General features: G+C 39.1%; 61 protein-coding genes and 2 pseudogenes (2 of these 63 only partly in view). 25 read left to right on the top strand and 38 right to left on the bottom strand.

Annotated elements, in window-relative coordinates:
* The 12 genes from nikC to rlmD all read right to left on the bottom strand — a co-directional run.
* Positions 1-664: the 5' portion of a nickel ABC transporter permease subunit NikC gene (nikC, locus tag BK581_RS08255; protein ID WP_078577724.1), read on the bottom strand. Its footprint begins 170 nt before the window's first position; the window shows 664 of its 834 coding nt (coding positions 1-664); it begins with the start codon at positions 662-664; its stop codon lies beyond the left edge, outside the window.
* Positions 661-1605 carry a nickel ABC transporter permease subunit NikB gene (gene nikB, locus BK581_RS08260; protein ID WP_078577725.1) on the bottom strand — a complete coding sequence of 315 codons (945 nt, stop codon included), beginning with the start codon at positions 1603-1605 and terminating at the stop codon, positions 661-663. Before nikB ends, nikC begins: the two co-directional genes overlap by 4 nt.
* Positions 1606-1622: 17 nt before the next feature.
* Positions 1623-3248, bottom strand: coding sequence for a nickel ABC transporter substrate-binding protein (gene nikA, locus BK581_RS08265; RefSeq protein ID WP_078577726.1), 1626 nt, complete (start codon positions 3246-3248; stop codon positions 1623-1625).
* A gap of 230 nt (positions 3249-3478) precedes the next feature.
* Positions 3479-3958, bottom strand: a complete 480-nt coding sequence (locus BK581_RS08270) for a hypothetical protein (protein ID WP_078577727.1) — start codon at positions 3956-3958, stop codon at positions 3479-3481.
* 299 nt (positions 3959-4257) lie between these two features.
* Positions 4258-5178, bottom strand: coding sequence for a hypothetical protein (locus BK581_RS08275; protein ID WP_078577728.1), 921 nt, complete (start codon positions 5176-5178; stop codon positions 4258-4260).
* 87 nt (positions 5179-5265) lie between these two features.
* Positions 5266-5853 carry a signal peptidase I gene (gene lepB / locus BK581_RS08280; protein WP_078577729.1) on the bottom strand — a complete coding sequence of 196 codons (588 nt, stop codon included), beginning with the start codon at positions 5851-5853 and terminating at the stop codon, positions 5266-5268.
* 315 nt (positions 5854-6168) lie between these two features.
* Positions 6169-6933, bottom strand: coding sequence for a class I SAM-dependent methyltransferase (locus BK581_RS08285; RefSeq protein ID WP_407690331.1), 765 nt, complete (start codon positions 6931-6933; stop codon positions 6169-6171).
* Between the two features lie 213 nt (positions 6934-7146).
* A complete protein-coding gene (locus BK581_RS20560; RefSeq protein ID WP_169837618.1) occupies positions 7147-7383 on the bottom strand; it encodes an NUDIX domain-containing protein in 237 nt (78 codons plus the stop codon).
* Positions 7384-7731: 348 nt separating this feature from the next.
* A complete protein-coding gene (locus tag BK581_RS08290; RefSeq protein WP_078577730.1) occupies positions 7732-8589 on the bottom strand; it encodes a PhzF family phenazine biosynthesis protein in 858 nt (285 codons plus the stop codon).
* A gap of 437 nt (positions 8590-9026) precedes the next feature.
* Positions 9027-9563: a restriction endonuclease gene (locus BK581_RS08295; protein ID WP_245828963.1), complete on the bottom strand. Its 537-nt coding sequence runs from the start codon at positions 9561-9563 to the stop codon at positions 9027-9029.
* 88 nt (positions 9564-9651) lie between these two features.
* Complete coding sequence (locus tag BK581_RS08300; protein ID WP_078577731.1) at positions 9652-10203, bottom strand: hypothetical protein; 552 nt, start codon at positions 10201-10203, stop codon at positions 9652-9654.
* Positions 10204-10449: 246 nt separating this feature from the next.
* The gene (gene rlmD, locus BK581_RS08305; RefSeq protein WP_078579893.1) at positions 10450-11829 is read right to left on the bottom strand and encodes a 23S rRNA (uracil(1939)-C(5))-methyltransferase RlmD; all 1380 of its coding nucleotides are present in this window, start codon (positions 11827-11829) and stop codon (positions 10450-10452) included.
* 295 nt (positions 11830-12124) lie between these two features.
* Here rlmD and BK581_RS08310 point away from each other — a divergent pair, with 295 nt between their 5' ends.
* Positions 12125-13147: an SEC-C metal-binding domain-containing protein gene (locus tag BK581_RS08310; protein ID WP_078577732.1), complete on the top strand. Its 1023-nt coding sequence runs from the start codon at positions 12125-12127 to the stop codon at positions 13145-13147.
* 292 nt (positions 13148-13439) lie between these two features.
* Here BK581_RS08310 and BK581_RS08315 read toward each other — a convergent pair whose 3' ends face one another.
* Complete coding sequence (locus tag BK581_RS08315) at positions 13440-14006, bottom strand: maltose acetyltransferase domain-containing protein (protein ID WP_078577733.1); 567 nt, start codon at positions 14004-14006, stop codon at positions 13440-13442.
* 114 nt (positions 14007-14120) lie between these two features.
* Here BK581_RS08315 and BK581_RS08320 point away from each other — a divergent pair.
* The 3 genes and pseudogenes from BK581_RS08320 to BK581_RS08330 all read left to right on the top strand — a co-directional run bounded on the left by BK581_RS08320 (position 14121) and on the right by BK581_RS08330 (position 16357).
* Positions 14121-15132 (top strand): annotated as a pseudogene (locus BK581_RS08320) (S66 family peptidase).
* A 159-nt stretch (positions 15133-15291) separates the two neighbouring features.
* Positions 15292-15762: a DinB family protein gene (locus tag BK581_RS08325; protein ID WP_078577734.1), complete on the top strand. Its 471-nt coding sequence runs from the start codon at positions 15292-15294 to the stop codon at positions 15760-15762.
* A 100-nt stretch (positions 15763-15862) separates the two neighbouring features.
* On the top strand, positions 15863-16357 hold the full coding sequence (locus tag BK581_RS08330; RefSeq protein ID WP_078577735.1) for a hypothetical protein: 495 nt from the start codon (positions 15863-15865) through the stop codon (positions 16355-16357).
* A 305-nt stretch (positions 16358-16662) separates the two neighbouring features.
* Here BK581_RS08330 and BK581_RS08335 read toward each other — a convergent pair whose 3' ends face one another.
* On the bottom strand, positions 16663-17196 hold the full coding sequence (locus BK581_RS08335) for a hypothetical protein (RefSeq protein ID WP_078577736.1): 534 nt from the start codon (positions 17194-17196) through the stop codon (positions 16663-16665).
* A gap of 334 nt (positions 17197-17530) precedes the next feature.
* On the opposite strand from BK581_RS08335, the gene BK581_RS08340 reads away from it, so the two are divergent.
* Positions 17531-18037, top strand: coding sequence for a hypothetical protein (locus BK581_RS08340; RefSeq protein WP_078577737.1), 507 nt, complete (start codon positions 17531-17533; stop codon positions 18035-18037).
* 14 nt (positions 18038-18051) lie between these two features.
* The gene (locus BK581_RS08345; protein ID WP_078577738.1) at positions 18052-18597 is read left to right on the top strand and encodes a hypothetical protein; all 546 of its coding nucleotides are present in this window, start codon (positions 18052-18054) and stop codon (positions 18595-18597) included.
* A 407-nt stretch (positions 18598-19004) separates the two neighbouring features.
* On the opposite strand, the gene deoC is transcribed toward BK581_RS08345, so the two are convergent.
* A complete protein-coding gene (gene deoC / locus BK581_RS08355) occupies positions 19005-19676 on the bottom strand; it encodes a deoxyribose-phosphate aldolase (protein WP_078577739.1) in 672 nt (223 codons plus the stop codon).
* Between the two features lie 51 nt (positions 19677-19727).
* On the bottom strand, positions 19728-20999 hold the full coding sequence (locus BK581_RS08360) for a NupC/NupG family nucleoside CNT transporter (protein WP_078577740.1): 1272 nt from the start codon (positions 20997-20999) through the stop codon (positions 19728-19730).
* A 444-nt stretch (positions 21000-21443) separates the two neighbouring features.
* Between BK581_RS08360 and BK581_RS08365 the strand changes: the two genes are divergently transcribed.
* The 5 genes from BK581_RS08365 (at position 21444) to BK581_RS08385 (ending at position 25010) form a co-directional block, all read left to right on the top strand.
* Positions 21444-22052, top strand: coding sequence for a transglutaminase-like domain-containing protein (locus BK581_RS08365; RefSeq protein WP_078577741.1), 609 nt, complete (start codon positions 21444-21446; stop codon positions 22050-22052).
* 304 nt (positions 22053-22356) lie between these two features.
* Entirely contained in the window at positions 22357-23103 is a 747-nt protein-coding gene (locus tag BK581_RS08370) for a hypothetical protein (RefSeq protein ID WP_078577742.1), read from the top strand.
* Positions 23104-23121: 18 nt separating this feature from the next.
* Positions 23122-23742 carry a DUF4328 domain-containing protein gene (locus tag BK581_RS08375; RefSeq protein WP_078577743.1) on the top strand — a complete coding sequence of 207 codons (621 nt, stop codon included), beginning with the start codon at positions 23122-23124 and terminating at the stop codon, positions 23740-23742.
* 17 nt (positions 23743-23759) lie between these two features.
* Complete coding sequence (locus BK581_RS08380; protein WP_078577744.1) at positions 23760-24380, top strand: hypothetical protein; 621 nt, start codon at positions 23760-23762, stop codon at positions 24378-24380.
* A gap of 15 nt (positions 24381-24395) precedes the next feature.
* Entirely contained in the window at positions 24396-25010 is a 615-nt protein-coding gene (locus tag BK581_RS08385; protein ID WP_078577745.1) for a DUF4328 domain-containing protein, read from the top strand.
* A 54-nt stretch (positions 25011-25064) separates the two neighbouring features.
* On the opposite strand, the gene BK581_RS08390 is transcribed toward BK581_RS08385, so the two are convergent.
* Complete coding sequence (locus tag BK581_RS08390) at positions 25065-25928, bottom strand: LysR family transcriptional regulator (RefSeq protein ID WP_078577746.1); 864 nt, start codon at positions 25926-25928, stop codon at positions 25065-25067.
* 120 nt (positions 25929-26048) lie between these two features.
* Here BK581_RS08390 and BK581_RS08395 point away from each other — a divergent pair, with 120 nt between their 5' ends.
* The 3 genes from BK581_RS08395 (at position 26049) to BK581_RS08405 (ending at position 28050) form a co-directional block, all read left to right on the top strand.
* A complete protein-coding gene (locus tag BK581_RS08395) occupies positions 26049-26651 on the top strand; it encodes an NAD(P)H oxidoreductase (RefSeq protein WP_078577747.1) in 603 nt (200 codons plus the stop codon).
* Complete coding sequence (locus BK581_RS08400) at positions 26648-27199, top strand: flavodoxin family protein (RefSeq protein WP_078577748.1); 552 nt, start codon at positions 26648-26650, stop codon at positions 27197-27199. Before BK581_RS08395 ends, BK581_RS08400 begins: the two co-directional genes overlap by 4 nt.
* Before the next feature lie 356 nt (positions 27200-27555).
* Positions 27556-28050 carry a L,D-transpeptidase family protein gene (locus BK581_RS08405; protein ID WP_078577749.1) on the top strand — a complete coding sequence of 165 codons (495 nt, stop codon included), beginning with the start codon at positions 27556-27558 and terminating at the stop codon, positions 28048-28050.
* A gap of 115 nt (positions 28051-28165) precedes the next feature.
* Here the strand turns inward: BK581_RS08405 and BK581_RS08410 are convergent, their stop codons facing one another.
* From BK581_RS08410 to BK581_RS08445, 8 genes are all read right to left on the bottom strand, one after another.
* Entirely contained in the window at positions 28166-29788 is a 1623-nt protein-coding gene (locus BK581_RS08410) for an ABC1 kinase family protein (protein ID WP_078577750.1), read from the bottom strand.
* Positions 29789-30240: 452 nt separating this feature from the next.
* The gene (locus BK581_RS08415) at positions 30241-30672 is read right to left on the bottom strand and encodes a DUF5391 family protein (protein WP_245828966.1); all 432 of its coding nucleotides are present in this window, start codon (positions 30670-30672) and stop codon (positions 30241-30243) included.
* A gap of 197 nt (positions 30673-30869) precedes the next feature.
* Positions 30870-31250, bottom strand: a complete 381-nt coding sequence (locus tag BK581_RS08420) for a VOC family protein (protein WP_078577751.1) — start codon at positions 31248-31250, stop codon at positions 30870-30872.
* A 21-nt stretch (positions 31251-31271) separates the two neighbouring features.
* A complete protein-coding gene (locus BK581_RS08425) occupies positions 31272-31916 on the bottom strand; it encodes a FusB/FusC family EF-G-binding protein (protein ID WP_078577752.1) in 645 nt (214 codons plus the stop codon).
* Between the two features lie 186 nt (positions 31917-32102).
* On the bottom strand, positions 32103-32372 hold the full coding sequence (locus BK581_RS08430) for a CD3324 family protein (RefSeq protein ID WP_078577753.1): 270 nt from the start codon (positions 32370-32372) through the stop codon (positions 32103-32105).
* Positions 32373-32607: 235 nt separating this feature from the next.
* A complete protein-coding gene (locus tag BK581_RS08435) occupies positions 32608-32982 on the bottom strand; it encodes a DUF488 domain-containing protein (protein WP_078577754.1) in 375 nt (124 codons plus the stop codon).
* A gap of 175 nt (positions 32983-33157) precedes the next feature.
* Positions 33158-33730 carry an LOG family protein gene (locus BK581_RS08440; protein WP_078577755.1) on the bottom strand — a complete coding sequence of 191 codons (573 nt, stop codon included), beginning with the start codon at positions 33728-33730 and terminating at the stop codon, positions 33158-33160.
* Positions 33731-33743: 13 nt separating this feature from the next.
* Positions 33744-34721, bottom strand: coding sequence for a nucleotidyltransferase domain-containing protein (locus tag BK581_RS08445; RefSeq protein ID WP_078577756.1), 978 nt, complete (start codon positions 34719-34721; stop codon positions 33744-33746).
* 201 nt (positions 34722-34922) lie between these two features.
* Between BK581_RS08445 and BK581_RS08450 the strand changes: the two genes are divergently transcribed.
* The 4 genes from BK581_RS08450 to BK581_RS08465 are packed head-to-tail and all read left to right on the top strand — an operon-like array spanning position 34923 to position 38300.
* Positions 34923-35819, top strand: coding sequence for an ABC transporter ATP-binding protein (locus BK581_RS08450; RefSeq protein ID WP_078577757.1), 897 nt, complete (start codon positions 34923-34925; stop codon positions 35817-35819).
* Positions 35820-36560 (top strand): ABC transporter permease, encoded by a 741-nt coding sequence (locus BK581_RS08455; protein WP_078577758.1) that lies wholly within the window; start codon positions 35820-35822, stop codon positions 36558-36560.
* A 4-nt stretch (positions 36561-36564) separates the two neighbouring features.
* A complete protein-coding gene (locus BK581_RS08460; protein ID WP_078577759.1) occupies positions 36565-37701 on the top strand; it encodes a sensor histidine kinase in 1137 nt (378 codons plus the stop codon).
* On the top strand, positions 37698-38300 hold the full coding sequence (locus BK581_RS08465; protein WP_078577760.1) for a response regulator transcription factor: 603 nt from the start codon (positions 37698-37700) through the stop codon (positions 38298-38300). Before BK581_RS08460 ends, BK581_RS08465 begins: the two co-directional genes overlap by 4 nt.
* A 335-nt stretch (positions 38301-38635) precedes the next feature.
* On the opposite strand, the gene BK581_RS08470 is transcribed toward BK581_RS08465, so the two are convergent.
* Together BK581_RS08470 and BK581_RS08475 are read right to left on the bottom strand one after the other, a co-directional pair.
* On the bottom strand, positions 38636-39124 hold the full coding sequence (locus BK581_RS08470; protein ID WP_078577761.1) for a DUF4269 domain-containing protein: 489 nt from the start codon (positions 39122-39124) through the stop codon (positions 38636-38638).
* A 52-nt stretch (positions 39125-39176) separates the two neighbouring features.
* The gene (locus BK581_RS08475) at positions 39177-39758 is read right to left on the bottom strand and encodes a GNAT family N-acetyltransferase (RefSeq protein ID WP_078577762.1); all 582 of its coding nucleotides are present in this window, start codon (positions 39756-39758) and stop codon (positions 39177-39179) included.
* Positions 39759-40230: 472 nt separating this feature from the next.
* On the opposite strand from BK581_RS08475, the gene BK581_RS08480 reads away from it, so the two are divergent.
* The 3 genes from BK581_RS08480 (at position 40231) to BK581_RS08490 (ending at position 41536) form a co-directional block, all read left to right on the top strand.
* Positions 40231-40575, top strand: a complete 345-nt coding sequence (locus BK581_RS08480; protein ID WP_078577763.1) for a DUF5665 domain-containing protein — start codon at positions 40231-40233, stop codon at positions 40573-40575.
* 32 nt (positions 40576-40607) lie between these two features.
* The gene (locus BK581_RS08485) at positions 40608-41033 is read left to right on the top strand and encodes a DUF948 domain-containing protein (RefSeq protein WP_078577764.1); all 426 of its coding nucleotides are present in this window, start codon (positions 40608-40610) and stop codon (positions 41031-41033) included.
* Positions 41034-41179: 146 nt separating this feature from the next.
* Positions 41180-41536, top strand: a complete 357-nt coding sequence (locus BK581_RS08490; RefSeq protein ID WP_078577765.1) for a group I truncated hemoglobin — start codon at positions 41180-41182, stop codon at positions 41534-41536.
* A gap of 80 nt (positions 41537-41616) precedes the next feature.
* On the opposite strand, the gene BK581_RS08495 is transcribed toward BK581_RS08490, so the two are convergent.
* Both BK581_RS08495 and BK581_RS08500 read right to left on the bottom strand, forming a co-directional pair.
* Entirely contained in the window at positions 41617-42576 is a 960-nt protein-coding gene (locus tag BK581_RS08495) for an ABC transporter permease (RefSeq protein ID WP_078577766.1), read from the bottom strand.
* A gap of 2 nt (positions 42577-42578) precedes the next feature.
* A complete protein-coding gene (locus tag BK581_RS08500) occupies positions 42579-43538 on the bottom strand; it encodes an ABC transporter ATP-binding protein (RefSeq protein ID WP_078577767.1) in 960 nt (319 codons plus the stop codon).
* A gap of 546 nt (positions 43539-44084) precedes the next feature.
* On the opposite strand from BK581_RS08500, the gene BK581_RS08505 reads away from it, so the two are divergent.
* The gene (locus tag BK581_RS08505; protein WP_078577768.1) at positions 44085-45047 is read left to right on the top strand and encodes an ABC transporter substrate-binding protein; all 963 of its coding nucleotides are present in this window, start codon (positions 44085-44087) and stop codon (positions 45045-45047) included.
* A gap of 242 nt (positions 45048-45289) precedes the next feature.
* On the opposite strand, the gene BK581_RS08510 is transcribed toward BK581_RS08505, so the two are convergent.
* Together BK581_RS08510 and BK581_RS08515 are read right to left on the bottom strand one after the other, a co-directional pair.
* Positions 45290-46267, bottom strand: a complete 978-nt coding sequence (locus BK581_RS08510; RefSeq protein WP_078577769.1) for an HD domain-containing protein — start codon at positions 46265-46267, stop codon at positions 45290-45292.
* A gap of 113 nt (positions 46268-46380) precedes the next feature.
* Complete coding sequence (locus tag BK581_RS08515) at positions 46381-46908, bottom strand: DinB family protein (RefSeq protein WP_078577770.1); 528 nt, start codon at positions 46906-46908, stop codon at positions 46381-46383.
* Positions 46909-47384: 476 nt separating this feature from the next.
* Here BK581_RS08515 and BK581_RS08520 point away from each other — a divergent pair, with 476 nt between their 5' ends.
* A complete protein-coding gene (locus BK581_RS08520; RefSeq protein ID WP_078577771.1) occupies positions 47385-48284 on the top strand; it encodes a pirin family protein in 900 nt (299 codons plus the stop codon).
* A gap of 396 nt (positions 48285-48680) precedes the next feature.
* Here BK581_RS08520 and BK581_RS08525 read toward each other — a convergent pair whose 3' ends face one another.
* Positions 48681-50948: a beta-L-arabinofuranosidase domain-containing protein gene (locus BK581_RS08525; RefSeq protein ID WP_407690332.1), complete on the bottom strand. Its 2268-nt coding sequence runs from the start codon at positions 50946-50948 to the stop codon at positions 48681-48683.
* 274 nt (positions 50949-51222) lie between these two features.
* On the opposite strand from BK581_RS08525, the gene BK581_RS08530 reads away from it, so the two are divergent.
* On the top strand, positions 51223-52125 hold the full coding sequence (locus BK581_RS08530) for a helix-turn-helix transcriptional regulator (RefSeq protein WP_078577772.1): 903 nt from the start codon (positions 51223-51225) through the stop codon (positions 52123-52125).
* Positions 52126-52227: 102 nt separating this feature from the next.
* Here the strand turns inward: BK581_RS08530 and BK581_RS08535 are convergent, their stop codons facing one another.
* From BK581_RS08535 to BK581_RS08550, 5 genes and pseudogenes are all read right to left on the bottom strand, one after another.
* Entirely contained in the window at positions 52228-52788 is a 561-nt protein-coding gene (locus BK581_RS08535; protein ID WP_257821961.1) for a GNAT family N-acetyltransferase, read from the bottom strand.
* Positions 52789-52836: 48 nt separating this feature from the next.
* Positions 52837-53007, bottom strand: a pseudogene (locus tag BK581_RS19830) (SAM-dependent methyltransferase); the annotation flags it as partial.
* Positions 53008-53129: 122 nt separating this feature from the next.
* The gene (locus tag BK581_RS08540; RefSeq protein ID WP_169837620.1) at positions 53130-53741 is read right to left on the bottom strand and encodes a class I SAM-dependent methyltransferase; all 612 of its coding nucleotides are present in this window, start codon (positions 53739-53741) and stop codon (positions 53130-53132) included.
* Positions 53742-53872: 131 nt separating this feature from the next.
* The gene (locus tag BK581_RS08545; RefSeq protein ID WP_078579897.1) at positions 53873-54280 is read right to left on the bottom strand and encodes a carboxymuconolactone decarboxylase family protein; all 408 of its coding nucleotides are present in this window, start codon (positions 54278-54280) and stop codon (positions 53873-53875) included.
* A 32-nt stretch (positions 54281-54312) separates the two neighbouring features.
* On the bottom strand, positions 54313-55440 hold the full coding sequence (locus BK581_RS08550) for a DEAD/DEAH box helicase (protein ID WP_078577774.1): 1128 nt from the start codon (positions 55438-55440) through the stop codon (positions 54313-54315).
* A 132-nt stretch (positions 55441-55572) separates the two neighbouring features.
* Between BK581_RS08550 and BK581_RS08555 the strand changes: the two genes are divergently transcribed.
* Positions 55573-57129: an ABC-F family ATP-binding cassette domain-containing protein gene (locus BK581_RS08555; protein ID WP_078577775.1), complete on the top strand. Its 1557-nt coding sequence runs from the start codon at positions 55573-55575 to the stop codon at positions 57127-57129.
* Positions 57130-57373: 244 nt separating this feature from the next.
* Here the strand turns inward: BK581_RS08555 and BK581_RS08560 are convergent, their stop codons facing one another.
* A protein-coding gene (locus BK581_RS08560; protein ID WP_078577776.1) for a diacylglycerol kinase crosses the window boundary here: on the bottom strand, positions 57374-57671 show its final stretch. 617 nt of this gene lie beyond the right edge of the window; only the last 298 of its 915 coding nucleotides appear in the window; the start codon falls outside the window, past its right edge; its stop codon occupies positions 57374-57376.

A 57671-nucleotide genomic window follows, 5' to 3' on the forward strand; every position in this document is an offset into this window, starting at 1 on the left:
GCACACCTAATCCTAAAAAAGACATGGAAGATAAATGCATGATTGCCCACCCCATCTCTAATGTTCCCATTACTGCTAGTGGTGGAAGGACATTAGGAATGATATGTTTCGTCATAATCTTCCATTGTGAAGAACCCGTTATTTTAGCAGCGGTGATATAGTTCTGTTCTTTCAAGCTTAGTACAACGCCACGGATTATCCTGGCATAATAGACCCACTGTACAAAAATTAACGCTAATACGACTTGTCTAAGTCCAGCACCCCATATACCAACTAACCCAAGCACAAGCAACAGGCTTGGGAATGCCATTACACCATCAGCAAATCTCATTAACACCTGATCGATCCAACCACCTTTAAAACCCGCAATAAGTCCAATGATCAAACCGATACCTAAAGCAGAGAGAAAAATTAATGTAGCAAAACCGAGTGATACTCTTGCACCATATAGAATACGTGATAATGTACATCTTCCTAAATGGTCTGTTCCTAATGGATAATCTAGAGAAGGTGGCTGAAGTTTATGAACCAGATTAACAGTAGTAGGATCATGGGGTGCAAGCCACGGAGCAAAGATCATGATAAAGAATAGTACGAGCAATATTAATGAACTAAAAACGATTACTTTTTGACTTTTTACTATGGCACGAGCCCTTGCAATCATCGTAGTTGCCTTCCTTTTCTTGAAATACGTGGGTCAATATACATTTGGATAAGATCAACAACTAAATTACTGATAAGGAATAAACCTGCTGATAGTAAGACATAGCATTGAATAACTGGCACATCACGGTTAAAAATAGCCTCAATAAAATACCGCCCAAACCCTGGCCATGAAAAGACTGCTTCTACAATGATAGCACCCGTCATCAATATTCCTAAATTCATCCCTAGCCCTGTAATCATAGGAGAAATAGCCACTCTTAAGAGGTATTTCCCCATTATGACTTTTTCATGTAGTCCTCTCGCACGGGCATAAAGGACATAGGGTTCTTGTAAATTTTCGAGTACGCTTGCTCGTAGTAAGCGCGTATATAAAGCAATTAAAGGTAACGCCAAGGTTAAAGATGGTAAAACGAGGTGCTTCCATGTCCCTATTCCTTCTACCGGAAAAAGGTCCAATCTTACAGAGAAGAAAAAAATTAATAAATAGCCAAACCAGAAAGAAGGTATAGAGGCACCAAAAAAGGAAAGAAATCGACTAAAATGGTCGATTCCACTGTTTTTCTTTAGTCCAGCTAAAAAGCCAATCGGGACACTAACTAGGATCGCAATGATAAGGCTTCCTACAGTTAACTGGATCGTTGCTGGTATGCGAGAAGATACCTCTTCCCATACAGGTTTATTCGTTACATAAGATACGCCAAAGTCAAGCTTGGATATCTGAATAACGGAATTCACATACTGTACAAGAAGAGGTTGGTCTAAACCAAACTCTTGTCTTTTTTGGGCCAATATCTCATCTGTTGGTTGAATATGTGCAGCAGTTAAGTAGGCTTCTGCTGGATCCACTGGTGATAAATGAATCATTCCAAATGTTAATAAAGTAGCGAAAAGAAAGATTGGAATGATTGTCATCATTCGCTTCACAATGTAATTGCCCATAAAAAATCTCCTGTCCCTTACTCTTCAATCGCAATACCTTCAAATGGGTGTGCATCTCGATTGGCTGAGAATGTAAAATTCGACACATTCTTTTGATAGATTGCAACGTTACTAATATATGAAATAGGCACAATAGCACCTTGCTCTTGTAACGAACCTAGAATAGAGGTATATAATTCTTGACGCTCATTTTCATCAGTTGTTTGTTTAACAGCCTCAATTTGTTGCAGTATCTCATCTTTATTAGGGTAGGCTGAAATAGCTTCATTAAATCCAAAACCTTCTGTAGCTACGATGTTTACAAACGTATGAGGATCATATGGCGCACCATAGTTGCTATAGAAATTCATATCAAACTCATTTTCACCGAATCTTTCAACTTGAGTGGCTAGTTCAACGCCGTCAATATTTAATTTCACACCTAATTCCGCCCATTCAGACTGCAAGGCTTCTGCCATTGTCTTTTGAATCGATTCAGCAGAGTTAAACATTAAATCAAATTCAAGTGGTTCACCATCTTTTTCACGAATATTTTTACCTTCTGGCAGCTCCCAGCCGGCTTCATCTAGTAATTGCTTTGCTTTCTCAATATTATAGTCAACCGTGGTTACATCCACATTTGAAGTATAAGGCAAGTTTGGTGATAAAATATAGTCTGCCTTCTCTTCCAATCCAGAAGTCACGCCCTCAACCAATGCTTCTTTATTAATCCCATAATGTAATGCTTCACGTACTCGGCTATCAGAAAGTTGTTCCACATTTGTATTCATAACGAGTTGTCTAGTAGCCACCGGCTCAGAAATACTCGTTTCATATGACCCTGTTGATTCTAATTGTATAAACGAATCGAAACTGATAACCCCTTCACCATAGACGAGGTCTACATCTCCCTTTTCAAAAGCCAAGACCCGTGTTTCAGCGTCAGGAATCACTTTCACTTTGATTTCCTCTACACTTGGAATCTCACCCCAATAGTTTTCATTACGTTTAAACGTAGCAAATTCATCTGCTTTATAGTCATCCAGTACCCACGGCCCAGTCCCAACTGATTCGGCTACACCTTTGGACGTATCTTCATCTTCAGGAAAACCCGCTTCTCCTAGGAATCGAACTGGCCGTACGACAGCTAACTCCTGAATGGTCGGATAGTAGGGTTCTGTTAATGTTAATTTAAACGTAAATTCATCCACCACTTCTGTTTGGTCGATCATCGGAATAAACCCTAACCAGCCATGAATATCAACATTTTTTAATATCGCATCAAAGTTCTTTTTTACAATTTCAGCATTAAACTGTGTACCGTCAGAAAATTCAACATCTTGACGTAATGTGAAGACATATTCTTTTCCGTCGTCAGAAATGACCCATGATTCAGCTAGGTGGGGTTTTAATTCTCCTCCCTCTTCGTAGCTAACTAACGGTTCATAAATCATCGATTGTGCGAATAATTGAGATGGGTTATAAACATGTGGATTCATTTCCCCTATGTCTCTAGGCCAAGCTACAGTCAACTTATTTTTATTTTCATCAGAATTAGATGCATCTCCTGTTGATTGGCTTGTACAACCTAGTAAAGTTATTGATAAAATTAAGATAAATACAATTATAGATAAAGCTTGGTGTTTTTTTCTATGTATTGCCATCGTCATTTACCCTCTCTATTTTGGAATGATAATCATTATCAATTATAGAAATCGATCATTCAACTGTCAATAACAATTTGACAATGGGAGAAAAATGCACATTATAACTCAGATATGTTACATAGAAAAAAGCTTAAAGAACTTTTAGTCTTTAAGCTTTTCTTGTTAACGTCAGTTATTCTATTAACTCTAGCTTGTTAAAATTTAATCTTCCACAACACAAATAAGGCCTAACAAATGTTGTATGATTCCACATAAGAAGTTGCTTCACTTTTAATTTTTGATATAACATCCACTTTATTAAACTCCAAAGGCTCATTATCATATTTTAGTCTATCCACCATTTCGCTAATTTCGTACCATTCGAGCAAATCATTAGGATATGATAACTCAGTCCCTACAATGCAAAAAATTCTTTTAGCTAAATCGAACATTTCTGATTCATTAGCTTGTAATATTTCTCTTGCCAATAAACTAATATAGCTCCTTGCACTTGTTTCAAAACTAGGCTCCTGTATTTTCAGTTCCTTCAACGTTCTATGAAAATACGCCTCTACTTCAAACACATTCTCACTAAATGAAAAGGAAGCAATGATATGTAGAGAAGGCGATGATACATTATTTTCAATTAAACAGTATGACCATTTCACATAATCCTCTGTAGTAACCATTCTTTTGTTAATTTTATAGAATAAAGCGTTTGTATCCAATTTTTCAAGCCCCTTTATGATACTTTCCCTTCTTAATTACTGCAAGGTTAGTCATCAAAACTCCTCGTTCTAATAAAAATTTTTACTTATAAAGTCTATTATGACTATAAAACGAACCTTTAATCAGGACATTAGGGGGGTGTTAGCTCCCACCTAAATAGAGTTAGCTCTCCTCTCTATTTTGAGCCGAGAGGTTTACGGACGCTTACCTATAATAAACTTTAATATATTAAAAACACTTATAATATTTAGTAAACCTACTTGGCAAAAAAAGTCCTTTTCTTCTAGTTTTGCGACACTCAAGGTCTTTTTCTCATTTGAGTGTCCATGAAAGTGGGGTTCGCGCCACTCACCAGTTTTTTCTCGCTTGAGTGGTGCAGTATCGCCGTTTTCACGTCACTAACGGTCTCTTTCTCATTTGACTGGCGCAGTATCGCCTCTTCCACGTCACTCATGGTCTCTTTCTCGCTTGAGTGGCGCAGTATCGCCGTTTTCACGTCACTCACGGTCTCTTTCTCGCTTGAGTGGCGCAGTATCGCCGTTTTCACGTCACTCACGGTCTCTTTCTCATTTGAGTGGCGCAGTATCGCCGCTTTCACGTCACTCACGGTCTCTTTCTCGCTTGAGTGGTGCAGTATCGCCGTTTTCACGTCACTCACGATCTCTTTCTCATTTGAGTGGCGCAGTATCGCCGCTTTCACGTCACTCACGGTCTCTTTCTCGCTTGAGTGGTGCAGTATCGCCGTTTTCACGTCACTCACGGTCTCTTTCTCATTTGAGTGGCGCAGTATCGCCGCTTTCACGTCACTCACGGTCTCTTTCTCGCTTGAGTGGTGCAGTATCGCCGTTTTCAAGTCACTCACGATCTCTTTCTCATTTGAGTGGTGCAGTATGGCCGCTTTCACGTCACTCACGGTCTCTTTCTCGCTTGAGTGGTGCAGTATCGCCGTTTTCAAGTCACTCACGATCTCTTTCTCATTTGAGTGGCGCAGTATCGCCGCTTTCACGTCACTCACGGTCTCTTCCACATTTGAGTGGCGCAGTATCGCCGTTTTCGCGACACTCACGAGTTTTTTCTCGCTTGAGTGGCGCAGTATCGCCGCTTTCACGTCACTCACGGTCTCTTCCACATTTGAGTGGCGCAGTATCGCCGTTTTCGCGACACTCACGAGTTTTTCCTCGCTTGAGTGGCGCAGTATCGCCGTTTTCACGTCACTCACGGTCTCTTTCTCATTTGACTGGCACAGTATGGGTGTTTTCGCGTTAATCATAATCGTGTTGAAAATGCAATTGTGACATTCATTCGGTTAGTATTTAAATAAAACTTTTCCTAAAATATTTTCAATTGGAATAGGACCTATATCTCTGCTGTCATGACTATAATTCCTATTATCACCCATTACGAAAACGTGGTCTTTTGGCACTTCAATTGTCTCAAAAGGAAACAGCATGCCTTCCTTTATATAGTCCTCTTCTAATGCCTTTCCGTTACGATAGATTTTACCATCTATGTATTCTAATAAATCACCTGGTTCTCCTATCACTCTTTTAATCCAATAATTTGTTTCATTATAATCGCTGTCCAAAATCTTCCTCACAATAGGACTTTCAAATAAGTTGTCCTTCATCGTTCTTTCTTTGCTTAGTCGACTATCAATAATCACAACATCGTTATACGTTGGTTCTCCACCAAGAGTATAACTGCTTTTTAACACCATGACACGGTCTCCACTTTCATTATCTTCGTCTGGATCTTTTCCATCTAGCGTTGGCTCCATTGAACTCCCCATAACTGAAAAAGGCTGAATGACAAATGCACTTAATATGATCGATAACGTTATTGCAAACAAAAGGGCTTTACTCCAACTCACAACTTCTGAAACTATTTTAGACAATTCTTTTCCTCCTTTAAAATAATTATCAAATTTTATAAAGCTATGCTTCAATCAGTGGGGGTTTTACTGCCCCTTAAGTGTGGGATAAAACGAACCTTCATTCAGTGCCGTTTTCATCTAACTTTTATATAATTTGTCGTTAAGTCATCAAGACATTAGTTGTTCGTTAACGCTTAAATAGTTTCTGAAACAATGAGTCAGGCCGAGGCTAGAACCTAGTAAAGATTATATTTCATATTTTTCTAAGGTAACCTCTTCATTTGAATTTTTTATAACTATATCGAAATTCTTATGATACGTGTGCATTAATATTCTTTAGCTTTTCTTCTTTAATTTAAAAACGATAAAATCAGCACACCTAAAATCTTCTTCAAAAGAAGGATATTTTTTTAACATCTCTATTGATGGCTTCGGTTCCACTATACTTTCTAAAACAAAGCCTGTTTTAATTAAAGAGTTTATATAACTTGTTAACGTTCTATGGAATAATATCATTTTTTCTTTATCACCTAAGGGTTGTTCATATGCCCCCTCATAAAAATATTTATCTACATTCCAATGCAACTTTTTACCTTCTTTTGTTTTCTCCCAGCCACTTTCTGGCGTTACAAAGCAAGGGTGTAAAATGGAAAAAATAAAACAACCTCCATCTACTAACAGCCGATACATTTCTTGAAAAGCTTTTTCATAATTCGCAAGGTCTTGAATAACCATATTGGATACTATTAAATCGAAAACCTCATCTTCAAAAAAGTTCAATGTCTCACAGTTCCCATGCCTAAAATCAATTTTCAAATCTTTTGGAGTTCTTTCTTCGGCAATTTCTAGCATTCGTGGTGAATAATCTATAGCAGTTACTTTGGCTTCAGATTTAGCTAACATTCTACTTAGATATCCTTCTCCACACCCAGCATCTAGAATTTTCTTATTATTTACAGCTCCCATAAGTGAGAATAAAGTCGGATTTAAAAAAACTTCTTTATGAATGTCTCCTTGTTCGGTATGAGTTGCTGAATACGTATCCGCAAACCTATTCCATCTTTTTATTGCTTCTTCGGTACCAATATTCGCCTTCACCATTACGCCCCTTTTCATTACCTTAACTTTCTCCATACCATACTTTAATAATTCGGTTATCTCCCTCATATTCCCGGCACAGTTCTTAAAAACCTTCTACAAAACCTAAACTATTTAGTCAACCAGAATAACGATTAGTTGAATAATTCAAGTATGTATTTTGATGAGAGAATACTCCTCAGTTCCCATCAATATTTATTAAATTCGCACCTATATTCAAAATACACTCCTGAATCTTTGTCTTCTTCTATCACATTCATGATGTTCCCATAAGCCTAAAGTGTCAGATAGTACCAAAAGTAGGAAGTCATATCTTCCAACATTTCTCTTAATAGGCTTATAGTAATTATGAACACCAATTTTTCTAACAAGTTTAAGGTTCGACAAATCTGTTTCCTCTAATATTTCACGATGTAGCGTATCCACTATATTTTCATTGTCCTCTACTATCAATAATCACGACATCATTATTCTTTGGCTATCCACAAAAAGTGTCGCTACTTTTTAATCCCATTACACGGTCTTCACTATTTTAACATCAGTTGTTGCACTCAAGTGGCCATTACAATAAGCTTAAGTAACTACCTTACTTGATACAAATCCATCGATTTCAGTCTCGACAAGAATGTCATACTCTCCTCTGTTTTTACCGCCCAATTAGGCTATGCGTTCCACCAACGCACTCGACTGTAGAACGTATCGTTGTACTGTGCAGTAAATAATTTTTTTGTCTTGTTTATTCAACATTAGCACCCGTTTGTGGCTATCCGTTTTCTTATATCTGGCATATGAAGATGACGTTTAGTATAGCTTACCTTTTGTTAATATAATTGCTTTCCCGCCTACCATAACTCTTGGATTATCTTTATTAATTAATTTTGTAATGATATTAGAAGGTCTGCCCATACTATACCCCTGAAGAAAAGAGTACTCTTGATTAAAATTATTTAATACGTGGTTATTAAATAGATAATATGTTAAGGCCCCATTCGAAGTACCTGTTGCGGCTTCCTCATCAATACCATAGAGTGGGCAAAAGTTTCTACTCTCTGCTATACCTTTTATTGTGTCAAGAGTAAATGCATGGACTCCCCCCGCTATGTTACTCTTTGTATATTCCAAAAGTGCTTTAAAGTCAGGTTTTAGAACATACAGAGCTTCCTTTGTTTTAATTGGAAGCATTATATCCCAAAGACCAGTGCTTGCAGCTTGAGGTACTAGATTGAAATTTATACTTCCTATCTGACATTTATCAATTCTAAAAAGGTTCGACAAACACTCATAATCATCAAATATTTTTCCTAGCTTAGGTTTAGCTTGCTCCATCATTATAAATGATTGATTCAACTCAACAGAAAGTGTACCAGCGAGTGTTTTCATAAAGTATGTGTTGTTATCTTCAATAGCACGGCTGTCCAATAGGGCTTTAAAGGATGCAATGGTAGCATGTCCACAAAGTTCAACTTGTGAAGTCGGCGTGAAAAACTTTATTTCAAACGTTTTATTGTCTATTTTTTTAATAAATGCTGTTTCTGAAAAGCGAACTTCTGCAGCAAATTTCTGCATAAACTTTTCGTCTAAATTTTCATAGATCACTACACCTGCTGGCTTACCACCAAATTTTGTTTCTGTAAAAGCATCAATCACATAATATAACAATTTCAATTCTCCTCTATTAAGTGATATAAATGTATCTTTGCCTAACTATAATCATTTCAGTTTTTCGGCCATTTTAACAATTGTGAGGTTCAACTTGACCTGATTGTGATGGCCAATCACATATTTATTCCTGTTTAGGTATGTAGAAGAAGAGAATAACCCCCCAGTCATCCAACTATCACAAGAGATAACAAACATGGAAAAAATAAGAAGGATACTATAAAAAAAACACTATATATTCATAATGCTGAATACTATTATATTCGAAATCTATATTTAACTTTCTATGATACCTAATTCTAATCCGTTTAACACTTTCTTCGTACTCTTGAACAATTTGTCCGTAAGCTTTTCGTGAACATGTTCATATTTATCAGATTGACACGTACCATCTTTGGAAACTACAATTTCTCTTATGTGATGATATTCCTTTTGATCTACTGAGCCCTTTCTCTCCTTTTCCCCTCCAGTATCATCCAATTCGTTAACTGCTTACGATCTACTAACCTAACCTGATTTGAACTTGCTAATCTCTTGGCTTGTTCTGTAAAAAAACTATTAGTAATTACCCAGCAATTATCAGCTCTATAATAATTTCTAGCTGAAGCTATTTCTTGTACTGCTTTTACTCCAACATTTTTCTTGTAACGCTTAGCTTGAACAATTATTTTTTTTCCTTTTGTTGTTAAGATAAGGTCAGCTCCGTAATCGCCACTTGCTGGTGTAAATTGAACATAATAACCTCTCGCTTTTAACAAGGCTTGAAGATACTCTTCAAACTTTCTCCCTGACATTTTATCAATTTCTAAAATCCCAGATTTCCGAAGTCTTTGTTCCGTTATTGTATTAATGATAAATACAAAGAACAAAGAACCACAAAAGAATAATAGAATAAAAATTGTTAATACAGGGTCAGCAGTTAATAATGACCAAAATAAATCTAAGCCCATTTTGAAAGATTCTAAAAAACCCATATCACTCCTACTTTCCACTTATTCATAATATGTTTTGTTAATTCGACTTTTTAGTTATAACCAATACTACTTCAATACGATTAGCAGATTATGATTTGAAATACTCAATGATTTTAAATCCAACATATTTATTTTTGTTTGGATATATAACTCGGTAATAACAATTCCAGTAACTGCTTACTCTACTTTCTATTGTATTGCAAAAAATGGGGTTTTCGTTTATAAAGTCTTTTATTTTACCTTTATCAACTTTATCAAGATTTACTTTTATCACTTGTAAGATTTCAATTACATACTCACCAGTTATTCGCATTAAATAAGGAATTATCCAATTGTAGCCATTAGTTTTTTCTATTATCCTTTTTAAATTTTGTTCTCTAATATAACCGTTGTGATGACGAGTAAATAGACAATTTAATATTACTTGTTGTTTTTCTGATAATGACTTGTAATGAGATAGTGAAGGTTCATCATAATATATTCGTTCAGGAATATTTAACACACTTCCCGAAAAATTAACCTCAAACCACCCCAAGAAATCAAGTTTTTCTATTTCATTTATCATATTTAAAACAACCATTACATCTTCTTGTAATTTAACCGGAAATGCTCTTAATAAATTTAACTTGCTAACTAACATAATTTCACCTAAGTATCTGTTTTTTGTATTATTGATTTATCAATTTGTAAATGTTTTTCCTAAACTAAACTGCTGCGTTAGTTGAATAACGGCTAAAATATTTAGTCTACATTTTCTTTAATATTACTATAATTTTTTACATAAAAGTGGAAGGAAACATAATAAATTAGTTCAGTTTTTTATTATTCTTTAATAACAAAAGAGCCCTTTAAATGCTTAAAAAGGCTCTTATCTCACTTTTACATGTTATTTATCAACTCTCACAAGCAACGCACAGCACTCCACATGCCCCGTCTGCGGAAACATGTCCACTGGCTGGACTTCTTGTGTCGTGTAGCCCCGTTGTTCGAGGAACTTTAGGTCACGGGCTAGTGTGGCTGGGTTACAGGATACGTAGACGATGCGTGTCGGTTTCATAACGGCCATGGCTTCTAAAAGGGCTTCGTCACAGCCTTTTCGCGGTGGATCAACGACGATAACATCTGGCTTAAGGCCTTGTGCCTGCCACCATGGCATAATTCGTTCTGCTTCCCCTACAACAAATTCTGCATTATTAATATGATTGAGTTTGGCATTTTGTTTAGCGTCAGATATGGCTTCAGGAACGATCTCCACGCCGTACACTTGCTTCGCTTTTTGGGCTAAGAATAAACTGATCGTACCGATACCGCAGTACGCATCGATCACCGTTTCACGTCCGGTGAGCTGGGCGTATTCTAATGCCTTGTCATAAAGCACTTTCGTTTGAATAGGGTTAACTTGATAAAAAGACCGGGCAGAGATAGCGAATTTAATATCTCCAATCGTATCATAAATCACGTCTTCACCCCAAAGTACTTCTGTTTTATCGCCAAAAATCACATTCGTTCGCTTCGGGTTAATATTTTGCACAACGGAAGTTAAATTAGGAAGCGCCTCTTTCAACGCTGTAACTAAGTTTTTCTTATTCGGTAGCTCTTTCCCTTTTGTTACGAGTACCACCATGAGCTGATCGGTTTGTTTGGCATGGCGCGTTACCACATGGCGCAATGTACCTTTGTGGGTATGATCATCGTAGCCTCGAATACCATAGTCCTTCGCTAATTTTTTCACAAGCTGAACGACTTTGTCATTGTCCTCATGCTGGATAACACAGTTCGGCATATCGACTATTTGGTGACTGCGTTCAGCGTAGAAGCCTGCTACTATCTCTCCGTTTTGTTCGCCAACTGGCACTTGCGCTTTATTTCGGTAGCGCCATGGCTCCTCCATCCCAAGCGTCGGATGAACTAAGACATCCCCTAGACCGCCAATTCGTTCCAATACATCTTTCACTTGCTTTTGCTTGTACATTAATTGGCCTTCATAGCTTAAATGCTGGAGTTGACATCCGCCACACCGTTTAAAAATTGGACAGGGCGGTTCTACTCGTGCTTCACTTTCTTGTTTCAACGTCATTAGACGAGCAAACCCGTAATTTTTTTTAACGTTGATCACTTTCACTTCCGCTGTTTCACCTGGCAGAGCTCGCTTAACAAACAGCGGAAAGCCGTTGATTTTAGCCACTCCTGAGCCATCGTGCGTCATATCTTCAAATGTCACGTTAAGGACATCGTTTTTCTTCACTGGTGTCTCTCGTTTACTCATGGTCATTCGGTTCCTTTCCATGTATCAATGGTCTGCACTTGATTGTACCATACCTTCCCTATTGAAAAAATCTGCGTTACTGATATGATAGATAAGTTAAGATTTTAGCGATTGTGACGATAATGTATATGGGAACAAAAACATATTAAAGCAATGCGATTATAACAATTGTTTTGCTCAAGTCGTGCGACATAGCCTCCAACTATTAGACGAATAACATCGCAGGTTACATTCTATTATGTTAAACATTCCTATAATACAGAACAATAACATGACTATTTTATGAGGTGACAAAATGGCAACCATTAAACGAAATGCACCATGTCCGTGTGGCAGTGGCAAGAAATATAAAAAATGTTGTTTACTAAAAGTCCAAGCAGCTCCGGCTTTTTCTCCTCTTGACCGAAAAGCATTCAATGAGCTTTTACCACGGGTTTTTGACTATAGTAAACAGTTTGATGACGTACTTCAGCCCGTTTATGAAAAATATGTGGCCAGCTTTAATATTTTGCCGGCAAAGGATGCGAAAGTATTCTCGCAACTTATGTTCCACTGGCTACTCTTCAGCTACCCGTTACTTGATGGAAATAAAACTGTGTTAGCTAGCTATATCGACACATATACTCATACTTACTCAGAGACTTTTCAACGCTTTTTGCAGAAATGGGAGACGTTAACTCCTGCATTTTATAACGTGACATATGCTGACAAGAAAACGATGGTCATTGAACACGCTTTTAATAAGGACGCGTTAACTTTAGGAAAAACACCGGCTTCTGCTGACTTACATGAAAATGATTCCGTCATCGGTTACTTATATCCAGCTCCTGACGGACATGCATTAGGCAACGATGCTCTTGGAGTTCCTGCCTATTTAGCGAGTAAATTCCTTAGTATATGGCCTACTATGGTGCAGGTGTTAAAGAATAACGCTGATGAAGCGACACTCTTTGATCGCCACTTCCCTGAAGTCCTTCATTCAATCGCCGTATTTGTGGCAAAAGGGGACGCCTTACACAGTGAAGACAAGCTGCCTGAAAGCAGCCAAGCGGTGCTGGCATTACTCTATGACAGACTTGATTGGGAACATATCTCCTATCCTATCTTTTTAGAAACAAAAGCACGATGGATTACTTACACATTAGAGGAAAAACCGCGTATTCAAAAGCCTGAAACGTATGCAGCTGCCTTACATTATTGGCTCGGTAAACACCTTCAAACTGACGCAGCACTTTCCCAAAAAGCTGTGGCAGATTTATATAGTGTCTCATCTGGCACAGTCGGTACACGATATAAAAGCTTAAACGAACAGCTCTAAACCAAAGCAGCATCTTGACAGAAAAACTGTCCTAGATGCTGCTTTGGCATATCATTTCCTATAAAGCTAAACTTCAATCAGTGGGGGTTTTCGTTTTTCCCCGCAATTGATCATTGCCTTAATCAGGGCATTAGCCGCCGTTAGCTCCCACCTAACGTGAGTTAGCTCTTCTCTCTATTTTGAGTTCTGTGATAAATATACGTGTATCAAAAGAAAGCTGTCATATGAAAGTGGACATTTTCTTTTTCACTGTAAAAAAGTAGTATCTCCTCTCCAAAAGTTTCTATCACTATTAATATGATGAGAGATTAATGCTCTTCAGAACACGAGCTGGATTTCCGCCAACGACCGTGTTCATCGGCACATCTTTCGTCACAATGGCACCAGAAGCAATAACCGCATTATTGCCAATAGTCACACCTGGGTTTATAATAGCCCGTCCGCCAATCCAGACGTTGTCACCAATAGAAACTGGTTTTCCATATTCCAAGCCTGATCGCCGTTCAATCGAATCAAGCGGGTGTGTGGCTGTGTAAATATGGACACCTGGTGCAAGCATACAGTTATCTCCAATCGTCACGGGACATACATCCAAAATTAAGCAGTCAAAATTAGCATAGAAATTGGTACCAACGTGGATGTTATAGCCGTAATCACAGCGGAAAGTAGACTCAACCTTTATGTCGCCACCTGTTGAACCAAATAGCTTTTTTATTATCATTGTCCGAGTCTCATATTCTATTTCAGGCGTATCGTTAAATTCGCGTATCAACTGGCGGGCCAAGGCTCGCTCCTTTACAAGCTTAGGATCTTCAGGATGATAGAGATCTCCCTTGATCATTTTTTCCTTTTCTGTCATTTAGCTTACCTCCAACCATCAAGATGAATGTCCAACTGCTAAATCCCTTACAAGTTTACATCACTATGTATGGTAAACTAAAGGCATATTTTTTATAAAAAGGGGTGATAACGTGTGATAACCTATCCGCCAAATCTTAAAGAAAATGCTCATATCGGTGTTACTGCCCCATCTTCTGGTGTCCCTGACGCTTTACACCATCTCCTACACGAGGCGATTAAGCGCCAAACGGAGCGAGGATACAAAGTCACTGTCGGTGATACCGCATGGACACAGCAGAATCTCACCTCTGCATCGGCAATCAAACGTGCAGCAGAATTCAATGCTATGATGCAGGATCATCATATTGACATCATCATACCGCCTTGGGGTGGTGAGCGCCTGATCGACATACTCCCTTTCATTGAGTTTAACAAGTTTCAACCAAAATGGGTATTGGGCTACTCTGATACTAGTCTTCTATTATTAGCTATCACTCTCCACACTGGGCTAGCCACCGCACACGGCACTAACTTCATAGATTTGAGAGGAACCGAGATGGATGAAACGACCGCTATGTGGGAAGATATTTTAAAGACACCCCCTGGGGCGTCAATTACACAAATGTCATCTAATCACTACCAACATGAGTGGCAATTCGATAATCCTACTCCTCATATTTTTCACCTAACAGAAAAAACAGTTTGGAAATCTGCTAGTGGTCAGCCAGAAACTTTAGAAGGACATCTTCTTGGAGGCTGTATCGATACAGTGAAACACCTTATGGGGACACCATATGGAGATGTTAATAAGTTTGTTAACAACTACATTCCTAGTAAGAACATCATTTGGTTTTTTGAAAATTGCGAGCTATCACTTCCACAATTGCATAGGACACTTATTCAAATGAAGCTTGCCGGCTGGTTTGATCATTGCAACGGCATCATGTTTGGTCGGAGCTCTGCACAAAAAATCGAGAGAGATTATGAACTAATAGATCTTTACCGAACGCTTTCTACTGAACTTGCTATCCCTATCTTTTATTGATTGCGGGCATTTGCCTCCTCAACTAACTCTTATAAATGGTGCCTTTGCCACAATCCACTTTAATAACGGTCAAGGAATCGTTACCCAATCTTTTAAATAAAACGAACCTTCAATCAGAAAAATATGTGTTCTTTTTCACTGATTCGTCGTTGCGTGAATCAGGACTTTAACAGCTATTAGCTCACGCCTATGTCGCTCTTCTCTATTTTGGTCAGGGCGCTTTACGGACGGTTATCTGAGATAAAGAAAGGAGAAAAACATGTCTCAACCATATGATAGTTTAATAGAACAATTACTCGCCAATGCCAACGATCGAAGCTGGTATCTTTCCTTTCAAGAAGCCGTTGAAGGGTTAACTGAAAAGGAGGCTTTTTGGAAACCGTCTTCCCATTGCCACAGTATTGCAGAGGTCGTTCAGCACCTTATTTTTTGGAATGACACGTGGCAAAAACGTTACGTCAATAAAGATGTCACAACGGTCCCATCGCTTGAGAATAATAAAGATACCTTTCATGTCCCAGCCGAGTGTCATTTTAATGAATTGAAGGAGCAATTATTAATTAGTTTGTTACGATGGCCATCATTATTGAGTCAAAAACAGCTGATGGAAAAAGTAGAAGGGTTTCCCGTCCATGCGGAATGGTGGTCGTTAATTGGAAATATGAGTTCTCATAACGCCTATCATATCGGGCAAATAGTGTATATTAGAAAGCTCCAACGTTCCATGTAGCTCTCGGGACATTGACACTCCTACCGTTTGGTGATAACGTCAGATTGAGATAAAGGGAGGAATTAACTCTCTTTGCAACTTAGAAAAGGACGTGAACAGCGTGATCGAATTGATTTCAGGGTTATTGTCTGACGGTTCAGAAGAGCATACGAGAGCTCTAGCATTATTGGGCTTTATCATACTTTTTGGCATCGGACTTATTGTCATCTATATATTGGGGGGCTTAGGGCTGCGGCGACTTGCTAACCGCGAAGGTTTCGACAATACATGGCGGGCATTTGTACCTTTTGTCAACCTTTTTTTATGGGGGCAAATCATTAAAGGGCAAAGTAGTAAAAACTGGGCAGAAAGCCTGCCTCATTTGCTAGTAGGAGCAGGTGTGGGTGTCATTATCTTCAACTTCATCCCTTTTTTTGGACAGTTTATCATCATCGCCAGCTTAGTCGTCATTTTTTACGCGGCTCACCTTTTATACGATAAGTATACAAGGTACCCTTTTCCCTTGTTGCTAGCAAGTATTTTTTCCTTTGGCTTAGGAATACCGATTATTATGTTTTTTATTAGAAATAGCGACCGTTCTTTAAGTCAATCGTAAGAAGATGTATAAGTGTACTACTTGGAACGTAATTCGCATGAAATATATTGGAAAGGCCATCTTTTTGATGTGCACTGCTCCATGTCAAGTAGACAGTGGAAATAATAATAATGATTTAGGCGGCTTTAGCTCTATATTCCATAGTGCTAAGGCCGTTTAGTCTTTTTGGTGTCTTTCATGATTATAGAAATGGAAATTAGTGCGGCCCTTCTACCATGATAGAATAGGTCTAGAATTCTACCTATTTTTCTTTCTTGTGAGGAAGTTTAACATGTACGGCAACGCTAAAGCACCCATTTTCACTCTTAAGCTGGCCCGATATCAGCCATTATACGACACTCATACATGAAAAAGCTCGTGAGTGGCCCGATATCTTCCATTCTGTGACACTCATACATGAAAAAAGCCGTGAGTGGCCCGATATCTTCCGTTCTGCGACACTCAAACGTGAAAAAACTCGTGAGTGGCGTGTTATCAGCCTTTCTGCGACACTCATACATAAAAAAGGCCGTGAGTGGCGTGATATCTTCCGTTCTGCGACACTCAAACATGAAAAAACTCGTGAGTGGCCCGATATCAGCCATTATACGCCACTCAAACTTGAAATAGCTCGTGAGTGACGCGATACCTTCCATTCTGCGACACTCAAATAAAGAAAAGGCCTTGAGTGACGCTATATCAGCCTTTCTGCGACACTCAAACTTGAAATAGCTCGTGAGTGGCCCGATATCTTCCGTTCTGCGACACTCAAATAAAGAAAAGGCCTTGAGTGACGCTATATCAGCCATTCTACGACACTCAAACGTGAAAAACCTCGTGAGTGGTGTGATACCAGCCATTCTGCGACACTCAAATAAAGAAAAGGCCTTGAGTGACGCTTCCCCACCCAACTCCATAACAACTAGTTAGGGTTATTATGAAGGTATGCGTGGTTTTGTACCAGCTTCAATCTTTTTCAATTCTTCATACAGTCTTAAAGGCCTATCCCTTTAGAATTTTTAAAATCTCCTTCACTTCTGCCAGGTATATTGACCGTTGACAGGTCATCCTATTGGTGATAATTTCATAGTTATGTCAATTCGTGTAAGGGAGCGCGTTCTTTTTACTTTTGAGATTGCTGTCTCCATATATCATCCAACGAGGTCAAACGATTTTTTAGAAAGGGCATGATTTATGACCACACTTTTTCACGGGCTTCAAAATAGCCAAACTACCATTGAAATATTTGCTTATTTGTTTTTAATTATTCTCATCATTTCACTTTTTGTGGGCGCTCTATTATTTATTTTATTAGCTTTTGCCCTGCGAAGAATTGCTGTTCGCGAAGAAAGAACACATGCATGGATGGCCTTCGTACCGTTTATGAATTTTTATCTACTTGGAGAAATGGCCCGAGATGAGAGCGATAAATCTTGGATGAAAGAGATCCCACTCATTTTGTTGTTCGGTTCTATTGTCTACCTAGTCTTCCCCATTGTGCCAGTGATAGGGATGCTTTACCCACTCTGTTTTAATGGCCTGATTTTGTATGCTTCATATTTAATTTTTAATAAATATAGTCATAGTGCCATGCCACTACTAATTATATGTATTGTGACGTTTGGTATAGCAATACCTTTTATTTTATTTGCAATTAGAAATAACGAGCAAGTGACCATTCAACTGCCCCCAAATCATTAAGAGGAGTTTAATTCATGTTACATTTTCCATTTCATTTAAGCACTATTATTGGTTTTCAATCATTTATAGATGCTATAGATACAATGTTTAGATTAATCATTAGTGTTATCTTACTATTGATTGTATTACTTTTAATTAAATTATTTATCGTTGTTGGCATGTATACTTTAGGATCATTAGGTCTTCAAAGATTGTTAGAACGGGAAAACTATAAAAAGTCATGGATCGCATTTATCCCTTTTTTCCAATTTTATTGTCTCGGGATACTTCTAAAAGATCGTAAGTTATATGAATGGGAGCGACCACTTCCAACGATTTTAGTTGTCACTTCCCTATTAAATACACTGCCTTTCTTCTTTATAGACTCGTATAATGATACATATACTCAACTTTTTTATTTAGTACTACCAATGCTCTTTTTAATGGCTGTAGTCATCGTCAGTTTTCGAATCTATCAAAAATATACGCAATCAGCGCTGATTTATACGATACTGACCATCCTAAGCCTCGGCATGCTGTTTCCATTATTATTATTCACTTTGCGAAACAACCAATATTAACCACTAACGAAAGAGGCAGATAGCTGAATTCTCTCCTTGTGGTGCTGAATTTCCTCCTTGCGATGCTGAATTACCCCCTCCCGATGCTGAATTACCCCCTCCCGATGCTGAATTACCCCCTCCCGATGCTGAATTACCCCCTCCCGATGCTGAATTACCCCCTCCCGATGCTGAATTACCCCCTCCCGATGCTGAATTACCCCCTCCCGATGCTGAATTACCCCCTCCCGATGCTGAATTACCCCCTCCCGATGCTGAATTACCCCCTCCCGATGCTGAATTACCCCCTCCCGATGCTGAATTACCCCCTCCCGATGCTGAATTACCCCCTCCCGATGCTGAATTACCCCCTCCCGATGCTGAAAAAAGGATTGGGACAATGTCCCAATCCTTTTCAGCCTTCATATTTAATAATCATTATCCGCTTTTTCGCCTTTAACGATTTTCACACCGGCACTTGCGCCAATGCGGCTAGCTCCTGCTTTTACCATCGCCTGGGCATCCTCTAGGCTGCGTACGCCGCCGGAGGCTTTAACACCGGCTTTGTCTCCCACCGTTTTCCGCATTAATGCTACATCTTCCACAGTCGCGTTACCTGTGGAGAAGCCTGTTGACGTTTTGACAAAATCAAGCCCTGCTTTTACAGCTAATTCGCACGCACGTACTTTTTCGTCATCTGTAAGTAAGCACGTTTCGAGAATGACCTTCGTTAATGCTTTTCCTTTTGCTGCTTCAGCAACAGCACGCATATCTGCTTCAACTAACGCATCGTTTCCATCCTTTAATGCACCGATATTCATAACCATGTCTACTTCTGTAGCGCCATTTTCGATAGCGTTTGTTGTTTCAAATGCTTTCGTTTCCGGTGTGCTTGCCCCAAGTGGAAAGCCGATGACTGTGCATACATCCACACCGCTATTAGCAAGTAACTCAGCCGCTTTTTTTACCCAAACGGGATTAACGCAAACGGAAGCAAATTGATACGTCTTGGCTTCCTCACATAAAGAAATAATTTTGTCCTCTTGTGTATCAGCTTTTAATTGGGTGTGATCGATGAGTGATGCGAGTGATTGGCTCATGTAAAACATCCTTTCTTATTTAAGTAATGTTATTTATATGAAACTTATTCATTAGAAAAACATTCCCGCAATCGATGCGTTCAATAACGATGCGAGCATACCTGCCATAACAGCTTTTAAACCAAGTTGTGCGATATCACCCCGTCGGCTCGGTGCCAGTTTTCCTAACCCACCTAGCAAAATACCGAGTGAAGAAACATTCGCAAATCCACATAAAGCAAAGCTTACGACGAGAACCGTTTTTGGATCTAAGCTGTCAATCTCAGGTGCAAAGGCTGCATAAGCAACAAATTCATTTAAGATCAATTTCTGCCCAATAAAAGATCCAGCTTGGAACGCTTCTGACCACGGCACACCGATAGCAAATGCTAAAGGTGAAAATAAAATACCGAATATATTTTCTAATGTAAGACCTTGAATGTTTATAGACGAGTCTGAACCGAACAGGCTTAACATATAGTTTACAGAACCATTGATGCCACTTTCTACGCCTCCAAGTATACCATTAAGTAGGGCAATAAGGGCAATAAAGGCGAGTAACATAGCCCCGATATTTAATGCTAACTGTAACCCTGTGCTCGCTCCTCGAGCCGCTGCATCAATCACGTTGTATGATTCTTGATCTTCATCCATCTGAAACTCTCGCTCATCAGACGTCGCTTGTGGATCAGTTTCCGGCAACATAATTTTTGCTAACACTAAGCCTGAAGGAGCTGCCATAAAGCTTGCCGCCAACAAATACTCCAACGGAATTCCTAAAAGCGAATAACCGATAAGGACAGAACCTGCTACAGAAGCCAAACCACCTGTCATAACAGCAAATAGCTCTGAGCGCGTCATTTGTGGTAAAAATGGCTTAACGACGAGCGGCGCTTCCGTCTGTCCCACAAAAATATTAGCTGCTGCCGACAAAGATTCAGGTCGGCTTGTCCCAAGTAGCTTTGCCAAGGCCCCTCCAATACTGTTAATTATTCTTTGCATGATTCCTAAATAATACAAAACAGAAATGAGTGATGAGAAAAAAATAACCACTGTTAGAACTTCAAAGGCAAATATTGACCCGACTCCTTCAGCTTCGAATAGGCCTCCAAATAAAAAATTAATGCCCTCTCCCGCAAAGCCGATGACTTGATTTACCAGGCCAGTAAACTGTTCAAGTACCCATCTTCCAGTATCAGAATAAAGGACAAGGAATGCAAACAGTAATTGAATTGCTAATCCTCCAATAATTGTACGAAAATTGATTGCTTGTCGATCACTAGAGAGTAGATAAGCAATCCCAAGGACAACAGTCATCCCAAATAATCCCCATAAAATAGTCATAAAAACACCTCTGTTATGTTCTTTATGTTCAGACGTCTGACATCTACTAACTATAGCAGAGACGAATGATCATTGTAAACATTTTCATAGAAATGGATTTACCTCATTCACCTTAACTGAGACACTTGTGTCATGATCGTAGTAATCGGCTATTGGCTTCTAAATTAATGATGGTGCTAAATCATCATGTGAGTGACAAAATACCTTTACAATAATGCTGCACTATTTATTTGAGAGAGTCTAGAAGCTTGGGTACGAGAACTTTTCATTTTTTGTGTTGGCTCCTTTTTATAATGCAACTTCTACATTCTACCCTTCGTTTAGGCAGTAACTGACGATAGCCCTCATCCCTAAGCATATTCTAAGCGACAAATTTAATTGTACATTGGAATTTAAATACTTTATAATGTATATTCATACAAATCGGCTTATAAGGAGGCTTTTATGCTACTCATTTGTGAATCATCGAATTTAAGTGATTACTTAGTGGATCATCCCATGCTCACTCTTTCGCATCCTCTCATCCAAGAACAGAAGGAGAAACTTTTTGCAGGCTGCAATACAGTCCATGAAAAAGTCGATAGGGCTTTTACCTTCGTTCGTGATCACATTGCCCACTCTTGGGACATTCAAGGCACACGTGTCACCTGCACAGCGTTGGATGTTTTAACTTATAAAGAAGGTATCTGTTATGCAAAATCTCATTTACTCGCCGCTCTACTTCGTTCTGTAGAAATACCAACAGGCTTTTGTTATCAGAAGCTCATGTTATTTGATACACCGGCAAACGGTTATTGCATTCATGCTTTAAATGCTGTCTATATTAGTTCTATTAAAAAGTGGATGCGATTGGATGCTCGTGGTAATAAACCGGGAGTTAATGCTCAATTTACTCTTTTACATGAGCAATTAGCCTTTCCCCTTCAGTCTAATAAAGGAGAGATTGATTATCCTATTATTTATCAACACCCTCATCCAAAAACGATCACAGCCTTAAAAACTAATGATCATGCAGTTCACATGTATACAAAGCATTTACCCACCTCTTTATAGTAAATGCTTTCTCTTTCCTCCATCTTTAGACACATCACGTCCTTCTTTTGACGTATAACTAGTTATTTTATCCTCGTTCTTTTTACATTATTTGTCCCTTAAGTCGATTATTTTTATATAAAAATAATTATTTTAACCTATTTATACCATATTTGTCTTCGATTATGATTAATAGATGGCAAATCGTGTCATGATTTTAGGCTTTTCTCTGTGTTCTACGTATAGTGATCTGCGTAGTAAAAGTCGTTTTTTGGATATTGTCGTCAGTCACCAAGTCTATTACACATCTAGGAGGTTCCGTGTTTTGAAGTTTTTAAAGCTATCGAAGGAAGTTAACATTAGTATCGCCATTATTGCTATTCCCCTCATAATTGCCCACCTTCTCATGAGACCATTGCATGAAGAATATATTGCTAAAGGCGATATTGCGCCGGTTAGTGATATTGGGGTTAATGGAAGTGTGCATTTCACATACATCTATTCAGGCTATATTGATAATTATTTTGATAAATTATACGTGTCTTATCTTTATAAAGACCTAGATTTCATTCCTTTAGATGAAGAGGAATTTATCATGTATACAGAGTATGATGATGACATGGTAGTGGATTATTACAAGGAAGAGACCATTTCTAACGCTGTTTATGCAACTAGTTTCGGTGATGATAATGACTTCCAAGAGAGGATCGATGATATTCTATATTACTCATCTGAATACTACGGTGATTCTCTCGGCTTAATGGTGGCTATTGGCTTAATCGAAGAGGTGAATCAACTCGATTTTTCCCAAAATGGCACTGTCACCATAGCTGGTACGGGGACAATTGAATACGATGAAACCGTCGGCTCTATTGGAGGTGTAAGACAAAAGCTTTTAACGGCTGTTGATAATAACGTGGATATCTTTTTCATTCCAAAGGATGAAGATGACTATGGTATTTACAGTAATGAACGGGAAGCTCGTCGTGTCTTAAACGAAGAAGGTTTAGACCTTAACGTCGTTCCAGTGGAGACATTAGAAGAAGCAATAAACTATCTAGAAAATTATTAATCGGAAGGTTGCAAGTCAATGAATAAATCTAACTCTCAATCTATTAGTAAAATTTTAACGATCATCTTAAGTGTTGCTTTTATTATTAGTATCATTGCTCTTATCAATACGATTATTTACATGGTTAATTTTTCTTTATATACGTCCATTGCCACATTTGATCGCGTGATTATGTTGGCAGTCAGTATGTTTTATGTCATTATCGCCATTTTGTATGCGATATGGATCTATAAAATACATAAAGATCTAAAATTCTTTTCTTCTTACTTTCCCGTTAGTCCAGGGGAAGCTGTTGGGTTTTATTTTATTCCTGTCTTGAATATATATTGGCAGTTCCATGTACCAGCTAAAATAGCCTCGTTTCTAAAGAAACAATCTTTAACAAGCGGATATGGGACCGTCTTTGCAACATTATGGCCCATCGCTCTTCTTTTAGGATTAGTTCACAACGGCTTGAACCTATATACGAATAGTGACTTTTATATCGATATTTCAGCTGTTTTCATCACTGATTTACTTTTAGTTTTATTTGTTTTTATACTTTTACGTACTAACGCCATGGTTATAAAAAGTGTGGAGGTGCTCCACGCACAACATACTGAAAATGTTCCTGAAGAAAATACGACAAGTTATCATTGATAGGAGTTGCTGATCCAATGCCATTACTGCGTTCTGAACTAACTGGTAATCTTTTGCGTGCGATATTGTATATTTTTTTAATTATTCTTTCGGTAAGAGGGCTTTTTTCCTTCGTATTGATTATGTCACCTAGTACTCATCTGCCTGTATCTTTTAGAAATGTCGTTGACATTTTGAATGTTGCGTATGTCATGTTCGTGATACTCGTACCTATTATGTATATTATTTGGATGTATAAATTACATAATGATATTCGGACGATAAATGACAGTTATCCCGTTTCCGCTGGTACAGCACTTCTACATTTACTAATACCAATTTTTAACCTATATGGCATTGCTAAAGTACACTATACACTTGCAAAAAATTTGGGACAGAATTCACTCGCTTCACATTTTAAAAAACCGATTGTATACTGTCTCATTTTGTGGTATATTTTTCATTTCTTAACTAGCTTTATAACACTATCAAATGATACATTGTTATATGGTTCGGAAATTCTCCTTATCCATGATATCAGTGTGTTGCTCATGCATGTGTTCATTTTGCTTGGTTATCGCTATATGTCTAAGGGATTATACACACTTTTTGACTCGTCTAAAGAAGCAGAACAAGATACAGTTCAAATTTCCCAGTAGAAAGAGGTTATTACCTTGCGTTCCACATTAACAGGTCAATTGTTAAAATATTTACTAATTAGTATGATCATTGTTTTGGTAATACAAACTGGATTATATGTCATTCTTTTAGTATCTCCAACGGCATTAACTGGATTTGAAGGGCTTTTCCTACTTATTTTATATGCGTACCTTTTCTTAGTTATTGCCATTCTAGTGATGTATGTCATCTGGATGTATAAGGTTCATAAAGATATTCATGAGTTAAACAGTTATTATCCTGTTTCAGCCATGACGTCACTCCTGCTATTAATCATCCCCATTGTCAATTTATTTGGTATAGGCAGGGTTCACAATCAAATTGCGAAATTTTATCGCCGCCAACCTTCTACGGCGCATTTGCATAAGCCGATTGTACGTCATTTAATTTTTTGGTACATCCTTATCTTGATGATGCATCAACTGACACGTTATCTTTCCGCGAATAGCGTCACATTTGATCTGTATATCATTCAAAACATCGGCTATTTAATCGTGAATGTTCTTATATTAAGAGGCACTATGTTTATAAATACTGGCCTCAACACGCTTTTCGATGTTGTTTCAAAACAAGGAAAACAGGTGATTAAAAAGAATGATGGATTAGTTTAAACGATAAATAAGCCTCTTCCATAGAAACACCATGGGAGAGGCTTTTATTTAAGTTCATATATTGCTAACTTCAGTGTTTAAAAGATTAAAGAAAGCCTGTAAATTTGGCCCGATCCATTTGTTTGTGTGAACCGCTGTAAAGATCCCGATTTCTTGATTGAGCTCTCCAGTCGACTCTTTAATAAATTCCCCATTTTCTATTTCTTTTTCTACAACAAACCTTGGCAGCATCGCTTTTCCTAAGCCACATGCCACACATTGTTTAATCGCTTCAATACTCGGTAATTCGACCTGTTTCATGTCTGAACTATCAGCTTGTTTTAAGTAAGTGTTCACATGGGGGCGCCAGCTACACGAATACTCAGTTACAAGCATCGTCTTTAAAGTATGGGATGTGCTACTAGATGAAGAAATAAGTTCTAATCGATCACGTTTCAGTTCATTAATCGTCAAGGTGTGGGGGCTCCAATCAGGCTCTTCCACTAGAATAGCAGCCTCTATTTCTCCTTGTTTCAATTGAGCTGTTAAGTTCTCATAGTTTAACGACTTCAGTACAATGTTGACGTTTGGAAACCGTTCCATATATTTTTTTATGAGGTCCGGTAGCCAATAAATCATTAAAGACTCACTGACCCCAAGTGTTAAATCTCCCCATGGTGTTTCATCCTCGTTTATGACCTGCTTTGACTTGTCATACAAAGCGATAATATCAAGGGCATAAGGATAAAAATGATGACCTGCTTGTGTCAACGTGATTGTCTTCCCGAGGCGATCAAATAACGGTTGACCCAGTTCTTTTTCTAATGCCTTAATGTGAGCCGTTATAGATGATTGAGCATAGCCTAATTTATCTGCTGCTTTTTTAAATCCTCCTGATTCAATGATTGTTTTAAAGGTGATGAGTTGCCGTAATTCCATACACTGCTCCCCCTCTTATCGAAATAAATGAATTTTTATATCTAAACTATCTATTTTACCGATTTATAAAACTAGTATATGCTGAAACAACAAGACATTCAACTGAAGGAGGAACAGCATATGAACGTACTTACAGTCGTAACCCATCCGCGAATAGAGTCACTGACATTTTCAATGGCTAACCACTTGATGAAAGGGATAAAAGATAACGGTCATCATACCGATATGCTCGATTTGTATCGATTAGGCTTCAATCCAGTATTAGGTATTGAAGATGAACCAGAGTGGACCGCAAAGTCACAAGTATTTTCTGCTGAAGTCCATAAGGAAATGCAACGATTAGAGCAGTATGATGCTTTAGCTTTTGTTTTTCCCCTTTGGTGGTGGAGCATGCCAGCACTGATGAAAGGCTACATCGATCGTGTATGGAATTATCATTTTGCTTACGGTTCAGGACAACTCCCCCATAAACGGGTTTTATGGCTCAGTCTAGCTGGTGCACCAATAGAACGTTTTGAAAAAAGAAAGTATGACACTATGATCAAGCACTATTTTAATGTAGGGTTGGCGGATTACTGCGGCATCCCTATCTCTAAATTTGAACTTTTTTATGAGACAGTCAAACCCACTCCTCAGCACGTGCAAAAGTGGCAGGCAAGATCTTATGAATTAGGGAACACCTTTTTTACTCATGTAGAAACGACAGGAGTTGTTAGCAAATGAAAATCATGTTGCTTTTAGGAAGCTCACGAAAAAAGGGAAACAGTGAACAATTAGCGCAAGACGTGTTAAAAGATGTGCCACATACAGAGGTCTTTTTACACGATAAAACGATGAATCCGATTATTGATAAGCGTCATACAGCGGGTGGTTTTACCCGTGTGGATGATGATTATGAGGAGCTGTTGCAGCAGTTTTTGGCACATGACATTGTTATTTTTGCTACACCGTTATATTGGTTTGGCATGTCAGGACAAATGAAGACCTTTTTCGATCGGTGGAGCCAGTACTTAAGAGATGAACGATTTGATCTTAAAGCCAAATTAGCTGAAAAAAAAGCCTATGTTATCATTACAGGCAACAAACCGGATCCAAAAGTATCAGCTCTTCCACTTATCATGCAGTTTAATGCTATTTTTCAATACGTTGACATGAGCTTTGACGATTATCTCATTGGGACGGGAAACAAACCTGGTGAGGTATTCACAGATTCAGAGGCTTTTCAAAAAGCACGTTTATGGAATGAACGTTTTCTTGCTTTTAAACAATAAAACAAACCTTCAGTCAGTTGGCGTTTTCGTTTATCTCCTACTGATTGGTCGTTGAGTGAATCTGGATATTAGCGTTCGTTATCTCTCCTCTCTATATTCTGACAGGAGGTTTGCGAACGCTTATCTATGATAAACTGTCTTTGTTAAAGTATAGGAAGAAAACCGATTTGTAAACAGATCTTTTTGTTAGCATTATAAGTGAAAATGTTAGATAGTGACGGCCTTTTAAATGAAGGGAGGCATAATTCTTTTTAAAATCGTATATCTATTTATAACGATGTCGTTTTAAAGCAGAGAAAAGAAAATGAGCCTTTGCTTTCTAGACATAGGTTATTAAAGACGTGGAGGTATCTCATATGCGTCATACCGTTCTTCCAGGCGAAACATTAGCTCAAATATCTCTTGATTATAGAATTCCCCTTCCACAAATCTTATCTGTTAATCCCGGCGTGAATCCAGATCTGATTCATCCAGGACAAATGATAGAGATTCCTAGCTTTCCAAACCCCGATACATTGCCTTATCACATCGACGTGTCTGTTGGAAGTCGTCGGCTCAGACTTTTTCGTAACGGCATGTTAGAAAGGGACTATCCCATCGCAGTTGGAAGAATGTTATTTGAGACCCCACTTGGTCGGTACATTATTATTAATAAAGCACCTCATCCAGGCGGGCCATTCGGAACGATGTGGATGAGCTTGTCAAAACAGCATTATGGGATACACGGCACAAATGAACCAACTTCCATCGGGCACGCCGTATCACGTGGGTGCATTCGTATGTTCAATGAGGATGTAGAAGAATTAGCCGCTCTTATTCCAATTGGTACACCTGTGGCTATCAACCCTTAAATTTCCTTATTCTACATCTGGGCAAAACCTCTCTAAGATTTTAGCTAAATTAAAAACGCCCTTTACTAATGAGAAAAGGCGTTTCGTTTCTATATAGAGCATGTTCTTATAGTTGTTACGTCTTTCTTTTTGGATGCATGTACTTTAACCATTTTCTCAACTTATAGCTCATAACACCGTAACTTAATAAGCCGAGTACCCCAACACCTAATCCAATATAGCCTAGGATTGGCTCGGTTAAATATAATCCGATTCCACTACCTATGCCTCCGATTAACGTCACTTGGAAACAATAGCGTTTGCTATTTTCATACATCGTAAACTGAAACTGTCTTCGCTGTTCTAATTCTTTCAGGTCTTCCATACGGTGAGGCAATTTTAAAAAGTCATTAACAGTATGGACGATTTTAAACATCGGCTGAGATTGGAGCCAATATCGGACAAAGTGCCATTTCGTATTACCTTGTTTTTGCAACCACTTCAAAAAGACTGGTTTCATTTGATCGATGATCTCATCTTCTCCAATTAAACTCGCTAAAATTCCCTCAATCGTCATAAATGAACGTCCTAAAAATACAAACCTTGTCGGGACTTGAATAGGAAGAGCTTGTATCATATTTGCCATCTCTAACTTTAAAGACATGATATCCATTTCCTGCAATTGAGAAGGCTGAAAAGTCATAAACTCGGCTAACACTTTTTCCATCGTCCGTGGTTCAGCGTCCGGTAGGAGAAAATCAAGTTGGATAAGAGCTTCCACAGCCTGAGAATAATTTTTCGATAGCAAACTTTCTATTAGTCGTTGAAAATTCATCGCATCATTTTTTGAAATCGTCCCAACCATCCCAAAATCTAGTAAGATAATTTTGCCTTCTTTTGAAAGGAGAAGGTTACCTGTATGGGGATCTGCATGAAAACTACCAGGCTCAAGCCACTGAGGCAAAAAGATCTCTGTAAGCCGTTTAGCCAGCTCTTGCTTGGTAATGTTTAGATGATTTAAAGCAGTTTCATCGGTTAATTTAATACCATCCACCCATTCCATCACTAACACTTTGGATGTGCTAAGCTCTTCTACAACAGACGGAATCAAGACCCCTTCATAATCTTCAAACCGTTTTTTAAATGTTAAAAGAGATTGCTTTTCTTTAGAGAAATCTAGCTCTTGTTCAATTACTTGCTTCAATTCCTTAAACAACACATTTAGATTTATAAATCCTTTCGGTAACGGGACAAAATGATTGGCAAACCAAATGATAATACTAAGTGTACGAAAATCCGTTTCGACAATCTGCTGGATGTTAGGCCGTTGCACTTTCACCGCTACTTTTTCACCGTTTTTTAATGTGGCGCGATAAACTTCACCGATTGAAGCTGAGGCTATCGCTTCTGTCTCCACCTGGGTAACATGGTCTTCTACTGAACTTTGCCACTCTTCAGCTAGAACTTTTTCTATTTCCTGCCACGACGATGGTGGTACTTTATCTGTCAAATCTTGAATTTGCTCAATAAATGGGCGGGGTAACAAGTCAGCACGAATACTTAATAATTGGCCGATTTTTATGAGCAGCCCTTCTAAATCGAAGAGTATTTCCCTGAACCCTCTCCCGATATCTTCCCATAGATGATCCCATTCTGACTGTGTTTTTTTACGAATTTTATACCAATAAATGCGGATGAAAATAGTTAAAGCAAACGCGATGATTTTATACATGCGCATGAATTTGCCGGTCGTTCCCATCTTTTCCTCCCGTTCTAAGCGTCTACGTTTTAATTAGCTGCATCTTATAAACAGTATAGCAGATCGACATGACAAGTCAGCTGTTGTCTTTAGTGAATCGCTAGAATTAGCGGATTAGTGTGGGTAACATGAGACTATGTTTCCTTGTTTACTTTTGATTAGAGTAACTCACTATGACTTTTCCCCTTACTATCTCTATCACGCTAATTTCTATTTTTGCTCTACAAATGTGATTGGCATAAACGGCCTTCTTAGATGATAAAAGAAAACAGGTAATTATAATTTTAATGACGACTTCTATGTAAAAAAATGTGCTCATGCGTCATTTTGCTTCATTAGCCCTTTAAAAATATGTTGTTGTCACTCTCAAAGATCCTTGATGCACTGTTATATAGCGTCTTTCGGAAGACCTTTTGCATTATCATCACTACACAGTCTGAATTCGAAGACCTCTATAACTGGCTTGTATGACTGTTTCCATTTTTATCGGAATGAAAGGCAAAGAAAAACCAAGCAATGTTCACAATAATCAATGAAAACCCACCAATTATCACACTATATAACATGACAGTGTCATTAGACGATAATAACATTAAAGCGCTTATCCCAACTATTGGCACGCTAGTTAATATGCCACCTCCGCATAATACAGCCATCACATACTTCATTGCTGGAACACCTATCCCATATAATAGTAATGGTATGAGGTAGACGAGTAAAATGCCTCCAATCGCTGTCCACATCCCATTACTTCCGAATTCATTAGCGTTTGGTCCTGTCTTGGCTAAAGGAGAAAGCGAGCACAAGACAATCACAGCACAGAAAAGCGTGGCAGACATCACACTGATAACTATTACGTTAAATTGCCTCTTTTTAAACATCATGTCGTAGATCCTTTCATGAATCTTGTTGTGTATATTTCTATTCTCAATCATCATGGATGCGGGCTGCCTTCATCATTTTTTTGCTGACCCACTCTTCCAGTTTAGGTTTCACAACAATATTTTTTAAACTAAATGATGGTATGTGTTAAAATAATCCGAACCTACTTACTTTGGGCCGGATTAAACTCTTTAACTCTTTAAAGCGTTAACTCCACAAGGTTCCCTTCTGGATCTTCTACTACACTTTCATAGTAACCGTCTCCCGTCACACGCGGACCGTTTACAACAGAGTAACCGTCTTTTTTAAGCCGTTCAGTCAATTCGTCGACAGCCTCTTCACTACCTGTAGAAAAAGCAATATGCGCCCAGCCTATCATCGTGTCAGAAGGTGTGTTATCCACACCTTGTTTCCTCATAATTTCTAACCTTGCACCACTTTCAAAACTTATAAAATATGATTCAAATTGCTTTCTTGTATTCGTGTATTTATCATTGGCTTGTCCGTTAAAGTAAGTGGTATAGAAGTGCTTCATATTTTCCAAATCATTGACCCATACGGCCACATGCTCAATTTTCATTAATGTCACTCTCCTTGGAATTTAATGCTTACTGATGAAGGCATAGATAAACGCGTTAAGCTCGTCTAATGATGTCATATTATCATTGCATACCATACTTTCCTTACATACATAGTTACCTCTTGAAATATTGGATTCATTTTTTTTACCCTTTATCTTTTTCGTAAAAAGACCTACTTCTCCAAAAGAGTGGCAAATCGTACATAATCCTTGTTTGCTGCTAGGGTGATAAAGTCCGGCAACACCCATAAGTCGTCCCTCAATGTTTACAACAAGATATTTTTTGTTTGTCCCTAAATCATACCACCCTAAATAACTAAGCGCATGATAATCGAATTGATCAAGGTCAGGTACCTTAAGTTTCTTTTCTTTCGGAAAAAGTCTCTCTATTTTCTTTTCAGAGACGCGGGGAAATGGGATGACATAAGGTTTTAAGCTAAGTAGGAACGAATCTGCCTCGTGGGCGTTTTTTACGTCAGTTAGTGCATCTAGCAAAGGCAACGCTTTCCCTCCTTGCCCTTCAACTAACTGAGCTACTTTCTCACGAGCTAATGTGATAACCGTATGAACCACATCTTGATCTTTATTAGTTGACTGAGCGTCCACAATCACTTTCGTCTGTTTTTTTATAAAATTATATTCATGCGGATGTAAAAACTCTTCCATCTTTCATCACCTATCTTATCTATTGAGTGTTCCTGACCTTTCTTTCTATTTAGTTTATAGTTTCTCCTCCTCTTTTAAAATGGCAAGAACAATTTCAAGTTAAATTAGACATATTAGCAAAGGGCATTCCCACGAAAAGCGGCAGTTTAAAAGAGAATCATCTCCTTTAAACTGCCAAGTAATCTTTTATCTCGTCTTTGAATAAACGATTTTTTTAATCGTTTCAGTTGCAAGAAAATACTCATTCGCTAATTGATCAATTGGTTTCCCGTTCGAAAATTCTGTCCTAATCATGGCATTCCGCTGATCTATCGCTTTCCTACCTCCCGACTTCGCTCCCCATTTACAATACGATCCAGGTTGCTTCGGGATATAGAGAGACGCACCTTGAATATACTTCTGAATTTCCAACACTAATTTTTCCGGTAAAAGCTCTGTTGCTTTCACTTGCTTCATAACCGCCCGCTCCTTAGTCTTTTATTTTTATCCAAAGATTAAGGGCAAAGCCGAGTATATTATGTCACATAGTCTTTAACGAAGACGAAAAATCCACACATCCATACAAAGTATCGTCTTCCATATACTTGGCTTTGCATGGGTCAGATCACTATCCGGCATAAAGCGAGTGTGTGCCATGAGAACCACCTCCTTTATAACGCCCATTATATATGAAAACTTGCATGAAACGTAGTCATTCTTGCTCGTACTGATCACGCAAATATTTCTGAAGGACGACAGCATGATTATATGTTTTATCCTTTGCTCCAAAGAGAAGGGTTATATTTTCTTTATAAGGCTTTATGTGTGTTAAAAAATCAATGATGCAATCTAATTTTGAAGGGTCCTCGTTTAATTCCTCTTCATATTTATTGGCAAATACATGAAACCGTTCAGGCTCATGGTTAAACCATTGGCGTAATTCGGGAGACGGCGCAACATCCCGACACCACTCATCAAATTGAAGCTCTTTTTTTGATAAACCTCTCGGCCAAAGCCTATCAACGAGGATCCGTTTGCCATCATCTTCTTCAGGACGTTCATATGCTCGTTTAATCTTGATGGCCATATGAGATGACTCTCCTCTCTATAATCATTTTATCCTTACCTCGTCTAATGTTCGCTTTTAATCGACTCATTGTTCTTTCCTTCAGGAAGGCAGGATTGGGTAAAACAGTTCGTTCATTTTCAACCGCCACTACCGTGACAACATCACGAGTGAAATTTCATTGATTTATTACTATTTACGACCATTTCACAACAGGCTCATACACATAATTTTGCAACGCATTAATGAGCGAGTCGACATCATTTTCCACTAAAATCGTCTCCCTGTACGCGGGGTTCATAAATCCTTCTTCAATCGTATGGTCTAACATGGTGACCAATGGGTTGAAAAAGTCGTGGGTATTGAGTAAACAACATGGTTTTTCGTGATAACCGAGTTGAGACCATGTAAATGCTTCAAACCATTCTTCCAATGTGCCAGCCCCACCAGGTAATGCCACAAATGCATCACTTAAATCTGCCATTTTAGCTTTACGCTCATGCATCGTTTTCACTACATAAAGGTCTGTTAAGCCATCATGAGCAATTTCCACATTTTTTAACTTTTCTGGAATGACGCCTATGACGTCACCGCCTGCTTCTAAACAAGCATCCGCCACCGCTCCCATACAGCCAACACGTGCGCCACCATAGACGAGGGTGATCTTTTCTTCAGCTAATCGTCTTCCTAATGCAGCGGCCATTTCTAAATAAATAGGACTTTCCCCTTTACTGGAGCCACAAAAAATAGCTACTCGTTTTATCGTCATATCAAACTCTCCTTTAGCTTGTTCTGTTAACAATGATGTGTACTTTTTTGATTAGTTGCTCAGTCAATTGTCCAAGGGTTTCTACTTGTTTTTCTCTAAATGGGGTAAGACCTATTGTTGCTAAATCATGTTTCAGTTCAAGGGGCAGCTCGCCTACAAAACTGTCAAGTGGTGTCCCCTCACCTGTCTCAAAGTATAACCAAATCACTTCACCATACATGTGCCATGTCACATTAACAGGATCCTGTTGTTCTTGTAGCCGTCGAGCTTTTCGGTCACATAACTCGTCATGGAGTGGTGCGAGGCTGTGAGCATCTCCTTTATACTTACGTAAAAACGCGCGATATTTTTTAACAATGGACACGGAATCATATGAACGCTGAAAAGGTGGATTCTCAATGAGTGACGTATAATGAGCGTTTAACTCCGTGCGAATGCACGGAAGAACATGTTGAGTGGCACACGATTGCCATGTCACATACAAGTAGAGAAAAGCCGCTTCTGCCCAAGCACCTAAAGCAGACATAGCCGCAGAATAACCCATTCCCCTTTTCAAGGCTTGACGGGCAGCTACCACTCGTTGATTAACAATGGCTGTCACCTCTTGCGTCATTGTTAATAGACCGTTAGCACTTGTTAAGTGATCCAATGCTACTTGTTTAATATGCGAGAACCTTTCCTCTGTATCCTTTAAAATAAGGATCTCAGTTAAAAATCTAGCATGCCACGGTGATTGGTATATGTCATGTTCACTAGGCAAATCACGGGTATGTAAGCACGTTAATTGAATGATTTCATCCTCATATACTTTATTAACATGTGTTTCTTCAAGCAAATTGTCTTCACAATAAATCGTGATATCAATATCACTAAACGCATCTGCGTCACCACGTCCTAACGATCCTCCAGCGGTAGCGTAGTTTATTGAATATGGCCACTCCTCCAAAAACCGGAGAACAGTTTGCCGTAATACGCCAGTCTTTCCGCTCATCTTTTATCTTACCTCCTGTCCCACTTTTTTTGATTCGCCCTCTTAATACTTCGCCTTCATGTCCTACTCTCCTTCTTAAACATTCTCCTACGCATACTTCTAAGAACATGACATTTGTCATGTGACATTCATGACATCGTCAACTAATTGACAGCTGTGACTCATCTTATACTTGCTATAGAGAAAACAGGAGGCGATTGTATGAAACTCATCGATGTACAAAACGTGTCAAAAGTATTTCAACATAAAACAGTCGTTAACGACGTATCACTTCACATTAGCTCTGGGGAAATTGTAGCACTTTTAGGTCCTAATGGGGCTGGAAAAACGACGACCATTTCTATGATTCTCGGTCTCCTCACTCCAACTGAAGGAACCATATCCATTTTTGGACAGAAGCCGGGAGACCTTGCTGCACGCCAAAAGATCGGGGTGATGCTTCAGGAATTAAGCGTGCTTGATGGACTCAAAGTAGGTGAGGTCATTGATTTATTTCGCAACTATTATCCTCACCCTTTACCTAAAGAAGAATTGCTCTCGCTATCTGGTCTGACGGACGAGGTAAAAAAACGAACAGAAAAGTTGTCAGGTGGGCAAAAACGGCGATTAAGTTTCGCCCTTGCCATAGCTGGTGACCCAGATGTGCTATTTTTTGATGAACCAACAGTTGGGATGGATACCCAATCGCGCCGCCAATTATGGAACACGGTAAAATCCTTTGTAAACAAAGGGAAATCACTAATATTTAGCACCCATTACTTACAGGAAGCTGATGATATGGCAGATCGCATCATTTTATTAAAGGAGGGCTCTGTCGTTGCTGAAGGGACACCAGATGATATTAAAGCAATGCTCGCGACGCAGACAGTCTCTTTCGTGTTAGAAGACACGTCACACATCACTGAGCTTAGAGAGCATCCACATATCATTGGTATGTACGAAAACCGTGGCAGAACATTTGTCGAAACGACTAATACAGATGCTGTTTTATCGTTTATTTTCACGCAAGGATTAAAAGTAAAAAATGTGCAAACGGATCAAGGTAAACTAGATGATGCCTTTGAAGCGTTAACAGTTTCAACGAAGGAGGACGTTTAAATGAAACTCATATGGTGTCAGTGTCGAGCAGAAATAGTCAGGCTTTTAAGAAATCCTTATTACGTCTTCTCGTCCTTATTAATGCCTATTATGTTCTACATTATTTTCACAAAGCTTGTCAACACAGGGGTTCCCGATCAAGAGGCGTGGCAAGCTCATTATTTAATGTCGATGACGACGTTTAGTGTAATGGGTTCAGCCATTTTAACACTTGGGATTCGAAATGTTCAAGAGCGGAGCCAAGGGTGGGCCACTTTCATGAAGGTAACTCCTCTTCCCGATCATCTTTACTTCTTTGCTAAAATGGTGGGCCAGTCCGTCATCCACATTTTATCGGTCATCGTCATTTTCACTGTTGGAGCCATCGTTAATAATGTCTCACTTCCTCTTATGACGTGGCTCACTGCAGGTAGTTGGATCGTCATCGCTTCCTTCGCCTTTATGGCATTAGGAACGTTGGTAGGGACAATGAAAAAGGTAGATACAGCTGTAGGTGTTGGGAATGTCATTTTTCTTGGGATGGCGATCACTGGAGGGATGTGGATGCCGTTAGAGTCCTTTCCTGCCCTGATGCAATCTATCGGTAAATGGCTCCCTTCCCACAGCTTTACGGATAGTGCTTGGGCTATTGTATCAGGTGGATGGCCTGAAGTAAGACATATTGCCTTGTTACTCGCCTACACGGTTGTGTTTATTCTACTATCAAGCTATATTAGAAGAAAACAGGAAGCGGGGACATAACGTTATGACGGCTGACCGCCACACGTTTGAGCTTTTTCCGAAAGACCAAGGAATCCTTCCTTACGTGTTTTTATTATATGTGTTATTACCGATAGCTAATTTAATGAGTGAACCTAGTCATATTCAACTGTTTGGCTATAGTCTCCTTGTCATTTTTATTATCACTTACAGACAGTTATATTTCACACTAGATACACCGAGCTATTCATTTTGGATTGCCCTTCAATTAGCGATCATTTTGACACTCGTTATCATTAATTCTCTTTTCAATGTATTCCTTTGTTTTTTTACAGCCCATTTTATTAGCTTGTACAAAGAGAAAAGGGCTTTCTTTATAGCATGGTCAGGTTTACTCCTTGTGATTTTACTGAGCACGGGCATGACATGGTCCGCCCTCTCTTTAAACGATTTAATAGTTCTCATTCCTTTTATACTCATTATGTTGTCAACACCTATTGGATATAGAGAGATGACTAAAAAAGCGGCGCTTGAAAAACAACTTGACCAAGCAAATGATCGTATTAAAGAACTGGTAAAGCTAGAAGAGAGAACACGAATATCCCGAGACCTTCACGATACGCTTGGTCACACGCTATCTTTTATTACATTAAAAAGCCAAGTCATCGCTAAAACAGCTGTTAACGATCCTTATTTAGCGCAACAGGAAGCAAAAGACATCGAAACGACGTCAAGGACAGCTTTAAAGCAAATGAGAGAGCTCGTGTCAGACATGCAAACGACGAGTCTCACAGCTGAAATCGCACATGCTGAGCTCATTCTTCAAGCTGCGCAAATAGACTTTAAGTATTCGAACGTCACTCTCCCAGAATCTTCTCCTAAACTAGCAGAGAATATTCTTGGTCTTTGTCTTCGAGAAGCGGTCACGAATGTCGTTAAGCACAGTCACGCCTCACGTTGTGAGGTTTCATTAAGTGAGCATCCTTCTCGCCTCCAACTATCTGTTTGGGATAATGGTAAAGGCATTAATAAAGAAAACGGTTCTGGTACGGGATTAAAGGGCATGACAGAGCGGCTAGCTCTTCTTGATGGTAAGATGACGATCAGTTCATCTGAAGGCACGACGTTAACATGTGTCATCCCTCTTTCCATTAAAGAAATGCGAACAGGAGCGTCATTATGATTAAAATAGTGTTAGCGGAAGATCAACAAATGCTAAGGGGAGCCCTCGGGCTCTTACTTAACCTTGAAAAAGATATGGACGTAGTCGGCCAGGCCTCTGATGGGGAAGAAGCCCTTTCATTGATTCATAAACTTAATCCGGATGTGTGCTTACTTGATATTGAAATGCCACTTAAATCTGGTCTTCAAGTCGCCGAGTCGCTTAAACGTGACGGTCATCCATGTAAAGTGATTATTTTAACGACGTTCGCACGCCCAGGTTATTTTGAGCGGGCCATTGAAGCCGATGTTTTCGGGTATTTACTGAAAGATGGGCCAAGTGAGGAACTAGCTGAAGCCATCAGAAACGTGATGAAAGGGAAAAGGGAAATAGCTCCTGAATTAGTGTTTGTTCAGAGTAAACAAAAAAACCCGCTCACAGATCGTGAACAAGAAATTTTGACTTGCGTCCGTGAAGGCAAAACAGTGAAAGAAATTAGTAAAACCCTTTATTTATCAAACGGAACAGTGAGAAATTATATTTCTGAAGCTATCGCAAAGCTTGAAACGAAAAACAGAATGGAAGCCGTGAAAGTGGCTGAAGAAAAAGGGTGGATATAAAACTCGAAAAGCGTTATTTTTCTGCTGACACTTTTTAATAAAGCGCGAACCTGAACTGTCCCCTTGTGATCATTCTTTATTTTGCCCTTACAACAACCTGTCCTAAAAACCAACACATCACATATGAAAAAAAGTGAACGGACGACGGACTATCCTTCCCGTCGTCCCTCTTTTATTTAATTCTCCTCCGCTGTAAGCCGCCCATACGGCCAGCTCGGTTCGTAGTATTAATCCCATAAAATCAGGTGAGCACAAAATAATAAAGGAGCATCACTTTTTAGTGACCTCGCGCCCTCATATCAAAAAAACACGTTTTTTGTGTAAGACACATTTTCTCATGATGTTTCAATCAGCCCTTCAGACTTTCCATATATCAGTAATTGCTCATAAGGGTCTCCTTGAAGTCCTAATAAACGGAAAAAAGCGGATTCCGTTTTATACCCTTGTTTTTTTAACTTAATGATCTTGCCTTTCATAGTAGAATCCCTCGCTAACAACCGATGTTCAATCATCATATGTAAGTAAGCGTATTGTGCTGTAACAGGCTGATCTTGACCGAATAAATCAAAAGGAACGTCGTCTATTAAGAACGTCGCTTTTGTCACTGGCTGTCCTCTGATTATTCGACGTTTTTGTGTAAATCCTTTCTCGTCTCCATAAAGAGAGATCACCATGTCATCAAAGCGTGTGAAATCCGACACGTTCAAAATAACATCCACATCGGAATCATAGAGATGAATCCCTAAAGGGAAGGTGCCACACACAGTCGGTTGATACGCTGTTAATTTCTCAAAAATCTGTGTCTTCTTTATCGCCTGAAACACACGGTACTGATGGGCATCCCCTTTTTTAAATAGGCTAGTATATCCTGTCCATTCATTGCTCTCCCCATGATATCGATTCGCTCACTTTAGCAAAAATGCATGTATCCCTTAATTCCTTCCCGTCCATTGACCATTCATCATTTCTAATGATGCCCTCAAGCTCAAAGTTCAGTCGTTCAGGGACCGCGCGACTTTTCTTGTTTTTAGGGTCACATCTAATTTCCACTCGTTTCGCTTTTAATTCTTGGAAAGCAAATTGTGTTATTCGTTCCACGGCTTCAGTGATATAACCTTTTCCTGTATAACGTGAATCAAGCCAATAACCGATTTCAACTTTCGGTACCTCCCAATCAATACGATGGAGACCGGAACAACCTATAAACTGACCTGTTTCTTTTTCAAAGATGTGAAGTCGTAAATCTTCACGCTTTAAAAAGTTAATGTGTGCCTCTCGTACATTGATTTCCACCTCTTCAGGCGTTTGCTCTTTCTTCGCAAACGGAAGCCATTTTTTCAATTCATCAGAAGCTGCTATAGCTTCGTGAACGGCTTCTCCGTCACCATATTGTGGCAACCTAATGATAAGTCGATCCGATGTCATTTCATTTGGAAAATCTAGTAATATTGGATTCATTGAAAAATCCCCTCTCGTATGATTTTTAGTGTAACGGAATTAACTGTGATTATAGTAAAAAAATTACAACATATTTGCTATTAACAGCTGTTAAACTTCCTCCCCCCTCATCCAATTTTAGATCTCTTCACTGTCATTAAAGCAATACTATTTAACCTATTATAATGGCTAGGAGCAATGGTTAAGTGGTGATTGTTTAGTTAATCTTTGAATACCTTCTGTGTCAACGTGAAGTGTAACGTTTATACCTCTAAAACTACTTAAAATTTAAATTAATACGTAGAAAGTCAATTCAAGTTTAACTAAAGTCTCCCTATAACATAACATTTAAGTGCTTTTATTTTAGCATATTTCTCCCATTTTTTTTGCATTGATCGTCATGTCACTCTGGAAGGTCAGCGATCGTTAGTTTACAATAGAAGACAAAGGGGAAAAGCTATAGCACTGAATCTCGCTGAGAGGAGTGCTCTTATTGCCTTTAACACCTGATCAACAAAGACGAAAATTACCTTCAAAATCAAGAGGGGACGACAAACGGCACGAAGAAAATGAGCGCTTTGAAAAATTGTTAGATAAGCTGGAAGATATGACGACAAAGGGGCATTTGAAAGATATGGCTTATCATTTCACAAATAAAAAGGAAGTGATAAAGGTCAATCTCCTGGCAGGTGTTGCTCGCGGCGTCGGTCTCACATTAGGGACAGCTATTTTTCTTGGTATCTTCTTTCTCATTTTATACAATACCGTGTCATTGCCTGTTATAGGTGATTATATTGCACAACTGTTGGACATGATTGAAACGTATCGACAAGAATAAAGCCCCAATAAAACTTTTTAGAGGTGATACATATGGACTGGTTAGGGATTGCAGTATTTATTTTATCATTAGCTTGCGCTGGATTCGTCATTATTTTAATTCCTGTTATGAAGAAGCTTGCTGCTACACTTGAGAATACAGCAGCCACGGTGGAAACAGTTAATAAAAGCATTGGAGAAATGGCAGGAGAAGCCACAGTACTTTTGTATAACACGAACGAAACATTGGCCGACGTAAATGACAAAATTGGAAAGCTTAATCCACTGTTTGATATTATTCATGATACAGGAGAATCAGCACATCATTTAACATCCACCTTAGTCAAATTCACATCAAATAAAGCTGAACGTGGAGAAGCAGCTGCTCAATTTACTGATAAAAACAATTTGGAAGGTCTATTGAGAGGCGCTGCATTTATTTATTATTTAAGACAAATGAAAAAAGAACGAGACAAATAACGTCCTTTTTTTCTAAACCTCAAAACAGCCAACTGTTTTTGAGGTTTTACTTTTTGGACTGTGATCTATATCACTGACAGATTTGAGTGATGGTTTTACACTATTACAACAGTTTAAATATCATTAATACAGATGGAGGAGATAAGATGACCACACTTTATGACAAGCTAGGTGGCGAATCAGCCATTGAAACAGCCGTAGACAGATTTTATGATAAGGTCTTAGCGGATGAAACGGTAAATCATTTTTTCACCAACACTGATATGACAAAACAGCGCCAGCATCAAACTAAGTTTTTATCATATGCACTAGGTGGACCGCACCAATATAGTGGTCTTTCAATGGAGAAAGCTCATGAGAATATGAACATTCAACCAGAACACTTTAATGCGATTGCTAACCATTTAAAAGCGACTCTCGAAGAGTTAAACGTTTCTGACGATGACATTGAGCAGGTCATGGAAAAAGTGGCGACTTTAGCGCCGAATATTATGTATAAATAAACTCAATTCACTAAACATTACACTGATAAAGCGAATGCCCCTTTCCCAAAACTTAATGGGAGAAGGGGCATGTTTATTGATTAATCCGCCAAATCACGTTTTTGGAAGTAGGTGAAGCATGCAGCCATAAAAATAATTCCGTAAATGGCTAAGATCATTAAGGAAAAGCCAAGACCGACATCTTGTAAAATGTGATCTTCCACGGCATATGTCGGTAAACTTAAATGCGGCAGGAAAATAAATTTATACCACGCATACTCCTCTAGCAACATTGTTAAACCTTGGAGGATCGAGGTGCTAAATAAAATGAATATCCCAATACCGACTGCCAATGTTTGACTTTTAAATAAAATAGAAATGGCAAAGGAAATGATGACAAACATCAGCATATTTAAGAAATAGAGACCAATCTTTGCCGGCAAAACCTCATTAACAGCCGTTATGACATTTCCTTCGTTCATCGTTAATTCGCTAACAGGAGATGAGAAACTACCTGTCCCAAAGAAGAGTGTACCAAAGATCAGATTACTAACGAGTAATAACCCGATAAGCGTTAGCGTAAAAGCTAATACCGTAACAAATTTTGATAAAAGAATTTGCCAGCGCTCATAAGGTCGAATGAGCAAATGCTTCATCGTGTTATTATCAATCTCAGAAGACACAATTGAGCTGGCAACAATAACAGAAAAGAGTGTGATAAATGATGCCACAAAAAGAAATGAATCGTTTAAGAAAATCATGTTGTTGTTAGCATTTGGATCCACACCTGCTTCTAATAGCTGTTCATTCTCTGCAATGACACTTTCTGCATATTCAATCTCCCATTCATCATCAGGCTCACTTGCTAGTATTTCTTCTTGTTCCGCAATCTCCCTTTCTAGGGTCATTTCCCACCCGTCCTCACTCGCTACATCCTCCGTAAGAACAAGAGAAAATAAAAGGGCAGCACCGAAAGAAATGGCGATAATAAGGGCAGCGAATGCCCACGTTTGTTTTTTATTCCATAACTTAATCCATTCATTTTTTAATAAGGACAACATTGTTATTCAGCCTCCTTTTGAAGCTTTGCTTCCCCATCAGCCGTCAATGCAAGGAACTTATCTTCTAAAGAGGCTTTCCTTAATTCAATAGCATAGATGTCAATAGCTGCTTCAACAAGTTTTTTATTCAATGTGGGAATATGGTCATATGATGTTTTTACAACAAGAATATGACCATTTTCTTTTTCCATGACAGTAACGGTTTCCATAGCATTTAATAAGTCATTAGCTTTGTTAACCTGTGATGCATTAAGACGTAAAGCAATCACTTGATCTTCTGTTTCATTACTTTCATTCAAGCTTTCAATAGTCGTCACATTTATAATTTTGCCTTGTTCCATAATAACTACTCTGTCACACATTAATTGCATTTCGGATAATAAATGGGAAGAAACCAGTGTTGAAATCCCTTCATTCGCTAGTTGTTGTAAATAATCACGGAGCTCTCTAATTCCTTTAGGATCGAGTCCATTTGTCGGTTCATCTAAAATTAACACAGCGGGATTATGTAGTAGTGCTTGCGCCACACCTAAACGTTGCTTCATCCCTAAACTATATTTTTTCACTTTATCGTTGATGGCATGCTTTAATTTTACAAGCTCAATCACTTCCTCATAACGCTCCGGAGGAATCTCCTTTTTCGCCATACGGCCGTATTGCTGTAAATTTTTATAACCACTCATATAATCGTAGAAGGCTGGGTTTTCAACGATAGCACCAACTTCTGATTTACACGCCTGTCCTTCTTCATCAAGGTCGCGTCCATTAATTTTGACGCTTCCTTCCGTTTTTTTAATGAGGCCGACAATCATGCGAATCGTCGTTGTTTTACCTGCTCCATTAGGTCCTAGCAGACCGAGAATTTCCCCTTTTTTCATTTGAAACGAGGCGCTATCAACAATTTTTTTATTCTTTTGTACACGCTTCGTAAGATTACTAATGTCTAACACAATTTCACTCATCTCTTGACACTCCTTTAGAATCATAAAAACTATGACACTTATTTCTTTAATAACTTACAAACTTGTGTTTAAAATTTAAAAATGATGCTATTAATACGTATACGGTGTTTACCAATAAAAGTTTCACCCTTAGATAAAATCTACAATACCACTGTTAATATCTATATATACACTAACACACTTTAGCTATTTTTCAACTATTTTATAATAATTTCCTTGTTTAAAACATTTTTACTCCTACACAACACACCTATAAAAAACAACTCATGCAGTGATCTTCTGCTACAGACGGCCCTTTCCCAAAGCCTTTTCTTCAGTTAACTTTTCCCATCTCTATTGATTTCCCTCAAGCCATCATCGTCAATGATAGACCACACTCATTAATTTCATTTAAATACTTTTTAGTTTTGTAGGTTTCTTGATAAATTATCGTGATGGTAGAATCGTAAGCTTATTTTTAGTGCATTTCTCTAAAATAAAGTGTTGACGTTCGCCTTCTTAATTGATTATGATTATCATTATCAATTAAGAAATTGGAGGAACAGCATGATGAAAAAAGTTATTTTATTTCCTTTAAGCCTACTCTTCATTGTTGTACTGGCTTCTTGTAATAGTGCTGACACACGTCATGAAACAAGTACAGACACTAACAATGAAGACGTGACTACAGATGAACGGCTTATTACTCATGAAGGCGGTGAGACAACCATTGTGGGAACACCTGAAAAAATTGCTGTCCTTGATTATCGTCTTGCAGACACATTGATAGCTTTAGATATAAGGCCTCATGCTATGACGACTTATTTAGGTGAGACAAACCTCCCTTACATAGAGAACACGTCCCTCGAAGGCATAGTGCCTCTTGGGGATGATGTCAACATTGAGGCATTATTAGAGGCCAAGCCTGACCTTATTATTGCGCGAACAAGTGAAGAAGGGATTTATGATTCATTAAGCAAAATTGCGCCTACCATTCTTTTATCTGCACCGGATGATTGGCGGGATAGCTTTAAAGAAGTTGCCGCTATCGTTGATAAGGAAGAGAAAGCTGAGGAATGGTTGAAAGATTATGATGAGAAAGCTGAAGCTCTCCGTACTAAGCTTGAAGAAAACATTGAAGCTGATGAAACATTCTTATATTTACGTGTTATGCCTAAAGAGATCCGTGTTCATGGGACAGACTTTAATTTGAGTGCGACACTGTTTCATGACTTAGAACTTACACCTGTGGAAGGATTGGAAAACCTTGATAAAGTTGAAACAATCTCGCTTGAGGCACTGACAACATATGATGCTGACCATATCTTTCTTGAAAATGGAGGGCCAAATGCTGTTGATGACCCAGAAGCTGAGGAGCAATTAAACACTCTTATGGAGAGCGCTATTTGGAATAGCCTAACGGCAGTAGAAAATGACCAAGTCTATTTTATGCCGCCTTGGGTCATCAGTGACTATCCAAACATTAAAAATAAATCCTTAGATCTAATTGAAGAAGCTTTAATCGAATAACTGTCAGGCTACTTACTTTGATAATCATTTTAGAACTTCAGGGCACATGAGAAACAGCGGAATTTAATTGAACGGTACCTAGATGTTAGCTAACGAATAAAAAGAGAGTGACGCTGATTTGAGGCTTTCGCGACACTCTCGCGCTTCTTTTCGTTTGAGTGGCGCTGATTTGAGGCTTTCGCGACACTCACGCGCTTCTTTTTACTTGAAACAATAAATGACAACATGTTAATTATCATTTATCAATAAGCAATCACTTTCACATACGAGCCTGCCAACGCTTTTTCTTTAGTCTGATTAATCATGCTTTTAGCCTTCTCGGAGAGGTGAGAAACAGGCTTCAAACCCCCATCAGTATACACGAGAGGATCAATGAGCCTCACTTTATTTTTCCGATGAAAAGTATAGTGAGTATCCGCTTCAACGACCGTTACATGCGGATGCAACCTGCTTAATTGTGTTTGAATACCTTTGTTTGAAGAGGCTGTTAACTTTGCCATCACCCGGGCGTCATCGTCCAAAAAATCATCCTCCGTCAGAATGTTTGCGTTGAGCGCCGTTTTTAATAAACTCGCCAGCGCTTCATATCCGTATACATTTAAAGGGTGCATGAAAAAGCCAATGACTTCTTTAAAATAAGTGCTGACAAACCACTCAGCCGACGACACCGTCTTCACCGCCATTTCCCCTTCAATTACAGTCAGATCAGCGATAAACTTGGTGACCTCCTCCTTCGTAATATGACCATATGTATACATATCACGTAACGTATAATCCACTCTATCGGCGCAAAGTGTCGGGGGTGGCTGTTCAAGTAACTGCCACTGGCCATGGTCAAAAAGCAGTTCCTCATAGTCGTAACCGTGTTGTAATAATATGATCGGTAAGTCTGACTTTCCAATCACTTGTTCATAGATTTTTTCATGATAATCCTCTTGGTCATGCTCGAAAACAGCGTCGATCACGTGAGAAAAGGCAGTGTGAGAGACATCGTGTAACAGCGCAGCTATTTGTTCTTCTAAGGAACCACCTAGATGTTTGACGAGCAGCATCGTACCTAAAGAATGCTCATATCTCGTCACATTCCAATCACGGTTTACTAAGTAGCTCGCCCCTCCTTGGTGAATCCCTTTCAATCTTTGGACTGGCTCACTCTCAATAATATTAGCTAACACCTTGTCTACGTTAAACGATCCGTACAACGGGTCTGTTACGATCATCATGACTCTCCTCTTTTGATTATTTGCAGCTCAAAGTTTTATGAGTTTGGCCTTTATCGATTAGGTCAGTGAGAGCCACAGCCATTCTTTACTGAACAGTCTTTAATGTCACTTCAATGACATTTGTTTTCACTTAATTGCCGTATCATCATTCTTATTTGGCCACGATGGCTAATTTCGTCCTCTAACATATGATACCAAAGATAATAATGATTAATCGGCACGCCATTAGGCCATTTATCTTCTTCAAACAGCCAGCTGTCATGTTGGGTTTTTAAGAACGTTAATGTTTGTTCTCTCACTTGCTGTAAGACCGTTATATAATAGCTCAACGGCTGTTGTTTATAGACCTCACAAGCTTTTTCTCCAAGCTCTAAAGCTGACTGCCATTTAGCATATTCTTTCTCGGTTAAGTCTCGTTGTTCAAATGTGAGAATTTGGTGCACGTATTCAATTGCCGCTATGTGCATTAAAAGTGTCGCAATGGTATTCCCGTTGCCTTGAAGGCGGGTATCTAATTTATCCTCATTAAGTGCCATCACCTCATCCAATGTCACGCTTCTAGCATTTTCAAGCATCCAGACAAGGGCACCTATTTTTTCTGAGTATCCGTTAACAGAGATTAGAGGATAATCCTTCATTTACATTCCTCCACGAGCATCAGTATTATTTATGTTTTGGAAACTACATCTTTTGTGATGTCTGATGCCTTCATTAGACTATCATCATAAAAGCTCCCTTTTATATTTTTAGATAAGTCACATAGACTATCTTAGCATCTTTTACCATTTATATGGTGTATAAATAAAACTTTTACTTTGTGTTATCCCTTTCATTAATCGTTACAAACATGAGGGTATCAAGGAGAAGAGGACAAGAGATTTTACCTATTTTCATTTAACAGTTGACATGAATTGGGTTTAAATTTATAATGTTTACCATAGGAAACTTTCTTTCTCTTAGGAAATTTCCGTGCGTATGTGTAGATGCCTTCTACTCCTCTTAAAGCAAACCGCCTGTTGCTCCCAAACAGGCGGTTTGCTTTTGATATTCTTTTATCTAAAAAGCTGAGTAAGCAGCATATTTTCATTTCCTGACTTTTATTGATATGCTCATTATGATAGCTTACTTACTAAAAAAAAAGAAGGGAAAGACATTGAATAGACTCATAAAAGATCATTGGTACGTTCAATATAGTGAAGAAACGCTTCCCGCTATTCAAAAAGGATGGGTATTGCCAGTAGACAAATGGGCTGACTGTGACCCTTTTATTTTAATGGCCGAAGATTGGTTTAAAAAAGGAACATTTCCTGATCATCCTCATAGAGGCTTTCAAACGGTCACGTATGTGATTGACGGTCGCCTAGAGCATATTGATAATGCAGGAGGCAGAGACATTTTACAAGCTGGTGATGTTCAATATATGAATGCTGGCTGGGCAGCAAGACACGCAGAAGACGGGGTAGAAAATGATATTGCCCACACCTTGCAATTGTGGGTAAATTTGCCGAAAGAAAAGAAAAAAACTGATACTTTTTATCAAAATGTCTATGCGGAAAAGGCGCCTGTCGTCGCAATTCCCGGTGGTACCTTAAAAGTGTTCTCCGGCTCTATTGCAGGCATAACAGGGCCTTTACAAACAATCGTCCCTATGACATTAACGGAAATTAATTTAGAGGAAGGAGCCGAATACATCCACCGTACTCCTGCTAATCACAATGCTTTCTTATACGTCCTATCGGGCGACGTGACGATTGGTAAAGGGGGAGACGAAGAGGTACAGCTTAAAAAACACGGTGTTGCTACGTTTCAATACGATGAAACGGGAGATTCCCACGTAGAGAGTGATTGTCGATTGATTGCTAACGAGCGGCGAACAAAGCTCCTTTTTTATAGCGGTTTACCTATTAAGGAACACATTGTTCCGTACGGACCTTTCGTCATGAACACGATGGATGAAATTAAAGAAGCTTATCGTGATTACCACGACGGAAAATTCGGTCCACCGGCCATTTAACACAAGACTGCCTCCATTACGCTGAGGCAGCTCTTTTCTTATCCAAGATTTTTCGTCAATACATCTTAATTCGAGTAAGGCCCATGTTGAAAAAGGATTTATCGCATCAATTAGCTGAATAGCCCCCTCAAAGAAACACTCGTCTGGAGCAAAAGGTCAATGAATTATCTTTTTTTACAGATGTCTTTTATATGATGAAATGGGTTCATGTCATAAATTCACAACAAGCCTTTCTTTTTAAATGGCTTCTCCATCTAATTCGTTTATTCTATCCCTAGCCAATATTAAGTAGACAGTTCACAACAATTAGTAGATTAATACGACTTTCATAAGGGCCAATTTATTGGCATACGAATATCGCCTGTCTAATCACAAAGATGGTAGATTGGCGATATTCTAATAATGACGTTTGACCGTGCTTATCCCGGACACTTTCGCTACACGATGTTCGGCAAGTGACTTAAATGTAATAGTGACGTGCTCTTTTCCTTTTGTCAGTTCATACGGAAGGAGGTATGTGGAATATGTGAATTGATTTAAGTCGTCGGATCTTATGAGATCGTTGGTGATACACTGCTCATCAACAAAAATGTCAAATCCAATTGTGTCGTCTTCTTCAAGCGGATAGGTGACGACAAGCTGCATCACAATGGCAGGCAACACGGCCAATTCGAACGAAAACCACCCATTTTTCCATGTACTACGATAAGCACGGTTAAATACAGAACCATGAGAGACATGTTCACCTTTAAAATGATGATCTCTTTCCGGCTGCATCTCCCCCGGCTGAACCACATCCACTGTTCTCTCTTGTTCTAACCGATGCTGTTCCAAAACCAATTTGTATCCACTCTCAGCTTTTTGCCATTCTTCTTTCGAAAAGACATCCCAATATACGGTATATTGGTGGTCGTGCATTTTGTAAAACGGTATAAGGTGAACATCATGAGGATACCCAAGCCCCTCCGTTTTCCACATAAACGATTGTTTATCTTTATGAAAATGGTCTAATAAATGACCTTTCTCACTTATTAAGACAGGGACAGGAAACACGTCACTGAGCCTGTCATCTGATTCTATTGTTTCGTTACGATTAACCTCTCCCGCTAATACGAGCGGACCATACATGAAGGCCATGCGATTAGTGTTATCGGGCATGGTTTCAATTCTAAGAGACATAGGCAACGTCAAATCGATTGTGTCACCTTGAGACCAAACGCGCTCAATTGTAATAAACTGTGACGGTGTATCGTTCACTTCAATAGACGTTCCATTTATTTTTACGTGGACTCCTTTTTCAGCCCAGTACGGCACGCGTAGATTGACAGCTAGTTTAATTGGTTGCTCAGTGTGAAATGCTACGTTTATGTGTTCGTCGTCAGGATAAGCTGTCTTTTGAATGACTTCCACCCCATATTCTTGCCACTTTAACGTGGAAGGAAGATATTGTGTAATAAAAAGAGACTTTTCACTATAATAATAAATACCTTTACCATAGCTTGCATGATTCTCCATCCCTGTCCCTACACAGCATGAGAATTCTCCAAACTTTGACCGATAATCTTTCTGCCCACCCATATCTAACGAAAGAAAATAATTAACACGACCGTCTTCCGGGTGCTGAGAAGCTAAAATATGATTAAATAGTGCCCGTTCATAATAATCAGCCTGTTCAGCCAACTGGTTCCATTTAAACGTATGGCGTGTGAGCTTTAGCATATTGTACGTATTACACGTTTCGCATGTGGTCGCTCCCAACCTTGCATTCAACCTATCTGGCTCTCCGAAATGTTCTGCATAGCTATGACCCCCGATAACATATGAATGATGGTTCACGACTCGTTCCCAAAAAAACTCTGCAATCTCCCGTGAATTCTCGTCACCTGTGGCTTCATATTTTTTAGCCAAACCAATCACTTTCGGTATTTGTGTGTTCGCATGGTTGCCTGCTAAGGTGTCCTTTTGTTCCTTTAACGGATCAAGGATGGGTTTGTGATAAAATTTATCAGCTAACGCTAAAAAGGTATCATTCTTTGTATCTTCTGCTAAGTCAACGAGAACTTCGTTCATACCTCCGTATTCACATCTCAATAACGCCATCAATTGTGCTTCGTTTAGTGGGTTAACGATTCTTGCGAGCCACTCACCTAGCTTTTTCTCCACGTCCAATGCTTTTTTATTGTCGGCGTAATAATAGGCATCTCGAAGTCCTGCAAATACTTTATGCAGTGAATACAGTGGGACCCAACCACCATTAAGATCAAAACCTTGAGAGATAATATTTCCCGCTCTCACTTCTTCAAAAATCTCTTTACCCCGTGGAATACCAGATATAAAACCGTCTCCATCACTTTTCTGGCACAATGCTAACTCGTCTACTATATACGTCACACGTTCCTTAATGTCTTTATTCCCTGTGGTCGCCCACATCATGGCACAAGCAGATAAATAGTGGCCAAGTGTGTGCCCTGAAATACCCATGTCCTCCCAACCTTTATAATTAGGGGCTTTCGGTTTTAAACCAGCATATTCTCGATACCGAGACAGAAGGCGGTCAGGCTCCAATTCAAGTAAATAAGCTTCATTGAGAGCCATCGCTTTTTTTATAGGTCCGTCAGTAATCGTCACATCGTGTAACGCAAACTCATTCAACACTAGCCGCACTCCCTATCTAAATAGTTTTAACTTAACTAAATGTTAGCATTTCTAACTCATTTTAACGGTAGTGAAACTGGAATAATAGGTGGACTTTTACGACTTTTATATTGTAAACTCATCGTGCCTCTTCATCACTTTATATGATAATACGAATCTTCAATCAGAGGGCGTTTTACGGACGGTTATCTGTGCTAAAATTAAGAAGTAAGTTAGTTGAAAATGCGTTAGGAGCAGGCAGGGCAAGTGGCGATGACGAATATACGGTTAAAGGGGTGTGCATATGAAAGAATTTATAAAAGCCGATGTATTATCTCCCATCGACTTCCTACATGGAGGACAATTCGTGGCTGGAGAAGGCTGGAGCCATATGAAACGACATCTTGATATTTGTGTGATGATTATCGCTATTCATCATGACTTGTACATTCAACAAAACGATACACACTATCATGTGAAACCGGGTGATGTGTTGTTTTTACTACCTCACAGGCTGCATGTCGGTTACAAAGTGTCTGACCCTGGCACGACCTATTATTGGTTCCATTTTAATTTTTCATCAGCTGTATCCATTGTATCTGATCAGGACATCCAGCAAGAGATCACAAGCATTCGCTCCAATCCTCATACGTCCCCTTTGAAAAATAATGACACGATTATTTTACCTGTACACTCACGACCAAAATATATTGAAAGAATTCGCATCTTGAGTAAACAACTACTAGATGTATCAAAGGCAAACTACTATAATCACTACGCCGTTGATTATTTAGCCACCTCCTTACTCATTGAGCTATCAGAACAAACGATTACACATGTTAGTACGTCATTTAAAAAATCATCGCCTGAGAAAAAGCTCGATGCGATTCTTGAATGGATACGGGTTCAAGCCTTAAGTCATATTTCTGTGAATATGATCGCGCAAGAATTTAACTACAATAAAGATTATTTAACCCGTCTGTTTAAAAAAGAAACAGGCATGACCATTCAAGAGTACATTACGATGTTAAGACTTTCTAAAGCAAAAGAACTTCTCGCTAGAACGAACGAAAGCGTTAAAATGATTGCTTTTACGATCGGAATGAAAGACGAGAAGTACTTTATGCGCTTTTTTAAAAAATATGAAAAAATGACACCGTCGGAATATAGAGAAGCCTACTATCGCACACCGATGAATAACAAGTAGGCCGTCGTTCAAAGTGCCTGCCTGAACCAATGTTATAGTCGAACAGAGTAAAAAACGAGACTTAGCCCAACTTAACAAACTTTTCAGACCTGAAGCTTACATTTAAAAAACTAAGTTTTTAGAGCCCCAATCAGTTGCTTTATATTCTTCTTGTAACATACCCATGTGAATAATATCGAACCAGCGACTTTGTCTGAATAGACTTTCTCTACTGGTACCCTCGTGACGAAAGCCTAGTTTATTATAGAGTTTAATTGCCTTGTCATTAAATGAGAAGACACGCAAAGAAATACGATGCATGTTTAGTTCAGAAAAGGCGTACGACAATAAGAGCTTCAATGCTTCAGTCGCATAGCCTTGTCCCCAATATGACGTATCACCAATGTCAATAACACATTCCGCATGTCTGTTTTTATAATCCATATGTATTAAAGATGTAACTCCGATCGGCTTCCCATCGGCTTTTTCCTCGATAATATAACTTTTTGAAGAGGAACTGTTCAAGATAACCTCAGTTACGAAGTCTCTCGTTTCTTCTATAGAATAGTGATCCATGACAAGACTAGTAGACATCATCACCTGCTCATTGTTTCGCCATGTATGATACACCTCACTATCTTCTTTCACCATTTTCCTTAAACGAATTCTGTCTGTGCTAAACAAGCCATTTCCCCCTAATATGAGATGGGACAATTAAATGGCCCCATTTCGTTATTTAGCCTTCGCTTCTATTAAAAAACGATGCTGCTTCACATCAAAAAATCCAGATTGTTTAATCTGTTCATAAATCACGTAAAGTTCTTCCTCACAATCGTCAACAGAAAAATCAGGCACCTGCCACGGAATTGCTTTTAAATAATACAATACCGCACCGATATCATAAAGCTAAGCTTCAATCAGTGGGAGTTTTCCATCCCCCACTGATTGTTAGTTTAACTTATCGGACCTTTAGGGGCAGTTTATCCCCTATCTAAACTTTTCCATCTTCTTAAGTTTTCAGGGTTTTACTGCCCCTTAAGTGTGGGATAAAATCTTAACGTTGGGAAGGCTTCTTCAGCTTTGACTATCTGAAAACCTTCATCTTGCAATGCCTTCACAGCAAACTTCAAATCCCAATTGATATACTCATCATTCACCGGTTTGTGAAGAGCCTTATTTAGGTCCTGTGCATCTAAACAACCTACTTGTTGAGTAAAGAAGATACCACCCGTTTTTAAAATGCGCTTCACCTCTTGAGGCGCATATGATTCGTGACGATTTAGCACTAAATCAAATTGCTCGTCATGAAATGGTAGTTGATGATCATCGAAAATCTGTTCAACGTAGACCCCTAAAGGTTCAAGTTTGGCCTTTGCTATGGCGACATTCGGTGCATAACCTTCCGTAGCGCAAACCTTTGAGGGAAATGGCTGCAGGAGAGATAAAAACTCACCACCTCCCGTCCCCATATCAAGTAGGGAACGACACTGTCTCATAAGGGTTATGGCTTTGCTTCCGTAAGACCATGGCAGTAAGCTACTAGCGCATCGGCCGCTTCCTTCGATATAGGAAAAATCCCACCCGGTAAAAAGCGTTTCTCCCATTTCAAGTGCTTTATAAAATTGCTCATCTCTCATGAAAAACATCCTCCTTCGTTATTCACCCTCTTAGCAGCATGAGTAACACGGAGGTCCTCTGATTGACCATAAGCGTTTTTATGGATTAAAAAATGAGTAACACATTCGTTGGTCAACTCCTAAACACAGCGTTATCCTTCCAGTTGCATGATCGCACCAAAATATTGCTGGGCGGTCGTAAACGTGATAAAAGCGACGAGTTCACTAATTTCTTCATCTGAAAAGGTGTCCTTCAGCACATGAAACACACTGTCTGGGATGTCTCCTTTTTGTGTGAGGAAAACATCGGCAAATCCTGTTGCCACGAGCGTTTTTTCATCTGAAATTGCCGTATCTGGCTTCCCTTTTGCTTTACAATAAGCACAGCCGTTCTTCTGTGCCAACGTCCGTCTCACTTGCTCTTTTAAAGAACTGGTTAAACGCCCGGCTCGTTCAAGTGTCTCACCTAGAGTGTTCCAAGACGTCATAATTTGTACGTTGTGTCCTAATAACTGTTGAAAAGGGGTGTCCCCATGTGCTGCTTTCTCAATTCTCGGCATTTCAGTATCCCCTTCCAAAGCCTCTTTCATTTTTATACGAGTTGGCCACTAGACAACGATTTTTCCTCTAATGTAATACCAAGTTTAGCGCCTATTTGTAGTAACCGCTCTTTCTCCCCTTCTGTCACGAGTGACACGACCGTCCCTGTCTTTCCCGCCCTGCCTGTTCTTCCTGAGCGATGAACGTATTGTTGAATATCATTAGCTAAGTCAAGTTGAATAACGTGAGTGAGGTCATCAATATCAAGACCACGTGAAGCCACATCTGTCGCCATTAAAATTGGGACTTCGCCCTGTCTAAATTGTTTAATCGCTTGTTCCCGCTCTTGTTTCCCAGTGGTGCCATGGAGAACACCGACCGTTTTTCCCCGAAAAGCAAGTCGTTCAGCAAATGTCTCTAATTCATGAATATCATTGGAGAAGGCTAAGCCATACATGCCTTCCATATTAACAAGTTTTCTTAACAGTTTTGGCTTCTCACGTCTCTCGGCAACGAGATACACGTGCGCTACTCGCTGAAGCATGTCTTTATCAAGTGCTATACGGATTATCTCTGGAGCAGCCGCCATGCGTTCTACCGCTTGCTTTTCAACATACTTCGGGATGGTAGCTGAACATACAATACGCTGACAGTCTTTCATGACACCTTTCATCAACATGTCCACTTCATCAATATGCTCTTTCGCAAACAACTGATCCGCTTCATCTAAAACAAGTGTTTTCACTTCATGCAATTTTAATTTTTTTGACTTGACTAATTCTACGAGTCGTCCCGGCGTCCCTACAATAACTTGCGGCTTCTTCTTTAGTTTTTCTTGCTGTCGTTTCACATTAGCGCCACCTATAAGCGCGACTCCAGTAATACCACTTCCCGTTGCCCAATTGGTAACATTATCTAATATTTGCATCACTAATTCACGTGAAGACGCCACAATGACCACTTGTGCCTGCAAAATAGACGTGTCGATTTTTTCCAAAGAGGGAAGAAGGTATGCCAATGTTTTTCCTGATCCTGTCGGAGCCTCAGCCACAATATTAGTACCTTTTAAAGCCACAGGAATCATCTTTTGCTGAATAGGTGTTAATTCTTCGAAGCCTGATTTTGTCCAAGCCTCTTGTAAATATGTCGGTAAAGCAGGTATGATAGTCGTTGGATTCATAATATTCTCCTTATGGTAGATATGTTTTTAACCGCACCAGCTATTCATAGTGTCGCAGTCTAATTATAATCTAACCCGATTTTATCCTAAATGAAGCAAAGACACCAATTTTTTATAGAGAGGTTTGAGAGTATGAGTATTTTATCTGTTAAAAAGTTAAGCCATGGGTTCGGTGACAGGGAGATTTTCCACGACGTGTCATTTCGCCTGTTAAAAGGGGAGCACATTGGTCTTGTAGGGGCAAATGGTGAAGGGAAGTCTACCTTCATGAACATTATCACGCGTCAGCTCGTCCCTGATGAAGGCACGATAGAGTGGGCTAAAAATGTCCGTGTTGGCTTTCTTGATCAACATACCGTCCTTGAAAAGGGGTTGACGATGCGTGATGTGTTAAAGGGGGCCTTTCAATATTTATTTGATATGGAAGCAGAGATGAACTTGATGTATGAACGGATGGGTGATGCCACACCTGACGAGATGGAAACCCTTCTGGAAGAAGTCGGTGTCATGCAAGATGTGCTTACTAACAATGATTTTTATGTCATTGATGCTAAAATAGAGGAAACTGCTCGTGGGCTTGGCCTTGATGAAATTGGCCTTGAGCGGGACGTGCAAGATTTAAGCGGTGGACAACGAACGAAAGTGTTGCTAGCTAAGCTTTTATTAGAAAAACCTGATATTCTGCTGTTAGATGAGCCAACAAACTATTTAGATGAACAGCATATTGAATGGCTAAAGCGGTACTTACAAGAATATGATAATGCGTTTATTTTAATTTCTCACGATATTCCGTTCCTCAATTCGGTCATTAATTTAGTGTACCATATGGAAGCAGGCGAACTAAATCGTTATGTCGGGGACTATGACCACTTCCTTCATGTTTACGATGTGAAAAAGCAACAACTGGAATCCGCTTATAAAAAGCAGCAAAAGGAAATTGCTGATCTGAAAGATTTTGTCGCCCGTAACAAGGCACGTGTCGCCACACGAAACATGGCCATGTCGCGACAAAAGAAGCTCGATAAAATGGAGAAAATTGAGCTTTCACAAGAAAAACCATCTCCTGAGTTCCATTTTAAACTCGCTCGTACACCAGGAAAGCTTATTTTTGAAGCAACGAACCTCGTGATCGGATACGATGAGCCATTGTCCGAACCATTAAACTTAAGAATGGAACGGGGGCAAAAAGTTGCCCTCACAGGGGCTAACGGTATCGGAAAAACAACGCTTTTAAAAAGCTTGCTCGGGGAAATCTCCCCCCTTGAAGGTCGTGTTGAACGAGGAGAACATTTACATCTCGGCTATTTTGAGCAGGAAATAAAAGAACAAAACAATTTATCGTGTATTGATGACGTATGGGAAGCGTTCCCGCATTTTACTCAATATGAAGTACGTTCAGCCTTAGCAAAATGTGGTCTTATGACAAAACACATTGAAAGCAAAGTTTCTGTCTTAAGCGGAGGGGAAAAAGCTAAAGTTCGCTTATGTAAACTCATTAACTCAGAAACAAACGTCCTCGTCCTTGACGAGCCAACGAACCACCTTGATGTGGAAGCGAAAGAGGAATTGAAGCGTGCCTTACAAGCTTACAAAGGCAGTATTCTGCTCATTAGTCACGAGCCTGACTTTTACGAGGCTATTGCTACCGATGTGTGGAATGGGGAGAATTGGACGACAAAAGTTTACTAACTTTTTTATAAAATCAAATCCATCATAGCACATACACCTGTAAAAAATAATAAACATTCAAGCGTGACAGTCATTTACTCACATCCTGTTTTAGGGTAACGTGAATGACTGTCGCTTTTTTCATGACAGTATAACAAAAAGCCTGTCCAACTATCGTTTTGACAGTTTGTTGAACAGGTTTCTTTAATCAATTTTGCATTCCCGATGAGCCAAACAAAATATACGCTATATTCTTTAAAATAAGTTATTTCAACTCTTTAAAGCATGTGAGTTTTTTATCAGGTACGATCATATTAATATGTCTAGGTAGGTTAATAAATTCTCCAGGTAAATTGCCACCGAATTCACCATCCAGGTTCAGCTGTAAATTATCGTCAGTATGAATTTTAATTCTATTTGCTTGGACATAAATGACCCGTTCGTCATTCAAATGTTCCCCGCGCATAGCTGCCCCCGTTAACCTCACCACATCCGCCAGACGGGTTTTCTTCAAAATAATCATATCAAATAAGCCATCGTTTAAATACGCATTAGGTGCTAAT

Origin of the sequence: Salipaludibacillus agaradhaerens (assembly GCF_002019735.1) — a bacterium.
In the GTDB taxonomy this organism is placed as follows: Bacteria; Bacillota; Bacilli; order Bacillales; family Salisediminibacteriaceae; genus Salipaludibacillus; species Salipaludibacillus agaradhaerens.

Excerpts from the sequence above, each read along its gene's own strand:
- nikB (WP_078577725.1), bottom strand. The coding sequence starts at position 1,605 with ATGGGCAATTACATTGTGAAGCGAATGATGACAATCATTCCAATCTTT.
- nikA (WP_078577726.1), bottom strand. The coding sequence starts at position 3,248 with ATGGCAATACATAGAAAAAAACACCAAGCTTTATCTATAATTGTATTT.
- BK581_RS08285 (WP_407690331.1), bottom strand. The coding sequence starts at position 6,933 with ATGGTGAAGGCGAATATTGGTACCGAAGAAGCAATAAAAAGATGGAAT.
- BK581_RS08295 (WP_245828963.1), bottom strand. The coding sequence starts at position 9,563 with ATGGGTTTTTTAGAATCTTTCAAAATGGGCTTAGATTTATTTTGGTCA.
- BK581_RS08300 (WP_078577731.1), bottom strand. The coding sequence starts at position 10,203 with ATGTTAGTTAGCAAGTTAAATTTATTAAGAGCATTTCCGGTTAAATTA.
- rlmD (WP_078579893.1), bottom strand. The coding sequence starts at position 11,829 with ATGAGTAAACGAGAGACACCAGTGAAGAAAAACGATGTCCTTAACGTG.
- BK581_RS08310 (WP_078577732.1), top strand. The coding sequence starts at position 12,125 with ATGGCAACCATTAAACGAAATGCACCATGTCCGTGTGGCAGTGGCAAG.
- BK581_RS08315 (WP_078577733.1), bottom strand. The coding sequence starts at position 14,006 with ATGACAGAAAAGGAAAAAATGATCAAGGGAGATCTCTATCATCCTGAA.
- BK581_RS08325 (WP_078577734.1), top strand. The coding sequence starts at position 15,292 with ATGTCTCAACCATATGATAGTTTAATAGAACAATTACTCGCCAATGCC.
- BK581_RS08335 (WP_078577736.1), bottom strand. The coding sequence starts at position 17,196 with ATGGCTGGTATCACACCACTCACGAGGTTTTTCACGTTTGAGTGTCGT.
- BK581_RS08340 (WP_078577737.1), top strand. The coding sequence starts at position 17,531 with ATGACCACACTTTTTCACGGGCTTCAAAATAGCCAAACTACCATTGAA.
- BK581_RS08345 (WP_078577738.1), top strand. The coding sequence starts at position 18,052 with ATGTTACATTTTCCATTTCATTTAAGCACTATTATTGGTTTTCAATCA.
- deoC (WP_078577739.1), bottom strand. The coding sequence starts at position 19,676 with ATGAGCCAATCACTCGCATCACTCATCGATCACACCCAATTAAAAGCT.
- BK581_RS08360 (WP_078577740.1), bottom strand. The coding sequence starts at position 20,999 with ATGACTATTTTATGGGGATTATTTGGGATGACTGTTGTCCTTGGGATT.
- BK581_RS08365 (WP_078577741.1), top strand. The coding sequence starts at position 21,444 with ATGCTACTCATTTGTGAATCATCGAATTTAAGTGATTACTTAGTGGAT.
- BK581_RS08375 (WP_078577743.1), top strand. The coding sequence starts at position 23,122 with ATGAATAAATCTAACTCTCAATCTATTAGTAAAATTTTAACGATCATC.
- BK581_RS08380 (WP_078577744.1), top strand. The coding sequence starts at position 23,760 with ATGCCATTACTGCGTTCTGAACTAACTGGTAATCTTTTGCGTGCGATA.
- BK581_RS08390 (WP_078577746.1), bottom strand. The coding sequence starts at position 25,928 with ATGGAATTACGGCAACTCATCACCTTTAAAACAATCATTGAATCAGGA.
- BK581_RS08395 (WP_078577747.1), top strand. The coding sequence starts at position 26,049 with ATGAACGTACTTACAGTCGTAACCCATCCGCGAATAGAGTCACTGACA.
- BK581_RS08400 (WP_078577748.1), top strand. The coding sequence starts at position 26,648 with ATGAAAATCATGTTGCTTTTAGGAAGCTCACGAAAAAAGGGAAACAGT.
- BK581_RS08405 (WP_078577749.1), top strand. The coding sequence starts at position 27,556 with ATGCGTCATACCGTTCTTCCAGGCGAAACATTAGCTCAAATATCTCTT.
- BK581_RS08410 (WP_078577750.1), bottom strand. The coding sequence starts at position 29,788 with ATGGGAACGACCGGCAAATTCATGCGCATGTATAAAATCATCGCGTTT.
- BK581_RS08415 (WP_245828966.1), bottom strand. The coding sequence starts at position 30,672 with ATGATGTTTAAAAAGAGGCAATTTAACGTAATAGTTATCAGTGTGATG.
- BK581_RS08420 (WP_078577751.1), bottom strand. The coding sequence starts at position 31,250 with ATGAAAATTGAGCATGTGGCCGTATGGGTCAATGATTTGGAAAATATG.
- BK581_RS08425 (WP_078577752.1), bottom strand. The coding sequence starts at position 31,916 with ATGGAAGAGTTTTTACATCCGCATGAATATAATTTTATAAAAAAACAG.
- BK581_RS08430 (WP_078577753.1), bottom strand. The coding sequence starts at position 32,372 with ATGAAGCAAGTGAAAGCAACAGAGCTTTTACCGGAAAAATTAGTGTTG.
- BK581_RS08435 (WP_078577754.1), bottom strand. The coding sequence starts at position 32,982 with ATGGCCATCAAGATTAAACGAGCATATGAACGTCCTGAAGAAGATGAT.
- BK581_RS08440 (WP_078577755.1), bottom strand. The coding sequence starts at position 33,730 with ATGACGATAAAACGAGTAGCTATTTTTTGTGGCTCCAGTAAAGGGGAA.
- BK581_RS08445 (WP_078577756.1), bottom strand. The coding sequence starts at position 34,721 with ATGAGCGGAAAGACTGGCGTATTACGGCAAACTGTTCTCCGGTTTTTG.
- BK581_RS08450 (WP_078577757.1), top strand. The coding sequence starts at position 34,923 with ATGAAACTCATCGATGTACAAAACGTGTCAAAAGTATTTCAACATAAA.
- BK581_RS08455 (WP_078577758.1), top strand. The coding sequence starts at position 35,820 with ATGAAACTCATATGGTGTCAGTGTCGAGCAGAAATAGTCAGGCTTTTA.
- BK581_RS08460 (WP_078577759.1), top strand. The coding sequence starts at position 36,565 with ATGACGGCTGACCGCCACACGTTTGAGCTTTTTCCGAAAGACCAAGGA.
- BK581_RS08465 (WP_078577760.1), top strand. The coding sequence starts at position 37,698 with ATGATTAAAATAGTGTTAGCGGAAGATCAACAAATGCTAAGGGGAGCC.
- BK581_RS08475 (WP_078577762.1), bottom strand. The coding sequence starts at position 39,758 with ATGAATCCAATATTACTAGATTTTCCAAATGAAATGACATCGGATCGA.
- BK581_RS08485 (WP_078577764.1), top strand. The coding sequence starts at position 40,608 with ATGGACTGGTTAGGGATTGCAGTATTTATTTTATCATTAGCTTGCGCT.
- BK581_RS08490 (WP_078577765.1), top strand. The coding sequence starts at position 41,180 with ATGACCACACTTTATGACAAGCTAGGTGGCGAATCAGCCATTGAAACA.
- BK581_RS08495 (WP_078577766.1), bottom strand. The coding sequence starts at position 42,576 with ATGTTGTCCTTATTAAAAAATGAATGGATTAAGTTATGGAATAAAAAA.
- BK581_RS08500 (WP_078577767.1), bottom strand. The coding sequence starts at position 43,538 with ATGAGTGAAATTGTGTTAGACATTAGTAATCTTACGAAGCGTGTACAA.
- BK581_RS08505 (WP_078577768.1), top strand. The coding sequence starts at position 44,085 with ATGATGAAAAAAGTTATTTTATTTCCTTTAAGCCTACTCTTCATTGTT.
- BK581_RS08510 (WP_078577769.1), bottom strand. The coding sequence starts at position 46,267 with ATGATCGTAACAGACCCGTTGTACGGATCGTTTAACGTAGACAAGGTG.
- BK581_RS08515 (WP_078577770.1), bottom strand. The coding sequence starts at position 46,908 with ATGAAGGATTATCCTCTAATCTCTGTTAACGGATACTCAGAAAAAATA.
- BK581_RS08520 (WP_078577771.1), top strand. The coding sequence starts at position 47,385 with ATGATAGCTTACTTACTAAAAAAAAAGAAGGGAAAGACATTGAATAGA.
- BK581_RS08530 (WP_078577772.1), top strand. The coding sequence starts at position 51,223 with ATGAAAGAATTTATAAAAGCCGATGTATTATCTCCCATCGACTTCCTA.
- BK581_RS08540 (WP_169837620.1), bottom strand. The coding sequence starts at position 53,741 with ATGAGAGATGAGCAATTTTATAAAGCACTTGAAATGGGAGAAACGCTT.
- BK581_RS08545 (WP_078579897.1), bottom strand. The coding sequence starts at position 54,280 with ATGCCGAGAATTGAGAAAGCAGCACATGGGGACACCCCTTTTCAACAG.
- BK581_RS08550 (WP_078577774.1), bottom strand. The coding sequence starts at position 55,440 with ATGAATCCAACGACTATCATACCTGCTTTACCGACATATTTACAAGAG.
- BK581_RS08555 (WP_078577775.1), top strand. The coding sequence starts at position 55,573 with ATGAGTATTTTATCTGTTAAAAAGTTAAGCCATGGGTTCGGTGACAGG.